This is a genomic window from Roseomonas sp. WA12, from assembly GCF_054165765.1.
In genome coordinates this window covers 2,149,361-2,203,506 of the sequence record NZ_CM135108.1, presented here as the reverse complement: position 1 = coordinate 2,203,506, position 54,146 = coordinate 2,149,361, and the positions used below count along the sequence as shown (strand labels likewise).

57 protein-coding genes (2 of these 57 running past the window's edge) are annotated in these 54,146 nt (G+C 69.6%); 31 read left to right on the top strand and 26 right to left on the bottom strand.

What is annotated here, in order from left to right; genetic code table 11:
* The 3 genes in view from ACVBD7_RS10505 to ACVBD7_RS10495 are tightly spaced (at most 7 nt apart) and all read right to left on the bottom strand, a layout consistent with a single transcriptional unit that may run on beyond the window.
* Positions 1–541, bottom strand: partial view of a molybdopterin cofactor-binding domain-containing protein gene (locus tag ACVBD7_RS10505; RefSeq protein WP_458097429.1) — the start only. The gene continues 1,580 nt to the left of window position 1, outside the view; 541 of the gene's 2,121 nt are visible here — the first part of the coding sequence; the start codon lies at positions 539–541; the stop codon falls past the left edge of the window.
* The gene (locus tag ACVBD7_RS10500) at positions 538–1,014 is read right to left on the bottom strand and encodes a (2Fe-2S)-binding protein (RefSeq protein WP_458097428.1); all 477 of its coding nucleotides are present in this window, start codon (positions 1,012–1,014) and stop codon (positions 538–540) included. The genes ACVBD7_RS10505 and ACVBD7_RS10500 overlap by 4 nt, the downstream gene beginning before the upstream one ends.
* A 7-nt stretch (positions 1,015–1,021) precedes the next feature.
* Positions 1,022–1,993 (bottom strand): Bug family tripartite tricarboxylate transporter substrate binding protein, encoded by a 972-nt coding sequence (locus ACVBD7_RS10495; RefSeq protein WP_458097427.1) that lies wholly within the window; start codon positions 1,991–1,993, stop codon positions 1,022–1,024.
* Between the two features lie 263 nt (positions 1,994–2,256).
* On the opposite strand from ACVBD7_RS10495, the gene ACVBD7_RS10490 reads away from it, so the two are divergent.
* Genes ACVBD7_RS10490 through ACVBD7_RS10480 form a run of 3 tightly spaced genes read left to right on the top strand, consistent with a single transcriptional unit; the run spans position 2,257 to position 5,237 of the window.
* Positions 2,257–3,405 (top strand): Re/Si-specific NAD(P)(+) transhydrogenase subunit alpha, encoded by a 1,149-nt coding sequence (locus ACVBD7_RS10490; protein ID WP_458097677.1) that lies wholly within the window; start codon positions 2,257–2,259, stop codon positions 3,403–3,405.
* Between the two features lie 13 nt (positions 3,406–3,418).
* Positions 3,419–3,823 carry an NAD(P) transhydrogenase subunit alpha gene (locus ACVBD7_RS10485; protein WP_458097426.1) on the top strand — a complete coding sequence of 135 codons (405 nt, stop codon included), beginning with the start codon at positions 3,419–3,421 and terminating at the stop codon, positions 3,821–3,823.
* A 4-nt stretch (positions 3,824–3,827) separates the two neighbouring features.
* Positions 3,828–5,237, top strand: a complete 1,410-nt coding sequence (locus ACVBD7_RS10480; protein WP_458097425.1) for an NAD(P)(+) transhydrogenase (Re/Si-specific) subunit beta — start codon at positions 3,828–3,830, stop codon at positions 5,235–5,237.
* 281 nt (positions 5,238–5,518) lie between these two features.
* Here the strand turns inward: ACVBD7_RS10480 and ACVBD7_RS10475 are convergent, their stop codons facing one another.
* Positions 5,519–6,235 carry a gamma-glutamylcyclotransferase gene (locus ACVBD7_RS10475; RefSeq protein WP_458097424.1) on the bottom strand — a complete coding sequence of 239 codons (717 nt, stop codon included), beginning with the start codon at positions 6,233–6,235 and terminating at the stop codon, positions 5,519–5,521.
* Positions 6,236–6,363: 128 nt separating this feature from the next.
* On the opposite strand from ACVBD7_RS10475, the gene ACVBD7_RS10470 reads away from it, so the two are divergent.
* Positions 6,364–7,950 (top strand): ABC transporter substrate-binding protein, encoded by a 1,587-nt coding sequence (locus ACVBD7_RS10470; protein ID WP_458097423.1) that lies wholly within the window; start codon positions 6,364–6,366, stop codon positions 7,948–7,950.
* Positions 7,951–8,041: 91 nt separating this feature from the next.
* Here the strand turns inward: ACVBD7_RS10470 and rpsU are convergent, their stop codons facing one another.
* Complete coding sequence (gene rpsU, locus ACVBD7_RS10465) at positions 8,042–8,245, bottom strand: 30S ribosomal protein S21 (RefSeq protein ID WP_043829268.1); 204 nt, start codon at positions 8,243–8,245, stop codon at positions 8,042–8,044.
* A gap of 252 nt (positions 8,246–8,497) precedes the next feature.
* Between rpsU and def the strand changes: the two genes are divergently transcribed.
* The 3 genes from def to ACVBD7_RS10450 all read left to right on the top strand — a co-directional run bounded on the left by def (position 8,498) and on the right by ACVBD7_RS10450 (position 10,377).
* Positions 8,498–9,034, top strand: coding sequence for a peptide deformylase (gene def / locus ACVBD7_RS10460; RefSeq protein ID WP_458097422.1), 537 nt, complete (start codon positions 8,498–8,500; stop codon positions 9,032–9,034).
* Entirely contained in the window at positions 9,031–9,612 is a 582-nt protein-coding gene (locus ACVBD7_RS10455; protein ID WP_458097421.1) for a COQ9 family protein, read from the top strand. Before def ends, ACVBD7_RS10455 begins: the two co-directional genes overlap by 4 nt.
* 213 nt (positions 9,613–9,825) lie before the next feature.
* The gene (locus ACVBD7_RS10450; RefSeq protein WP_458097420.1) at positions 9,826–10,377 is read left to right on the top strand and encodes a hypothetical protein; all 552 of its coding nucleotides are present in this window, start codon (positions 9,826–9,828) and stop codon (positions 10,375–10,377) included.
* A gap of 742 nt (positions 10,378–11,119) precedes the next feature.
* Here ACVBD7_RS10450 and ACVBD7_RS10445 read toward each other — a convergent pair.
* The 4 genes from ACVBD7_RS10445 to ACVBD7_RS10430 all read right to left on the bottom strand — a co-directional run bounded on the left by ACVBD7_RS10445 (position 11,120) and on the right by ACVBD7_RS10430 (position 14,260).
* Positions 11,120–12,244 carry an OmpA family protein gene (locus tag ACVBD7_RS10445; RefSeq protein ID WP_458097419.1) on the bottom strand — a complete coding sequence of 375 codons (1,125 nt, stop codon included), beginning with the start codon at positions 12,242–12,244 and terminating at the stop codon, positions 11,120–11,122.
* 179 nt (positions 12,245–12,423) lie between these two features.
* The gene (locus tag ACVBD7_RS10440; protein WP_458097418.1) at positions 12,424–13,566 is read right to left on the bottom strand and encodes a 5-(carboxyamino)imidazole ribonucleotide synthase; all 1,143 of its coding nucleotides are present in this window, start codon (positions 13,564–13,566) and stop codon (positions 12,424–12,426) included.
* Complete coding sequence (purE, locus tag ACVBD7_RS10435; protein ID WP_458097417.1) at positions 13,563–14,063, bottom strand: 5-(carboxyamino)imidazole ribonucleotide mutase; 501 nt, start codon at positions 14,061–14,063, stop codon at positions 13,563–13,565. The genes ACVBD7_RS10440 and purE overlap by 4 nt, the downstream gene beginning before the upstream one ends.
* Positions 14,060–14,260, bottom strand: coding sequence for a YdcH family protein (locus ACVBD7_RS10430; protein WP_458097416.1), 201 nt, complete (start codon positions 14,258–14,260; stop codon positions 14,060–14,062). Before ACVBD7_RS10430 ends, purE begins: the two co-directional genes overlap by 4 nt.
* A 192-nt stretch (positions 14,261–14,452) precedes the next feature.
* Between ACVBD7_RS10430 and ACVBD7_RS10425 the strand changes: the two genes are divergently transcribed.
* Positions 14,453–14,635, top strand: coding sequence for a YdcH family protein (locus ACVBD7_RS10425; RefSeq protein WP_458097415.1), 183 nt, complete (start codon positions 14,453–14,455; stop codon positions 14,633–14,635).
* An 88-nt stretch (positions 14,636–14,723) separates the two neighbouring features.
* On the opposite strand, the gene ACVBD7_RS10420 is transcribed toward ACVBD7_RS10425, so the two are convergent.
* The gene (locus tag ACVBD7_RS10420; RefSeq protein ID WP_458097414.1) at positions 14,724–15,278 is read right to left on the bottom strand and encodes a DUF1013 domain-containing protein; all 555 of its coding nucleotides are present in this window, start codon (positions 15,276–15,278) and stop codon (positions 14,724–14,726) included.
* Between the two features lie 130 nt (positions 15,279–15,408).
* Between ACVBD7_RS10420 and ACVBD7_RS10415 the strand changes: the two genes are divergently transcribed.
* Complete coding sequence (locus tag ACVBD7_RS10415) at positions 15,409–15,600, top strand: DUF1192 family protein (protein ID WP_458097413.1); 192 nt, start codon at positions 15,409–15,411, stop codon at positions 15,598–15,600.
* Between the two features lie 103 nt (positions 15,601–15,703).
* On the opposite strand, the gene ACVBD7_RS10410 is transcribed toward ACVBD7_RS10415, so the two are convergent.
* Together ACVBD7_RS10410 and rpmE are read right to left on the bottom strand one after the other, a co-directional pair.
* Positions 15,704–16,198, bottom strand: a complete 495-nt coding sequence (locus tag ACVBD7_RS10410; RefSeq protein WP_458097412.1) for an Hsp20 family protein — start codon at positions 16,196–16,198, stop codon at positions 15,704–15,706.
* A 217-nt stretch (positions 16,199–16,415) separates the two neighbouring features.
* On the bottom strand, positions 16,416–16,643 hold the full coding sequence (gene rpmE, locus ACVBD7_RS10405) for a 50S ribosomal protein L31 (RefSeq protein ID WP_458097411.1): 228 nt from the start codon (positions 16,641–16,643) through the stop codon (positions 16,416–16,418).
* A gap of 166 nt (positions 16,644–16,809) precedes the next feature.
* Here rpmE and ACVBD7_RS10400 point away from each other — a divergent pair, with 166 nt between their 5' ends.
* From ACVBD7_RS10400 to ACVBD7_RS10385, 4 genes are all read left to right on the top strand, one after another.
* On the top strand, positions 16,810–17,553 hold the full coding sequence (locus ACVBD7_RS10400; protein WP_458097410.1) for a glucose 1-dehydrogenase: 744 nt from the start codon (positions 16,810–16,812) through the stop codon (positions 17,551–17,553).
* A gap of 119 nt (positions 17,554–17,672) precedes the next feature.
* Positions 17,673–18,521, top strand: a complete 849-nt coding sequence (gene pdxY / locus ACVBD7_RS10395) for a pyridoxal kinase PdxY (RefSeq protein WP_458097409.1) — start codon at positions 17,673–17,675, stop codon at positions 18,519–18,521.
* 92 nt (positions 18,522–18,613) lie between these two features.
* Positions 18,614–19,597, top strand: a complete 984-nt coding sequence (locus tag ACVBD7_RS10390) for a TAXI family TRAP transporter solute-binding subunit (RefSeq protein WP_458097408.1) — start codon at positions 18,614–18,616, stop codon at positions 19,595–19,597.
* Positions 19,598–19,607: 10 nt separating this feature from the next.
* Positions 19,608–21,491, top strand: coding sequence for a TRAP transporter permease (locus ACVBD7_RS10385; RefSeq protein WP_458097407.1), 1,884 nt, complete (start codon positions 19,608–19,610; stop codon positions 21,489–21,491).
* Positions 21,492–21,589: 98 nt separating this feature from the next.
* Here the strand turns inward: ACVBD7_RS10385 and ACVBD7_RS10380 are convergent, their stop codons facing one another.
* The 4 genes from ACVBD7_RS10380 to ACVBD7_RS10365 are packed head-to-tail and all read right to left on the bottom strand — an operon-like array spanning position 21,590 to position 24,124.
* Entirely contained in the window at positions 21,590–21,988 is a 399-nt protein-coding gene (locus ACVBD7_RS10380) for a DUF3574 domain-containing protein (protein ID WP_458097406.1), read from the bottom strand.
* Complete coding sequence (locus ACVBD7_RS10375) at positions 21,985–22,320, bottom strand: DMT family transporter (protein ID WP_458097405.1); 336 nt, start codon at positions 22,318–22,320, stop codon at positions 21,985–21,987. Before ACVBD7_RS10375 ends, ACVBD7_RS10380 begins: the two co-directional genes overlap by 4 nt.
* Complete coding sequence (locus ACVBD7_RS10370) at positions 22,317–23,393, bottom strand: glycosyltransferase family 2 protein (RefSeq protein ID WP_458097404.1); 1,077 nt, start codon at positions 23,391–23,393, stop codon at positions 22,317–22,319. Before ACVBD7_RS10370 ends, ACVBD7_RS10375 begins: the two co-directional genes overlap by 4 nt.
* Before the next feature lie 5 nt (positions 23,394–23,398).
* Positions 23,399–24,124 carry a class I SAM-dependent methyltransferase gene (locus tag ACVBD7_RS10365; protein ID WP_458097403.1) on the bottom strand — a complete coding sequence of 242 codons (726 nt, stop codon included), beginning with the start codon at positions 24,122–24,124 and terminating at the stop codon, positions 23,399–23,401.
* Between the two features lie 287 nt (positions 24,125–24,411).
* Between ACVBD7_RS10365 and ACVBD7_RS10360 the strand changes: the two genes are divergently transcribed.
* On the top strand, positions 24,412–26,100 hold the full coding sequence (locus tag ACVBD7_RS10360) for a hypothetical protein (protein ID WP_458097402.1): 1,689 nt from the start codon (positions 24,412–24,414) through the stop codon (positions 26,098–26,100).
* A 9-nt stretch (positions 26,101–26,109) separates the two neighbouring features.
* Here ACVBD7_RS10360 and ACVBD7_RS10355 read toward each other — a convergent pair whose 3' ends face one another.
* Positions 26,110–26,676 (bottom strand): septal ring lytic transglycosylase RlpA family protein, encoded by a 567-nt coding sequence (locus tag ACVBD7_RS10355; protein ID WP_458097401.1) that lies wholly within the window; start codon positions 26,674–26,676, stop codon positions 26,110–26,112.
* Between the two features lie 235 nt (positions 26,677–26,911).
* Here ACVBD7_RS10355 and ACVBD7_RS10350 point away from each other — a divergent pair, with 235 nt between their 5' ends.
* The 5 genes from ACVBD7_RS10350 (at position 26,912) to ACVBD7_RS10330 (ending at position 31,456) form a co-directional block, all read left to right on the top strand.
* Positions 26,912–27,739 (top strand): FAS1-like dehydratase domain-containing protein, encoded by an 828-nt coding sequence (locus tag ACVBD7_RS10350; protein WP_458097400.1) that lies wholly within the window; start codon positions 26,912–26,914, stop codon positions 27,737–27,739.
* Entirely contained in the window at positions 27,732–28,709 is a 978-nt protein-coding gene (locus ACVBD7_RS10345) for a DMT family transporter (protein ID WP_458097399.1), read from the top strand. The genes ACVBD7_RS10350 and ACVBD7_RS10345 overlap by 8 nt, the downstream gene beginning before the upstream one ends.
* Positions 28,709–29,593, top strand: coding sequence for a DMT family transporter (locus tag ACVBD7_RS10340; protein ID WP_458097398.1), 885 nt, complete (start codon positions 28,709–28,711; stop codon positions 29,591–29,593). The genes ACVBD7_RS10345 and ACVBD7_RS10340 overlap by 1 nt, the downstream gene beginning before the upstream one ends.
* The gene (locus tag ACVBD7_RS10335; protein WP_458097397.1) at positions 29,590–30,486 is read left to right on the top strand and encodes an MBL fold metallo-hydrolase; all 897 of its coding nucleotides are present in this window, start codon (positions 29,590–29,592) and stop codon (positions 30,484–30,486) included. Before ACVBD7_RS10340 ends, ACVBD7_RS10335 begins: the two co-directional genes overlap by 4 nt.
* A gap of 91 nt (positions 30,487–30,577) precedes the next feature.
* Complete coding sequence (locus ACVBD7_RS10330; RefSeq protein WP_458097396.1) at positions 30,578–31,456, top strand: oxygenase MpaB family protein; 879 nt, start codon at positions 30,578–30,580, stop codon at positions 31,454–31,456.
* Between the two features lie 34 nt (positions 31,457–31,490).
* Here the strand turns inward: ACVBD7_RS10330 and ACVBD7_RS10325 are convergent, their stop codons facing one another.
* A complete protein-coding gene (locus tag ACVBD7_RS10325; RefSeq protein WP_458097395.1) occupies positions 31,491–32,168 on the bottom strand; it encodes an NUDIX hydrolase in 678 nt (225 codons plus the stop codon).
* A 242-nt stretch (positions 32,169–32,410) separates the two neighbouring features.
* On the opposite strand from ACVBD7_RS10325, the gene ACVBD7_RS10320 reads away from it, so the two are divergent.
* Genes ACVBD7_RS10320 through ACVBD7_RS10285 form a run of 8 tightly spaced genes read left to right on the top strand, consistent with a single transcriptional unit; the run spans position 32,411 to position 38,890 of the window.
* Positions 32,411–32,884 carry an SUF system Fe-S cluster assembly regulator gene (locus tag ACVBD7_RS10320; RefSeq protein WP_458097394.1) on the top strand — a complete coding sequence of 158 codons (474 nt, stop codon included), beginning with the start codon at positions 32,411–32,413 and terminating at the stop codon, positions 32,882–32,884.
* A 10-nt stretch (positions 32,885–32,894) separates the two neighbouring features.
* On the top strand, positions 32,895–34,394 hold the full coding sequence (sufB, locus tag ACVBD7_RS10315; protein WP_458097393.1) for a Fe-S cluster assembly protein SufB: 1,500 nt from the start codon (positions 32,895–32,897) through the stop codon (positions 34,392–34,394).
* Entirely contained in the window at positions 34,394–35,143 is a 750-nt protein-coding gene (gene sufC, locus ACVBD7_RS10310; RefSeq protein WP_458097392.1) for a Fe-S cluster assembly ATPase SufC, read from the top strand. The genes sufB and sufC overlap by 1 nt, the downstream gene beginning before the upstream one ends.
* On the top strand, positions 35,140–36,429 hold the full coding sequence (gene sufD / locus ACVBD7_RS10305) for a Fe-S cluster assembly protein SufD (RefSeq protein ID WP_458097391.1): 1,290 nt from the start codon (positions 35,140–35,142) through the stop codon (positions 36,427–36,429). Before sufC ends, sufD begins: the two co-directional genes overlap by 4 nt.
* Complete coding sequence (locus ACVBD7_RS10300; RefSeq protein WP_458097390.1) at positions 36,429–37,670, top strand: aminotransferase class V-fold PLP-dependent enzyme; 1,242 nt, start codon at positions 36,429–36,431, stop codon at positions 37,668–37,670. Before sufD ends, ACVBD7_RS10300 begins: the two co-directional genes overlap by 1 nt.
* Positions 37,670–38,131 carry a Fe-S cluster assembly sulfur transfer protein SufU gene (gene sufU / locus ACVBD7_RS10295; protein WP_458097389.1) on the top strand — a complete coding sequence of 154 codons (462 nt, stop codon included), beginning with the start codon at positions 37,670–37,672 and terminating at the stop codon, positions 38,129–38,131. The genes ACVBD7_RS10300 and sufU overlap by 1 nt, the downstream gene beginning before the upstream one ends.
* Positions 38,124–38,507, top strand: a complete 384-nt coding sequence (locus ACVBD7_RS10290) for an SUF system Fe-S cluster assembly protein (RefSeq protein WP_458097388.1) — start codon at positions 38,124–38,126, stop codon at positions 38,505–38,507. The genes sufU and ACVBD7_RS10290 overlap by 8 nt, the downstream gene beginning before the upstream one ends.
* 11 nt (positions 38,508–38,518) lie before the next feature.
* Positions 38,519–38,890: a HesB/IscA family protein gene (locus tag ACVBD7_RS10285; protein WP_458097387.1), complete on the top strand. Its 372-nt coding sequence runs from the start codon at positions 38,519–38,521 to the stop codon at positions 38,888–38,890.
* A 43-nt stretch (positions 38,891–38,933) separates the two neighbouring features.
* Here ACVBD7_RS10285 and ACVBD7_RS10280 read toward each other — a convergent pair whose 3' ends face one another.
* From ACVBD7_RS10280 to ACVBD7_RS10265, 4 genes are all read right to left on the bottom strand, one after another.
* Positions 38,934–39,917 carry an MBL fold metallo-hydrolase gene (locus ACVBD7_RS10280; protein ID WP_458097386.1) on the bottom strand — a complete coding sequence of 328 codons (984 nt, stop codon included), beginning with the start codon at positions 39,915–39,917 and terminating at the stop codon, positions 38,934–38,936.
* A gap of 50 nt (positions 39,918–39,967) precedes the next feature.
* The gene (locus tag ACVBD7_RS10275; RefSeq protein ID WP_458097385.1) at positions 39,968–41,260 is read right to left on the bottom strand and encodes a class I SAM-dependent RNA methyltransferase; all 1,293 of its coding nucleotides are present in this window, start codon (positions 41,258–41,260) and stop codon (positions 39,968–39,970) included.
* 67 nt (positions 41,261–41,327) lie between these two features.
* A complete protein-coding gene (locus tag ACVBD7_RS10270; RefSeq protein WP_458097676.1) occupies positions 41,328–42,497 on the bottom strand; it encodes an acyl-CoA dehydrogenase in 1,170 nt (389 codons plus the stop codon).
* 247 nt (positions 42,498–42,744) lie between these two features.
* On the bottom strand, positions 42,745–44,349 hold the full coding sequence (locus ACVBD7_RS10265) for a DEAD/DEAH box helicase (protein ID WP_458097675.1): 1,605 nt from the start codon (positions 44,347–44,349) through the stop codon (positions 42,745–42,747).
* A gap of 806 nt (positions 44,350–45,155) precedes the next feature.
* On the opposite strand from ACVBD7_RS10265, the gene ACVBD7_RS10260 reads away from it, so the two are divergent.
* The 3 genes from ACVBD7_RS10260 (at position 45,156) to ACVBD7_RS10250 (ending at position 48,234) form a co-directional block, all read left to right on the top strand.
* Positions 45,156–45,857: an alpha/beta fold hydrolase gene (locus ACVBD7_RS10260; protein WP_458097384.1), complete on the top strand. Its 702-nt coding sequence runs from the start codon at positions 45,156–45,158 to the stop codon at positions 45,855–45,857.
* 88 nt (positions 45,858–45,945) lie between these two features.
* A complete protein-coding gene (locus ACVBD7_RS10255) occupies positions 45,946–47,148 on the top strand; it encodes a DNA topoisomerase IB (protein ID WP_458097383.1) in 1,203 nt (400 codons plus the stop codon).
* Positions 47,149–47,247: 99 nt separating this feature from the next.
* Positions 47,248–48,234, top strand: coding sequence for an amidohydrolase family protein (locus ACVBD7_RS10250; RefSeq protein ID WP_458097382.1), 987 nt, complete (start codon positions 47,248–47,250; stop codon positions 48,232–48,234).
* 47 nt (positions 48,235–48,281) lie between these two features.
* On the opposite strand, the gene ACVBD7_RS10245 is transcribed toward ACVBD7_RS10250, so the two are convergent.
* The 4 genes from ACVBD7_RS10245 to dps all read right to left on the bottom strand — a co-directional run bounded on the left by ACVBD7_RS10245 (position 48,282) and on the right by dps (position 53,717).
* Positions 48,282–49,277 (bottom strand): tripartite tricarboxylate transporter substrate binding protein, encoded by a 996-nt coding sequence (locus ACVBD7_RS10245; RefSeq protein WP_458097381.1) that lies wholly within the window; start codon positions 49,275–49,277, stop codon positions 48,282–48,284.
* A gap of 78 nt (positions 49,278–49,355) precedes the next feature.
* Positions 49,356–51,029, bottom strand: a complete 1,674-nt coding sequence (locus ACVBD7_RS10240) for an FAD-dependent oxidoreductase (RefSeq protein ID WP_458097380.1) — start codon at positions 51,027–51,029, stop codon at positions 49,356–49,358.
* Positions 51,030–51,113: 84 nt separating this feature from the next.
* The gene (gene parE / locus ACVBD7_RS10235; protein WP_458097379.1) at positions 51,114–53,087 is read right to left on the bottom strand and encodes a DNA topoisomerase IV subunit B; all 1,974 of its coding nucleotides are present in this window, start codon (positions 53,085–53,087) and stop codon (positions 51,114–51,116) included.
* 114 nt (positions 53,088–53,201) lie between these two features.
* Positions 53,202–53,717, bottom strand: a complete 516-nt coding sequence (gene dps / locus ACVBD7_RS10230) for a DNA starvation/stationary phase protection protein Dps (RefSeq protein WP_458097378.1) — start codon at positions 53,715–53,717, stop codon at positions 53,202–53,204.
* A gap of 272 nt (positions 53,718–53,989) precedes the next feature.
* Between dps and ACVBD7_RS10225 the strand changes: the two genes are divergently transcribed.
* Positions 53,990–54,146, top strand: the beginning of a protein-coding gene (locus ACVBD7_RS10225) for a fumarylacetoacetate hydrolase family protein (protein ID WP_458097377.1). Its footprint extends 668 nt past the window's final position; only the first 157 of its 825 coding nucleotides appear in the window; the start codon lies at positions 53,990–53,992; its stop codon lies beyond the right edge, outside the window.

Sequence of the window (54,146 nt, the reverse complement as noted above, 5' to 3'; positions counted from 1 at the left end):
GGCGGCCGAACACCTTGTCGGGCAGGTCCAGGCGGGGAAGGGAGGTGCCGGCCAGCACCCGAGCGACGGGAGGCTTGGCGCGGCGGCCCGGTGTCGCGTCGCAGTCCAGCAACTCGCGGTCGGCCAGGGCCCAGTAGGAGCCGACGGGACCATCTGGTCCAAGGAAGGTGCCGTCCTCCACGCGCAGGGTGTCCACGGGCACGCCACTTGACTGGGCTGCCACCTGCAGGAAGATCGCGCGCGCCTCGGCGCAGGCATGCCGCAGCGCGGCGCCGCTGTTCTGGACGGAGAGCGAGCCGGAGGTGACGCCCTCATCCGGGCTGTCAGGCGTCGTGACCGTTCGCAGCGCGATGCGCGGCAGCGCCACATCCAGCTCATCCGCCGCGATCTGGGTAAGGGCAGTGAGGATGCCCTGGCCGATCTCCACCTTTCCGGGCGTGATGGTCACGCGCCCATCCGCGCCGAAGCGCAGCCAGCGCGAAAGGCGCGGGTTGTCCCGAAGGCTGTTCGGAAGCTTCGGTGCCTCCACCACGCCGCTCATGCCGGCACCGCCGCGCCGCGCATCGCGGCAGCCGCGCGGCGCACGGCGCGCAGGACGCGGTTGTGGCTCCCGCAGCGGCAGAGATGAGGATCGAGCGCGCGCCGGATCGTCGCGTCGTCCGGATCGGGGTCGGTGGACAGCAGCGCGGCCGCCGCGACGATGATGCCGGAGAGGCAGTAGCCGCATTGCCCGGCCTGCTCCTGGAGGAAGGCGGTTTGCAGGGGGTGCGGTGACTCCGCTGTGCCAAGCCCCTCGACGGTCGTCACGCTGCGCCCTGAGGCCGCGCCGAGCGGCAGGGTGCAGGAAATGGCGGGCTTTCCGTCCAGCAGCACCACGCAGGCGCCGCAGGCCTCGGCGGCGCAGCCGAAGCGCGGGCCGGACAGGCCGGCCGCGCCACGCAGCGCTGCGAGAAGCGGCATGTCTTCCGCCAGGTCGAGCTGGGCCGGGGAACCGTTGAGCGTGAAGGAGATCATTGGCATCCTATTCCGGCTGGATCCCGGCAAGCCGGATCCATTCGCGGCGCTTCACGATGTCGGCGCGCAGCAGCGCTTCGTATTCGGCGACGCTCATCGGCGCGATTTCGGCGCCCAGGCGATTGAAGGTCTCGATCGTCGCGGGCATGGCGAGGATGCGGTTGATGGCGGCGTTCAACGCCTCCACCACCGGCCGCGGCGTGGCCGCCGGTGCCATGACGCCGTTGAAGCCCACCTGCTCATAGCCGGGCACGGTCTCGGCAATGGTGGGAATATCGGGCAGCAGGCGGGAGCGCTCCGGGCCCGTCGTCGCCAGCGCGCGCACGCGGCCGGACTGGATGAGCGGCAGCATGGTGGCGATGCCGTCGAACATCATCGGCACGGTGCCGCCGGCCACTGCGTTGCGCGCGTCGCCGCTCAGCCGGAAGGGGATGTGCTGCACCTCGATGCCGGCCGCGTGGCGGAACACCTCGAAGGCGATGTGATAAGGCGTGCCCGGTCCGGAGGAGGCGTAGTCCAGGCGGCCTGGCTGCTCCCTGGCCAGCGCGATCAGCTCGGCAACGTTCCGCACCGGCAGGTCCGCCTTGACCACCAGCACCTGCAGCGTGCGGTTCAGGCAGGCGACGGGCGCCAGGTCACGCATCAGCACATATGGGCGGTTCGGCAGCAGCGTCTCGTTCGCCGTATGCGTCACTGTCAGCATCATCAGCGTGTGGCCGTCGGGCGGCGACTTCACCACGGCGTCGGTGCCGATCACGCCGCCGCCTCCCGGGCGGTTCTCGACGATAAAGGGCTGTCCAAAGGCCTCGGCCAGCGGTTCGGCCAGGATGCGGGTGAAGGTGTCGGCGCCGCCGCTGGCCGCGAAAGGGATGATGAAGCGCACGGGCCTGTTGGGCCAGTTCGCCTGGGCCAAAGCGGGCCGGAGCCCGGCAAGTGTCAACCCGGCGAGCCCCGCCAGCCCATCGCGACGACGGATCATCCCTTGTCTCCCCCGCCTGTACGACGGCGTGTCCTGGACGGACTTGTTCTTCGTCTTGTTCACCGGACTATATCGACATCACCCCGCCGCACCAGTGCGGTGAGGGGTACATGGGCGATGGACCTGGCCTGCCGGCCGGGCCAGTCTCCGAATCGTTGCGGGGAAGCGATCCGCCGGCGCGGGCCGTCGGCGGGTGCCGAGGCTTGCGCGGTCCGCAACGGACCGCGATCCTCCCCCGGATAGGATCGGACGGGGCAGGAATGATGCGGCTGGCCGTGTTGAAGGAACGCCGGGCGGATGAGGCCCGGGTGGCGGCGACGCCGGAGACCGTAACGAAGCTCATCGCGCTGGGCTGCACGGTGGCGGTGGAGAGCGGGGCAGGGCTTTCGGCCGGCTTCCCCGATGCCGCCTATGCCGCGGCCGGGGCAGAGGTAGCGCCGGATGCCGCCACCGCGCTGGCGGGCTCCGGCATCGTGCTGAAGGTGCGCGCGCCGCTCGCGGCCGGGGAGGGCGGGGTGGACGAGTTGTCCCTCATCCCCCGCGGCGCGCTGCTGATCGCGACCATGGGCGCGGACAAGGATTCGGTCGCGCGTCTGGCCGCGGCCGGGGTGGATGCCGCCGCGATGGAGATGCTGCCGCGCATCACCCGCGCGCAGAGCATGGACGTGCTGTCCTCCCAGGCCAATCTCGCGGGCTATCGCGCGGTGGTGGAGGCGGCGGTCGCCTTCGATCGGGGCTTCCCCATGCTGATGACGGCGGCGGGCACCATCCCGGCCGCGAATGTGCTAGTGATGGGCGCGGGTGTTGCCGGGCTGCAGGCGATCGCGACGGCGCGGCGGCTCGGCGGACGCGTTTCCGCGACCGATGTGCGGCCGGCGGCGAAGGAGGAGATCAAGTCCCTCGGCGCCAGCTTCGTCGGCTATGAGGACGAGGAGAGCCGCGCGGCGCAGACCGCGGGCGGCTATGCCAAGCCGATGAGCGCGGAGTTCCTGGCCAAGCAGGGCGAGGTGGTGGCCGCCGCGATCGGCAAGATGGACATCGTGGTCTGCACCGCGCTGGTGCAGGGCCGCCGCGCGCCGATCTTGGTGACGGAGGCGATGGTGGCCTCGATGAAGCCGGGCTCCGTGATCGTGGACATCGCCAGCGATGCCGGCGGCAACTGCGCGCTGACCGTGCCGGGCGAGATGATCGTCACGCCCAACGGGGTGAAGGTGCTGGGCTACGGCAACTGGCCCGCCCGCATCCCGGCGGCGGCGAGCGGGCTGTACGCGCGCAACCTGCTGACCTTCCTGACCACCTTCTGGGACAAGGACGCGGCGAAGCCGGTGCTGCCGGCCGAGGACGACCTCGTGCGCGGCGTGATGCTGACGCGCGGCGGCCAGGTGGTGCATCCGAATTTCGTGGCCGGCTGAGGGGATCCGAGAGATGAGAGCTGAGGAACTCGCGATCCGCGCGCAGGCCATGGCCGAGCGGGCGATGGCGCTGGCGATGGAGGCCCGCGCGGCGGCCGGCGAAGCCATGCCCGCCATCGAGCATGGCGCGGCGGCGGCGGAACCCTTCCTGCTGATGCTGACCATTTTCATGCTGGCCTGCTTCGTCGGCTACCATGTGGTTTGGAGCGTGACGCCGGCGCTGCATTCGCCCCTCATGGGCGTGACCAACGCCATTTCCTCCGTGATCGTGGTGGGCGCGATGCTCGCCACGGGGCTGGGGGAATCCCTTCTCGCGCAGGCCTTCGGCTTCATCGCCGTGACGCTCGCCGCGGTGAACATCTTCGGCGGCTTCCTCGTCACCCGGCGGATGCTCGCCATGTTCCAGCGCAAGGGCTGAGACGATGGGGCACACGATCTCGACCCTCGCCTATCTCGTCGCCTCCGTCCTGTTCATCCTGGCGTTGAAGGGGCTTTCCCACCCGAGCACCAGCCGCCGCGGCAACATGATGGGCATGGTGGGAATGGGCATCGCCATCGTCGCCACCCTCGCGCAGCCGGGGATGCGGGTGGGCGGCATCGGGCTGATCATCGCGGGGCTCGCCCTGGGCGGCGGGATCGGCGCGGTGGTCGCCAACCGCATCCAGATGACCTCGCTGCCGCAGCTCGTCGCCGCCTTCCATTCGCTGGTGGGGCTGGCGGCCGTGTTCGTGGCCGCGGCGGCCCTCTACGCGCCGCAGAGCTTCGGCATCGGCGTGCCCGGGGCCATCCACGGGCAGTCGCTGCTGGAGATGTCGCTGGGCCTGGCCATCGGCGCTATCACCTTCTCGGGCTCCGTCATCGCCTTCGCCAAGCTGGATGGGCGCATGTCCGGCGCGCCCATCCTGTTCAACGGGCAGCACATGCTGAATGCCGGGCTCGGCATCCTGCTGCTCGTGCTGATCGCCACCTTCGTCTGGACGGGCGGCAACACCGGGCTGTTCTGGCTGATCGCGCTGCTCGCCTTCGCGCTCGGTTTCCTGCTGATCATCCCGATCGGCGGGGCGGACATGCCTGTCGTCGTCTCGATGCTGAACAGCTATTCCGGCTGGGCGGCGGCAGGCATCGGCTTCACCATCGGCAACCTGCTGCTGATCGTCACCGGCGCGCTGGTCGGCGCATCGGGCGCCATCCTGTCCTACATCATGTGCAAGGGGATGAACCGCTCCATCCTCAACGTGCTGCTCGGCGGCTTCGGCGCGGAAGCCGGCGGCACCGCGACGGCGGGCTCCGGCGGCCCGGCGCGGCCCGTGAAGTCCGGCTCGCCGGAGGACGCGGCCTACATCATGAAGAATGCCGGCAAGATCATCATCGTGCCCGGCTACGGCATGGCGGTGGCGCAGGCGCAGCAGGTGGTGCGCGAAATGGCGGACCTGCTGAAGAAGGAAGGCGCGACGGTGGAATACGCCATTCATCCTGTCGCCGGCCGCATGCCCGGGCATATGAACGTGCTGCTGGCCGAGGCCAACGTGCCCTATGACGACGTGCACGAGCTGGAGGAGATCAACCCCGAATTCGCAGAGGCCGACGTGGCCTATGTGATCGGGGCGAACGACGTGACCAATCCGGCGGCCAAGACCGACAAGACCAGCGCCATCTACGGCATGCCCATCCTAGAAGTGGAGCGGGCCAAGACGGTGTTCTTCGTCAAGCGTGGCATGGCCAGCGGCTATGCGGGCGTCGAGAACGAGCTGTTCTTCCGGGACAACACAATGATGCTGTTCGGCGACGCTAAGAAGGTCACGCAGCAGATCGTCCAGGCGCTGCAGAAGTAGGGCGCGGGGAGGAGCCGGTGAGAGCCAGTGCGCGCTCTCACTCGGCTTCCTCTGCAAGTCGGTGCTGCCCTCGTGTCGGTGCTGCTGTGGTCCGGTGACAGGGCGCTGCTTTAGGGCATCTCAAGCGGCGCGGTGAGCGAGGCACTCTTCTTGTCCCGTGGTTCTCGGCCTTCTCCTGGCGCTGTCCCTGCGCTGGCCAGTTCCGGCCTCAATGATGCCACGGCTATCCTGCTGAGCGGGCATACCATGTCTGTCTATAGTTTGGCGCAACCCAATGTCGTTCAGTCCGGTGCGCTGACGGCCGGTGGTACGGGGCTCGCAGTCAGCCGCCGCGCGACCTCAGCCTCCAGACTCTCCAGCATCGCGTCGCGCATCCCGTGCTTGCGAAGCGTCTCGGCGGCCTCCAGCAGGTAGGCTGCGGCGGGTCCGTTCGGGCCGTGAGCGCGGGATAGCATGTCTGCGACCGTACCGACCGGCAGCTCTCCGACATGGTTCGCACAGTCGGGCCGAGAGACGAAGCACAGCGCCTTGATCGGCGCACCACCGGGATCTCGGCTGGCGTGCATCACCGCCTCCTGCCACTGCGGCGTGTAGAAGCCCGGCCCCATCTCCTGCTTCCAGACCGGCCAGAGGCGCTCCTCCACGGAGGGGCCGGGCAGGTGCAGCAACAAACCCGGGCAGGCGAGGGCAGGGACCTTCTCCAGCCCAAGGGTGAGCCCCGGCACGGCCTTAGTGCCGCGATCCTCGGTGTCCCTCAGCGTGTAGCGGCGGGCAAAGCCGGGCAGGCGGGCTGCGGCGACGATGTCCGGGTTGCTCTCCGTGTGCCTCCACATCAGCGCACCATAGGCGAAGACCCAGATCCCGAGTGTGGGATCGCGGCCATGAAGGAAGACCTGCATTTCCGCGCGGAGCCGCAGCTCGTCCCGTTCCGGCAACACGGTGCCGGGGAGAGAGGGCGGCACGGCGCGCGCGATCAGGTCCTGGGTGAGCTGGGGCATCAGGGCATCCGGCGGGTTCCCGGGCGGAACGCGCGAGGCGCCACCGGGTTCTGCGGCGCGGTGCGCCTCGCGTGACGCGGCGCGCGCGGCGTGCTGCGATGCGGCCTGCAATGACCAGGACCGCCCCGATGCGCAGACGGCATATTCTTTCCGGCGCGGGCTTCGGCCTGGCCGCCCTCGCCACGCCTGGTATCGCTCAGGCGCAGGGACGGCGGGTGCTGAAGTTCATCCCGCAGGCGGATCTCTCCACCCTCGATCCGCACTGGAATACCGCCTACGTCACCCGCAACCACGGCTTCATGGTGTTCGATACCCTCTACGGCACCGATGCCGACTACGCGCCGCAGCCGCAGATGGTGGAGGGCCACAGCGTCGAGGAGGATGGCCGCCGCTGGACGCTGACGCTGCGCGACGGCTTGCGCTGGCATGATGGCGAGCCGGTGCTGGCGCGGGACTGCGTCGCCTCCATCCGCCGCTGGGCCAGCCGGGACGGTTTCGGCGCCACGCTGATGGCGGCGACCGACGAGCTCTCCGCCCCCGATGACCGCCGCATCCTGTTTCGCCTGAAACGTCCCTTCCCGATGCTTCCTCATGCCCTCGGCAAGTTCGGCGTGTTCATGCCGGCGATGATGCCCGAGCGGCTGGCTCGCACGGCCGGCACCGCGCAGGTGACCGACATGGTCGGTTCCGGCCCGTTCCGCTTTCTGGCGGACGAGCGGGTGCCAGGCGCGCGGGCCGTTTATGCCCGGAACGAACGCTACGTCCCGGCCCCTGGCACCCCGAGCGGCACGGCCGGCGCGAAGGTGGTGAACCTGGACCGGGTGGAATGGCTGACCACCCCCGATCCTTCGACGGCCGCCAGCGCCCTGCAGGCGGGCGAGGTAGACTGGTGGGATTTCGCGACACCGGACCTGCTGTCACTGCTCCGCCGCAACCGCAACATCACGGTCGGCGTGCTGGACCGCGCCGGCTACATGGCCAGCTTCCGCATGAACCACCTGCACCCGCCTTTCGACAATCCGGACGTGCGACGGGCCGTGCTGGGCGCTGTGAACCAGACGGATGAGATGATCGCCTGCGCCGGCAACGACCCGGCGATGTGGACGGTGCCCTGTGGCGTTTTCACCCCCGGCAGTCCCCTGGCGAATGATGTGGCGCTGGATGTGCTCGCCCGCCCGCGCGACCTCCAGCGCTCACGCCTCGAACTGGCCGCGGCGGGCTACAAGGGCGAGCCGGTAGTGTTCCTGGTGCCCACCGACCTCCCGCATGTGAACGCCATGAGCGAGGTGATGGCGGACACGCTGCGGAAGATCGGGATGGTGGTGGACTACCAGGCGATCGATTGGGGATCCGTGCTCACCCGTCGCGGCAGCCGGGCGGCGCCGGGGCAGGGGGGATGGAGCGCCTTCGTCACGTTCAGCGCGGGGGCAGACAATGCGACGCCCGCGGCAAACACCCAGCTGCGGGCCAACGGTACGGCGGGCTGGTTCGGCTGGCCCGACGACCCGGAGATCGAGACGCTACGCGGTGAGTGGTTCGATGCGCCCGACGAAGGCGCCCAGCGCGCCGTGGCCGGACGGATGCAGCGGCGGGCTTTCGAGACGGTGCCCTTCGTCCCACTCGGCCAATACTTCCAGGCGACCGCTTACCGGAACACGCTGACCGACGTGATCCCGAACTTCGCGACCTTCTGGAACCTCAAGAAGCGGTCCTGAAGGCACGCTAAAGCCGCGGTTCGCGGGGATTTACCCCGCGCCGCGGCCTGAACGTCATCGGTTTTCCTCCCCGTGGGCGGGGAGGGAGGGCTCAGAAGCCCTCGCGCTCCAGGCGCTTGCGCTCGACCTTGCGAGCCCGGCGAACCGCCTCGGCGGCCTCACGGGCACGACGCTCGGAGGGCTTCTCGAAGTGGCGGCGGAGCTTCATCTCGCGGAAGACGCCCTCGCGCTGCAGCTTCTTCTTGAGCGCCTTCAGCGCCTGGTCGATGTTGTTGTCCCGAACGACGACTTGCACGCGGCAACGACCTCCTGGGTCAAAAGGGTGGATTAGTGAGACGGCTGAACGGCCGGAAGGAGCGACTCCATCCAGCGAAAGCCCGGCCGTTTAACATGCGCTGAGCGCCCGGTGGAAGCCCGAAACGCGCATCACCCGGCTTCAATTCCAGCCGGGGTGACGAATCCGAGCCCTGCCCCAACATCATTGGCAGGGCAGGGTTGCCCCGCCGTCTCGTCTGACCTTGTTTTACACGCCTTTTCTGGAAGTCCCATGGCCATCCTGAAGATCGCCCGGCTGGGCCATCCCGTACTGCTGCGCCGGGCCGAGCTGGTGCCCGACCCGACCGCGCCCGAAATGCGCCGCTTAGCCACCGACATGGCCGAGACGATGCTGGACGCCAATGGCCTCGGCCTTGCCGCACCCCAGGTGCATGTCCCGCTGCGGGTCTTCGTGATGCGCGATGGACCGCGAGTCTTCGCCCTCTTCAACCCGGAGATCGCGCCGCTGAATGAGGAGCGCGAGTCGGGTTGGGAGGGCTGCCTTTCCATTCCTGGCCTGCGGGGAGAGGTCAGCCGTGCCTCGCGCATCGCCTGGAAGGGCGTCGATTCTGAGGGGCGCGCCGTCGCCGGCGAGGCCGACGGCATGGCCGCCCGGGTCATGCAGCATGAGTTCGACCACTTGGAGGGGCTGCTCTATCCGATGCGGATGACCGATATGTCTCGGCTGGGCTTCACCGAGGAACTGGCGCGCTACCAGGCCCCGACGCCGGCACCGGCCGCCAAGGGCGGGCAGGAGGAAACGCGATGATCGAGCGCAGCCCCGAGCGTGACGCCGCCATCCTGGCGACCCTGCCACACGTGCCCCGGCTGGGCTGGACCGAGGCCGCGCTTGAGGCCGGGCTGCGCGGACTTGGCCAGGACCCCATGGCGCATCGCTGGCTTTTCCCGCGCGGGCCGGTGGGGGCCGTGGAGGCCTGGAGCGACCTGGCCGACCGGCGGATGGAGGAGGCCGCTGCCCGTGAGGATCTGGCTGCCCTGCGGATCCCCGATCGCATCCGGCGGGTGATCGCCATCCGGCTGGAAGGGACCGAGCCGCAGCGCGAGGCCTTCCGGCGCGGCCTGGCCTTGCTCACCCTGCCCTGGAACGCTGCCGCGGCGGCGCGCAGCCTCGCCCGCACCGCGGACACGATCTGGGCGGCGGCAGGCGACCGTTCGGCGGACTTTTCCTGGTACACGCGCCGCGCCTCGCTGGCCGGCATCTACGCTGCGACCGTCACCTATTGGCTGCGGGAGCCAGGAAGCCTTCAGGCCGCGCTGGATTTTCTTGACAGGCGGCTTGCCGACCTCGCGCGCATGCACCGGCCAAAGCGGCCGGATGCTGCCTGACGCTGGGATGTCATGCGTGGACAGGCTTGCAGCGCCAGGGTGTTCAGCTTCGGGCCTGCGCCTTGCCATGGCATTTCCGCCACGCGCTCTAAGTTGCTGACAGCACTCGGGACCTGCCTTCAAAAAGCCGCGTGCATCACGGCTTCCGACTCGATAGATGTTGGGCCGGGGCGGAGATGCCGCCCTTCAATGCCTCGGGAGACCCCGGTCCAGATGTCGCCGATCCGCTTTCTTGCCGCCGGCTTCGCCGCCGTGCTCGCCGCCGCCCCTGCCATGGCCCAGACCTGCGCCCAGCCGGCCGAGAAGGCCGCGTTCGACGTGCGCGCCCTCCAGAGCCAGCTGATGGTCGCTGCCCTGTCCTGCCAGCAGGACGAGCAGTACAACACCTTCGTGCGCCAGTATAAGGGCGAGCTTGAGGGCGCCTACCGCGGCATCAACGCGCATTTCCGCCGCACCGCCGGTGCGCGCGGCCAGTCCTCGCTGGACGGCTACATCACCTCGCTGGCGAACGCCCAGTCGCAGGACGGCATCCGCCAGGGTTCCAACTTCTGCCGCAACGTGACCCCGCTCTTTGCCGCCGCCCTGGCCGCGCCGAGGAACACCGAGGCGCTGGCGCAGCTGGCCGTGCTGAACAACCTTTCCAACCCGCATGGCCGCAGCGAGTGCGGTGGCGCCGCGGCGGCGACCCCGGCGCGCACTGCCCCGGAGCGTAGCGAGGGCCGTGGTACGGCCATCCGCCGTGTCTCCACCGCCCCGGCGCGCTAATCCGACAGGTTAGAGGGTTTCCCGGAAGGGCGCCGTGAGGCGCCCTTTCTCGTTTCAAGGGCGCCGCAGGGCGCCCTTCCTCGTTCTCCTGAACGCGGGCGGTGAGATGTGGTGTCCCTCGTCCCTTCGGTGAGGGCTCCGGCACTCGTCACCAAGTTGCCGGGCGGCGCCTCCAGCCCGACTCCGCCATATGTTCCGAAGCTGACCCATCCTCGGCGCTTACCTCGGCCTGCCGCACGATGCCTCGATCAAGTCTGCATCGTTCCCAACGGGGCGAGCTCGGCCGGATCTTGCGTCCGAGGCAGTCTGCAGAGGCATCCTGCAAGGCGGCTTTGACCAATGCTCGTTCCTCACTTGCCCGGCTCAAATCGAGGAGCAGTTCCGGCGGTCCCTCTCTCTCCGCCCAGGCAAGGTTCCCATGCAGGCTCTCGGGGCCGCAGTCCCGGCCTAGACCTCCGCAGGCTTCAAGGGAGTCGCGGGCGGCACGGAGAATGTGGAGATGCGCGGCAAGGCCGGGCTCGCGCGAAGCGGAGGCAGCGGCGCAGCCGACGAGGAATAGCAGCGGAACTACGACGCGCAGGCCTGAAATGCCTCCGGAAGCGAGAGGTGTGTCAGTGACCGCTGCGTACCCCTTCCCAGGCTGCCGATCCGCCTTGCCTGCCACGGTAGGCCACTAAAGCAGAAAGGGGCGGGACCCTTCGGTCCCACCCCCATCCAGTTCCCTCGCAGGAGGTCGTGCTGCTTAGCGCAGGACGATCTCGACGCGGCGGTTCTGCGGCTCACGCACGCCATCGGCGGTCGGGACCAGCGGACGGCTCTCGCCGAAGGCCTGGATCGACATCTGGCCGCGCGACACGCCACGGCGAGCGAGCTCGGCGGCAACCGCCTCGGCGCGGCGCTGCGACAGGCGCTGGTTGTACTGCGGCGTGCCCGAGCGGTCGGCATGGCCGGCCACTTCGATGCGCGTCGTGCCGGTGGAGTTCACCGCCTGGGCGGCCTCGGCGATGATCTGGCGGGCGCGGTCCGTCAGGTCAGCGCGGTCGAAGTCGAAGAACACCAGGTAGGTGCGGGCCGGGGCCGGGGCCACGGCGGGAGCCGGGGCGGCCGTCGCGACGGGCACAGGGCGCGGCGCGTTGAAGGCGTAGCGCAGACCGATCAGGACGGAGTGGTTGTAGTTGTCCACCTCGACGCGGTTGCGGGCAACCACGGTGCCGGTCGGGACGGCGTTGCCGCCGGCGACGCGGGTCGTGGACTGCAGCTCGGGCGACAGCGTGCCGAGGAAGCGGTACTCGGCGGTCAGGGCCAGGCCCGGGACGCCGAGGTTGAAGGCCACGCCGGCGATGCCCTGATAGGCGAACTGGCCGTCGGTGTCGTCGATCGTCAGCTGGCGGCTGCCAACGCCGGGAACGGCGAAGGTGCCGCGCACGCCGTCATACTCGGTCCAGGCATAGCCCGCGCCGGCGCCGATATACGGCGTGACGGGGAAGCCGGGGATGGCGAAGTCGAACAGCACGTTGCCCATCGCGCCGTAGGTGCGCGTGCGGCCGCCCTGGAAGGACGCGCGGCTGGCACCGGAGATGCTCAGCTCGTCCGTGTTGTTCTCACGGTAGTTGCCCTCGATCTCGAGGCGCAGGCCGTTGCCGAAGCCGTAGCCGAGGCTGCCGACGCCAACCCAGCCCATGTCGAAGTCGAGGCTGCCAGCGCGGCCGAGGTTGGTGTTGTTGAAGCCGATGACGTCGATGTCGGTCTTCTGCTGCCAGTTGAAGCCGGCACCGGCAGCGATGTAGAGGCCGGTGACAGGCTGGGCCTGCGCGGCGAGCGGCAGCGACATGATCGTCGCGGCCAGAAGGGCCTTCTTCAGGCTCATGATGTGAACTCCCGATCCACCAGGGGCGCGCTGCGCGAGGGTCAGGTGTTCTCCCGATTCCGGCGCCGCGTCAGAGCTATCTAACACTGCCCGTCCCCCTGCGCATCGCGCCACGCCACCGAGCGGGAGGGTTTCGGGGCGCTGTGGCCCGACTGCCACAGCACCCCCTGGCATTTCGGTCACAGCGGCTTGAGCAGCTCGGATTCTGCTGTGCCGGCCAAGCTGCCCAGGGGCAGTAGCCGCGTTGCATGGCCCATCTTCCGGCCAGGCCGGGCCTCGGCCTTGCCGTAGAGATGAACGGACACATCGGTCGCGCCCGTCAGGGATGGCCAGCGTGCCATTCCCTCTGGACCGACGAGGTTGCGCATTACTGCATCCGCGTGGCGCGTCGTCCCGGCAAGCGGCAGGCCGGCTACCGCGCGGGCGTGCTGGTCGAACTGGCTGGCCTGACAGGCCTCGATGGTCCAGTGGCCAGAATTATGGGGCCGGGGCGCGATCTCGTTCCCGAGCAGCCCGCCATCGGGCAGCAGGAAAAACTCAACAGCGAGTACGCCCACCAACTCCAAGGCTTCGGCGACCGCACCAGCGTGGCGGCGGGCAGCGGAGGCCGCCTCGGTCGGAAGCCGGGCCGGCGCAAAGGACAGGTCCAGGATGTGGTGGGCGTGCCGATTCTCAACCGCGTCGTAGGTCGCGACCGTGCCGTCCAAGGCGCGCGCGGCGACCGCCGAGATCTCAGCGGCGAAGGGCACAAAGGCCTCCGCGATCAGCGGGTGAGGGGAGAGGCGCTCCAGCGCTGCCTCGGCCTCCTCGGCAGTCCGCACCACGGCCTGGCCTCGGCCGTCATAGCCAAGGCGAGTCGTCTTCAGAACAGCCGGAAGCCCGACCTCTGCCAGGGCAGCCGGCAGGTCTGCGGCAGAATGCACCGCGGCCCAGGGGGCGACGGGAACGCCTGCCTTCTCCAGGAAGGCCTTCTCGACCAAGCGGTCCTGGCAAATCGAGAGCGCGCGAATGCCGGGGCGGCAGGGAACAAGCGCCGACAACCGGTCCAGCGTGGCGGCGGGGACGTTCTCGAATTCGAAGGTCACCACATCGACCGAGCGGGCGAAGCGGCCGAGCGCCTCCTCGTTTTCGTAGGGGGCGATGGTAACGAGAGGGGTGACCTGGGTTCCCGGCTCCCCGGCGGTCGGGGAATAGATGTGACAGCGGTACCCCAGGCGAGCGGCGGCCAGGGCCGTCATCCGCCCGAGCTGCCCGCCGCCAAGAATGCCGATGATGGAACCGGGCGGCAGCGGACCCGTAGCGGGAGGGCTGGAGAGTGTCACGCCGGGTTTTCCGCCACGCCCTCGGTCTGCGCGCGACGATGGGCGTCGAGGCGGTCGGCCAGGGCAGGGTCCGAAAGGGCGAGGATGGCAGCTGCCATTAGCGCCGCATTCACAGCCCCGGCGCGGCCGATAGCTAGCGTGCCGACAGGGATGCCGGCAGGCATCTGGACGATGGAGAGGAGCGAGTCCTGCCCCCGCAGCGCGTGGCTCTCCACCGGGACGCCGAGGACCGGCAGGCGGGTCATGCTCGCCGTCATGCCCGGTAGATGGGCGGCGCCCCCGGCGCCGGCGATGATGACGCGCAGCCCGCGCGCGACCGCGCCCTGGGCGTAATCCACCATGCGCTGCGGCGTGCGGTGGGCGGAGACAACGCGGCATTCATGCGGCACCTCCAGCCCTACCAGCATCTCAGCAGCGTGGCGCATGGTCTCCCAGTCCGAGCGGGAGCCCATGATGATGCCGACCAGCGGGGCGGCGTCCTTCATGGCGGCGCTCATGCGATGATGTCCGGCACCAGCCGGCTCTCCAACTGGGCAATTTCGTCCTTCAGCCGCAGCTTGCGCTTCTTCAGCCGTTGAAGCTGAAGCTGGTCGTGAAGGCTGTCCTCGAGGCGCAGGATGACGGTATCCAGGTCCCGGTGCTCGCTCCGCAGCTCGTGCAGGCGGCGGAGAAGGCTGTCGCGTTCGGCCAGCATGATCCCCCGGAAGGTCGGGCCGCCGTTCCGTCAGGCGGGACGGAGGGCGAGGTTCGGGTTGATAAGGGCGTGAGAGATGTCGCGCCCGGGCGTCGCGTTCACATATCATCCCTTGTGCGGCGGTGACAGTCGCCGTGCGGAGAGACCGATCGGACCCGATCAGACGAACCGAGCAGGAAGAGGATCACGCGTATGCTGAACCCGCACCGGCTACAGTCGCTCAAGGATCGTCACCACGCGCTCGACGCGCGTATTCTGGCGGAGGACGCCCGGCCCCAGCCGGACAGCCTCGAGCTGGCTCGGCTCAAGCGGGAAAAGCTTCGTCTCAAAGAGGAGATGGAGCGATTCGAAGCGCAGCGGCTCCGGCCGCAATAAGCCCGGGCAGCGGCCCGGCATAGAGAAGGGCGGGTCCCGAGGGGCCCGCCCACTTTTATTGCCCTGCCACGCAGCCTGGGCGGTAGCCTCAGGCCGCGTCGTCCTCTACCGCGGTCGGCACTGGCTGGGCGCCGATCGAGATGATCAGCGCGTTCAGGTCCGACTGGGAGCAGAGGCCGAGGATCACGGGATCGCGCGGCTTGATGTTGGCCGAGTTCCAGTGGCTGCGGTCCCGCACCTTAGCGATCGTCTCCTTGGTGGTGCCGAGCAGCTTGCCCACCTGGGCATCTGTCAGCTGGGGGTAGTTCCGCAGCAGCCAGGCAATGCCGTCCGGCCGGTCGTTGCGCTTGGCCACGGGCGTGTACTTGGCACCCTTGCCGCGCATCTTGGGCTGCGGAAGGCTGCTCTCCATCATCACCAGCCGGGCGTTCGGGTCCGCCTCGCAGCGCACGATCTCCTCGCGGGTCAGCTGGGCGTTCGACACCGGGTCGTAGCCGACGATTCCCTGCGCGACCTCGCCATCGGCGATGGCCTGGACCTCGAGCGGGTGCATCCCAACGAAATCGGCCACCTGGTCGAAGGTGAGGGAGGTCTTGTCGATCAGCCACACGGCGGTGGCCTTGGGCATCAGGGGCGTGGGCATTCGGGAACCTCGTCGCGCCCGGCGCGGGGCGGTCGGTGGGGGCATCTGGGCCCCGGGCTGTTGCGTGGGGATATAGAGAGGGGGATGAGGACGGTCAAAGCCCCAACCGGCCGTGACAGGAGACAGAAAGATGTTCGAGGAGGAACGGCCGCGCCCGGCCCAGCCCGGCTTTGCCCCGGCGGCGCTCGCGGAATGGCCCGAGGAAGCGTTGCGCCATTACATCGAGCAACTCAGGACGGAAATCGCGCGCGCCGAGGCGGCGATTGCTGCCCGGGCCAGCCAGAAGGCGGCGGCGGACGCCTTTTTCCGCAAACCGGGCTAGTCCCAACCGGCACAGGCCCGTGCCGTTCGCCGGAACGCAAAACGGCCGGCGGATCGCTCCGCCGGCCCCAGTTTCCTGTCAGGTAAGGTCAGGCAGGCTGCCCTCAGGCCGCCTGAGCCTGGCCCTCCTGGGTATTGGCCGCCTCGGCACGGCCCTCGATCGCCGGCTGCTGCGGGCGGGTGCTGCCGATGGTGATGCGGCGGGGCTTCAGAGCCTCGGGCACCTCACGGCGCAGAGCGACATGCAGGAGGCCGTTCTCAAGGTTCGCACCCTCGACGCGGATGTGGTCCGCGAGGACGAAGCGGCGCTCGAAGGCGCGGCCGGCGATGCCGCGGTGCAGGAAGCGGCTGTCATCGGAGGCCTGAGGGGCCTTGCCGGCAATCAGCAGCACGTTGTCCTGGGCGGTGATCTCGATGTCGTCCTGCCCGAAGCCAGCCACGGCCATCGTCAGCGTGTAGGCGTCATCCGCCGTGCGCTCGATGTTGTAGGGCGGGTAGGAAGGGGCATCGGCGGCCGCACGGGCCGTATCCGCCAGGCGAGCCAAACGGTCGAAGCCGATGGCGGTGCGGAAAAGGGGAGAGAAGTCGAGAGCGTTCACGAGAAACCTCCTGCAAGAGCAAGGTCATCGGTTGGCGTTGCGCGGCCTCCCGGCTGGTGCACCCCCGATTGGGCCGTGCGTCCGGTCCGCCTCACGTCAGCAGCCCCATTCGGGCGCCGCTGACAGACTAGAAATGGGAAAAGGGCCCCGGCGCTTCAAGCGCCGGAGCCCCTCCAGATATGCTCGCAGTGCAATCCCGCTATTTGCGGGAAGCAGATCAGGCTTTGCGGGCGCCGATGCCGGCGAACTTCTTGTTGAATTTGGCGATCTGGCCGCCCGTGTCCATCACGCGCTGCACGCCGGTCCAGGCCGGGTGGGACTTGGGGTCGATGTCCAGGCGAAGGGTGTCGCCCTCCTTCCCCATGCAGGAACGGGTCTTGTAGGTCGTGCCATCGGTCATGATGACCGTGATCTCGTGATACTCGGGGTGGATGTCGGGCTTCATCGGGCGGGTTCCATGTCTGATGGCGCCGCCGATGCCGACCGGAAGCGCGAAGGCGCGCGTTTAGCGGGCGGCCGGGCAGGGCGCAACCTCTCCGTGCGGCACCCGCGTTGACCGGCGGCCCGGCCCTTCCCAGAGTGCCCGGGCAAACGTCGATGGAACCGGAACCATGCGCCTCCAGGGCAAGATCGCGCTCGTCACAGGTGCCGCCTCCGGCTTCGGCGAGGGCATCGCGCGCGAATACGCGGCACAGGGCGCGAACGTGGCGGTGGCGGACCTCAATCTCGACGGCGCCCGGCGCGTCGCGGCCGAGATCGGGGGGCTGGCGCTCGGCGGGGACGTCTCGAAGGCGGCCGACATCGCCGCGATGGTGGAGGGCGCGGTGGCGGCCCTGGGCGGGCTCGACATCGTCGTGAACAACGCCGGCTGGACCTATCGCAACCAGCCCTCCGTCGATGTGGAGGAGGAGGAGTTCGACAGGGTCTTCGCCGTCAACGTGAAGTCGGTCTTCCTGATGGCAAAGTCCGCCTACCCCGTGCTGAAGGCGCGCGGCGGCGGCAGCTTCATCACCATTTCCTCCACCGCGGGGCTGCGGCCGCGGCCGGGGCTGACCTGGTACAATGGCACGAAGGGCGCGGTGAACACCTTCACCCAGGCCCTCGCGCAGGAATGGGCGGGTTCGAACGTGAGGGTGAACGCGGTTTGCCCGGTCATGGGCGGGACGGGCCTGACCTCGGCCTTCATGGGGGTGGAGGACACGCCGGAGAACCGGCAGCGCTTCATCGCCAGCATCCCGATCGGGCGCCTTTCCACCCCGGCCGACATTGCCAATGCCTGCGTCTGGTTGGCGGAGGATGCCTCCTCCTTCATCACCGGCATTCTGCTGCCCGTCGATGGCGGGCGCTGCGCCTGACGGCGCACGGGTGACAGGCGGGGCAGGGTGGGTCTAGTCAGGCCCGCCCGTTCAGACTGGCCCGCCGCACCCCGCGCGCGGCGGGCGGCAAGCTTCCACCGCGCGGGGTGGACGACGCGATGAACATCCTCTCGATCCAGTCCTGGGTCTCCTACGGCCATGTCGGCAATGCCAGCGCGGTATTTCCGCTGCAGCGCCTGGGGGCGGAGGTCTGGGCGGTGAACACCGTGCAGTTCTCTAACCACACCGGCTATGGCGCCTGGCGCGGCCAGGTCTTCGGCGCGGAGCTGATCGGGGACCTCGTCCAGGGGATCGAGGAGCGCGGCGCCCTGCCACGCTGCGATGCCGTGCTGTCCGGCTATATGGGCGACGCCACCATCGGTCAGGCGATCCTGGATGCGGCCGGCAAGGTGCGCGCTGCCAACCCGGCCGCGATCTGGTGCTGCGACCCTGTGATCGGCGATGTCGGGCGCGGCGTCTTCGTGCGGCCGGGCATTCCGGAGTTCATGCGCGAGCGTGCCGTACCGCAGGCCTCCATCGTCACCCCGAACCAGTTCGAGCTGGAATGGCTGACCGGCCACACCGTCAATTCCCTGAGCGATGCCAAGATCGCGGTAGCGGCACTGCTGGCGACCGGCCCGCGCACCGTGCTCGTCACCAGCCTGCAGGTGGAGGACACGCCGGAGGACTCTGTGGACCTGCTGGCGGCAGAGGAAGGGCGGTTCTGGCGCGTGCGTACGCCAAAGCTGCCCATCTCCGTCAATGGCGCAGGCGATGCGATGGCGGCGCTGTTCCTATTCCACCGACTTCGCTGGGACGACTCGCGCTTGGCCCTCTCGGCCGCGACCTCCTCGATTTACGGGCTGCTCCGGCGCACGGCGGAGGAGGGGTCGCGCGAGATCCTGACCGTCGCGGCGCAGGAGGAATTCGTCACCCCGTCCCGTGTGTTCATGGCCCAACCTTGTTAGGCAGGCAGCGCTGAAACGCGGCACGACCATTGCAGGCCATTGCAGGGACAGCGCAACATCCTGCACCCGCGACCCGCCCCTGGAGGCCGACCATGCTCCCCATCCTTCCGCGCCGCCTCCTGCTGGGCAGCGCCCTGGCCGTGCCCTTCATCCGCACCGCAAGCGCGCAGCAGACCTTCGAGTTCGTCGCGGGCTCTTTGGGCGGCGGCTGGTACACGATGGGCGCCGGGGTCGCGGCCCTCGCGAAGGACGAGGCCGACCTGCAGATCCGCGTGGTGCCCGGCGGCGGCCTGGCCAACCCGACGCGCATCAACAACGGCCAGTCCCAGATGGGCTGGGGCATCGACGCCTTCACCGCCGCCGCCGTACGGGGTGAGGAACCCTATCGCGCCAAGCATGAGCGCATTCGCACGCTCGGCACCGGCTACTCGCCGACGGAGCACAACTTCATCCGCGCCGCCGAGAAGCCGCTGGAGGACATGCGCGCCATTCTGACGCAGCGCGGACTGCGCCTTGGCTGCCCGCAGCGCTCATCCACGGACGAGATGACGCTGCAGCGCATCATGAAGTTCGTCGGCACCTCGCCGGAGAAGATCCGGGCGGAAGGCGGCGTCTATCTCAATGGCTCGTACAACGACATCGCCGCGGCCTATGGCGACGGGCAGGTGGACTATCTCTACTGCGCGCTCGCCAAGCCGGCGGCGATCCTGACGGAGTTGGGCCAGGGCCGCCGCACCTCCCGCCTCGTCGCCTTCCCCGACGATGTCCGCAAGCACCTGATCGACACCTATGCCTATAACGAGGGCGTCCTGCCCGCCGCCAGCTATCCGACGCTGCAGTCGGCCGACCTGAAGGTGACGACGATGGACAGCGTCATCGTCGTGCATGACACCGTGCCGGATGACGTCGCCTACAAGCTCACCAAGGTGCTGATCGCGGCGAAGGGCACGCGGCTGACGCAGATTCACGCTTCCATGGCGGCCTATGATCCGGCGGTGGCTTGGAGGTACCAGGGGGCGCCGCTGCATCCCGGTGCGGCGCGCGCTTATCGCGAATTCGCCGGCATGCCGGCCTGAGCGAACCGTCTTGCGCGCGTTGAAGGGGCCGCTCGGCCCGGTCCTGTCGGGATGGCTGGCGCTGGCTGCGGCGGTCCATCTCTATTTCGGTGGCACCGGTTTTCCGGAGCCGGTTGCCATGCGGGCCTTCCACCTGCTGGCTTTGGTGCCGCCGATCTTCCTGCTCTGGCCGGCCCGCGCCGCGAGCCCCATGTCCCGGCCGAGCCTGGTGGATTGGGCCTGGTTCGCCGCCGCCGCCGCGCCGCATCTCTGGGTGTGGTGGAACGCCGGTGCGGTGTCCGACCGCATGGAATATGTGGACGACTTCACGCCCGTGATGTCCGCCATGGCCGTGCTCGCTATCGTCACCCTGCTGGAAGCGACGCGGCGAGCGGTCGAGCCCGGGCTCGCCTGGATGGTGATTGCCAGCATCGCCTACATGGCGCTTGGCCACTTCCTGCCGGGCGTGCTGAACACGCGTCCCTTTTCGGTAGCGGAAATCCTTGAGGCGTCCTGGCTCGTCCCCACCGCCGGCGGCGTTTACGGGCCGCTGACGGGAATTGTCGCCACCACCATCGCGGTCTTCATCATCTTCGGCTCCTTCATGGCCGGGTCCGGCACGGGGCGACTGTTCAGCAACCTTGGTGCTGCCGCCGCAGGCCGCTTCACGGGTGGGCCGGCGAAGGTCGCGGTCATCACCTCCGGCCTGTTCGGCACGATGAGCGGCTCCTCCGTCTCGAACGTCATCACGACAGGCGCGATGACGATCCCGCTGATGAAGCGCATCGGCTACAAGCCGGCCGTCGCGGGCGGGATCGAGAGCGCCGCCAGCGTCGGCGGCGCGATCATGCCGCCCGTTATGGGCGCGGCCGCCTTCGTCATGGCCGAGATCACCAACATCGCCTATGGCGAGATCGTCGTCGCCGCCGCGATCGGCGCGGTGCTGTACTACTTCGCCATCCTTGCCGCCGTGCATTTCGAGGCCAAGCGCGCGGGCATGGCGCCGATGCCGAAATCCGAGATCCCGCCCTGGCGCGAGGTTCTGGCCGACGCCCATCTCGTCATCCCGATGGGCGTGCTCGTCTACCTGATGATGGAGCGCTGGTCGGGCAACTACGCGGCCTTCTGCGCGACGCTGGCGATGGTCGCCATCGCCATGCTCCGCCGCCGCACGCGCATGACGCCGCGCGCCATCTTCGAGAGCCTGCTGAATGCCGGGCTGACGATGGCGCCGCTCGCGGTCGCCATCGCCGGCGCCGGCATTGTCGTCTCGGCGCTGACGGCCACGGGCATGGTCGTAGCCTTCGGCGGCATCATCAAGGATCTGGCCGGCGGCTCGCTGCCGTTGCTGCTGTTCCTGCTGGCCTTCACCGTGCTGGTGCTCGGCATGGGTCTGCCGACCACGCCCTCCTACATCATCGCCGCCGCGATCGGCGTGCCGCAGCTCATCGCCATGGGCGTGGACGTGCTGTCCGCCCATCTCTTCCTGTTCTATTTCGCCGTGCTGGCGGATGCGACGCCGCCCGTCGCCGCCGCCGCCTTTGCCGCCGCCTCCATCGCCGGGGCAGGGCCAACGATCACCAGCCTGCACGCCACCCGCTTCGGCATCGCGGGATTCACCGTCGGCTTCGCTTTCATCTACGACCCCGGCATCATGATGCGCGGCAGCCTGTTGGAGATCCTGCTCGCCACCGCCATCCAGGTGGCGGCACTCGTGGCCATCACCTCGTCCTATGCGGGCTATCTGCTTGCCCCGATCGGGCCGGTGCCGCGCCTCTTGCTTGGGGCCGCGGGGTTGGTCGCGGCCTTCGTGCCGGTCATTCCCGCACCGGGACGCCTGGCGGTGGCCCTGGCCGCGATGGGGCTGGCCTGGGCGATGGGGCGGGTGGCGGCGCCGGCGCGAGGCGTGGCCTGAGCCTGTTGCTCCAGGGGGCGTCACCCCCTTGGACCCCTAACCAAGGAGCCTGCAGCTCCCCGGAACAAACCATGCATTTCTGCGCTTTGGCGGCGTGCTTAGAACCCTGCGCAAACCGTCCCGATGCTCCGCAGGACACTTTCCTGCCCGAAGCGCGCGGCATAAGCCGAAGCCAGCGCGCTGACGCGCCGGGAGGCCTCTTCCGCCGAAACCCCGGGCAGCACCAGCCACAGCAGCTTGGCCGGCTCCCGCACGATGTTCCCGTCCCGCGCGCGCCATTGTCCTGCAGCGTCGAGTGCTGTTAGCCCGTTGGGGAAGCGCGGCGTGGCCTCCTCCGCCAGGAAGGCGGACCAGTCGGCCTCGGTCACGCGCGGCGCGCCGTCCGGGCTGTGGCGGCCGAAGGCGATGGTAGCAACGGCCGCTGGGCCGGTACCGCCGGGGCAGGCCGGCGGCGCGGCGCAGGCGCCGAGGAGCAGAAGCGCCGCGAGCGCCCTCACGCCGTGGCGAGCACCACGACACCGACGCTGATGAGGCCGACCGCCGCGATCTTCTGCGCGTTCAGCGCCTCGCCGAAGGCGTAGTGCCCGATGAGCACGGCGACGACGTAGGAGGCGGCGGTGCAGGGAAGGGCGACCGACATCGGGATGCGCCGCAGCGCCACGATGTAGAGCAGCGCAGCGCCGCCATAGAGGCAGAGGCCGGCCATGGTGGGCAGGCGGAAGAGCTGCGTGATGAAGCCGCCCTCGCCGGTGGCGCCGCTCTTCAGCAGCACCTGGCCGGTGAGGGATGTGGCGATTGCAGCCGCCAGCATCAGCCAGTGCAGCGTCATGCCGCGTCCTCCACCCGCGCCGCGTCGCGCGCGGCGGGGCGGGCGCGGACGATTTCGCGCACCACGCCCTGGGGCGTACCGTTGGCCGAGAGGAAGGAGCGCCCGACATACTCGCCGAGCACGCCGAGGATGAGGAGCTGCACGCCCGAGATCAGCAGCGTCACCGTCATGGTCGAGGCCCAGCCCGAGGGCGTCTCGCCCATCATGGCCTCAATGATGACGAGGAAAGCGGCGACGAGGCCGAGGATGCCCATGGCCAGGCCCGCGAAGGTCGCGAGACGCACTGGCAGCAGCGAGAAGTTGGTGGCCAGGTTCAGCCACAGGCGCACCAGCCGGCGCAGCGTGTAGTTGCTGCGGCCTTCCACACGCTTGAGGTGCCGGACCTCGATGGAATCGATCCGCTGCGTCACCTGCATGATCAGCCCGTCGATATACGGATAGGGCCCGGCGTAGCGCGTGATCTCGCGGACCACGAGGGCCGACATGCAGCGGAAGGAGGAGAGATAGAGGCCCTTCGGCTTGTCGATCAGCAGGTCCGCGACCCAGTTCGCGAAGCGGCTTCCGAGGTTGCGCCAGCCTTCATGCTCCTTGACCGCGTAGCGGGTGTAGACCACATCGAAATTCCCGAGGCGGGCGTGGTCGTACAGCTTCAGCACCTCCTCCGGCGGGTTCTGCAGGTCGTCATCCATGGTGATGACATAGGCCCCGCGCGCGACGCGCAGGCCGGACATGACTGCGTTGTGCTCGCCGAAATTGCGGGCATGCTCGACATAGGTCAGCGGGACGCTGGCCTCCGCGGCCAGCCGACGGCAGACCTCACCGGAATTGTCGGGCGAGCCGTCATTGACGAGGACGATCTCGATCCCGCCGACCGGATGCAGTTCGGAAAGGGCGGCAACGAGCATGCCGACCGTCGCCGCGCCACGGTAGACGGGCACGACGATGGAAAGCCCGATGGCGGGCTGGCCGATGGAGTCGGTATGGGGCACCAGGCTGTCCTGCGGGCGCATGGGGCGGGGGTCCTCAAGGGCGGAGAGGGGGGCGGCATCGCCGCGGGAAAAGGGTCCGGTCATCGCGTTCAGGGCCGTGTCGCGGTCACCAGCACGGAGCCGCCGGCGGGAAGGGAGAGGCCGGCGCGGCGTTCCACCTCGCTCACCCCGTGCAGCATTCGGTCCAGCCAGGGCGGGAAGTCGCCGACATCGCTCGCATGGTCCTCGCCACGGGCCAGCACCTTCCGCTGCAGGACCATGAGCGGCAGCAGCAGGCTGTTCCAGTAGCGCGTCGAAACATCGGCGAAGCCCGCGGCGCGCAGCACAGAGGCGGCGCCCGATGCGGTGTAGCGGCGGGCATTGTGCACGCGCACGTCATGCGCCGAGAACATCCAGGCGAAGGCCGGCAGGTTCAGCACCAGCGTCGCGCCCGGGGCGAGCACCCGGTGCAGCTCGGCCAATGCGCGCTCCTGGTTCACGGCCGCATGGCACAGCACGTCCACCGAGACGGCGGCGCCAAAGGCGGCATCGGGGAAGGGCAGGTCGTTCACGGTCCCGCCCGTGGTCGGCTGGCCGGATTTGGCGGCGGCGCGCGCAGCGGCGGCGGGGTTGTAGTCCAGTCCGATGGCGGGCCGGCGTGTGGACTCGGCCAGACGGCGCAGGAAGCCGCCCGTTCCACAGCCGGCATCCAGCACCGGCAGCCCCGACAGGCCCGGGCGGGCGGCGAGGACGCCCAGAAGGCGCGCATGGATGGCGCGGTACCACCACATCCGCTCCTCGGCGGCATCCATCAGGGCGTATTCGGCATCTTCCAAGGCGGGCTCGCGGAGGTTGGGGCTGTTCAGGCTTCCGGGCTGGGCAGGGGCCGGCCGGGATCCGGCAAGGAGAGGGCGCGGTGCGCCCGCGGGAGGGCCGGGAAGGGCCTGCCAGGGGCACGCAGGGTTTGTGGCAGCGGCCTGCGGCAGCCACAAGGCGGCCCCGCCCAGGCCATGCCGCAATCGATGGGCATCGTTAAGGCGATCAGGGCTACAAGGCCCGCGGCAGCGGCCCTGGTTGCGCCGTGGCCCCCGCCCACCCAGGATGCGACCCAGACCCGCCAGGCATGAACGCTCCCGTCTCTCCCCACCGCGCCGCGTCGCCCACCACCGTTTCCATGGCATCCCCCATGGCCGGGTCGGTGGCGGCCGGGCCGCCGGCCTCCGCAACGCGCCCGGCGATCGCGGCCCTGGAGCGATCCGCGCTGATCGCACGCCTCTGGCGTGCGGCCGCGCTGCTGCCGGCGGGGCTGTTCCTGCTGACCGTGCTCTCCCCGCCGCTCAACCACGACGTCGCGGCGGTGCTGAACTTTACGCAGCGCTGGATCGCTGGCGAGCGGCTGTATTCCGAGCTGATCGACGTCAACCCGCCGCTGATCTTCGTGCTGAACCTTCTTCCCGGCTATTTGGCGGAGTTCCTGCCGCTGGACGGGGTGCAGGCGCTTCTGCTCTGCCTGCTGGGCCTGGCTGCCGGTTGCTGGTGGCTCTCGGCGCGGCTGCGCCAGGGCATGGCGGAGGGGCCGGTGGAAAAGGCGGCGCTCGCCGCCCTGGTGCCGCTGGCCCTCGTGCTTCCTGGCTACGATTTCGGGCAGCGCGAGGTGCTGATGGGCACCGTTGCAATCCCCTATGCCGTGCTGGCCGCGCGCCGGATGCTGGGCCTGCCCACCTCCCGCCGGATGACCTTCGGGGTGGCGGTGCTCGCGGCGCTGGGCTTCGCGTTAAAGCCGCATTTCCTCGGCGTGCCCCTGCTGGTGGAGGCTGCGGTCCTGCTGCGGCGGGCCTCGGCCGGCGGTTGGGGGCGGGTCGGCCCCGCGTTGAAGGCGGCGCTGTCGGATCCCGTGCCCTGGACGATGGCCGGGGTGTGGGTGCTCTACCTCGCCTCGATCCCGCTGCTCTTCCCGGATTTTTTCGGCCATGTCGTGCCACTGGTCTGGGACTACTACGTCTCCCTCGGCGGCCTCTCGGGCCTGGACGTTCTGCTGACCGAGAACCTGGGCGAGGCGACGCTGCTGCTGCTCATCATCTCCATCCTCTGCGTGGTCGGGCGCTTCGGGCCGCTGGTGCTCGCGCTCTGGGCGGCGATGGGCGGGGCCTTCCTTGCCGCCTGGGTGCAGCACAAGGGCTGGACCTATCATGTGGCACCCATCTTCATGCTGGGCGCCCTCACTGCGGGCGTGATGGCCGCGCGCTGGCTGGATGGCGCGCTTCCGGCCGTGCGCGCGCGCAACGCCGCCCCGGCGCTGGCGGCGGTGATGGCCGGGCTTCTCTTCGTCGGCATGGTGCGTGGCGGCGAGGCGCCGCTGCGCGAGATCAACTTCGAGCGGGACAAGGGTGGCCGGCTGACCGCCTGGCTGAAAGAGCATGCCTGGAACGAGCGGCTCCTCGTCCTCACCCCCGATATCTGGCCGATCTACCCGGCGCTCAATTACGCCCACAGCCAGTCCACCCTGCGCTTCATGAATCTGTGGCTGCTGCAAGGCGTGAACCAGGTCTGCCCAGACAATGGCGAGCGCTATCGCCAGCCCTGGGAAATGTCGCGCGCCGAGTTCTTCGTCTATCGCACGGTGGCCGAGGACTTTGCCGCCGCCCCGCCCTCGGCGGTACTGGTGACGCGGCATGTCGGCATTCCCTGGTGCGGCAGGGAGTTCGACTTCATCGAATATTTCAGCCGCCACCCGCTCTTCGCGGAGGCTTTCCGCAACTACCGCCAGCAGGGCGAGATCGAGGGTTACAAGCTCTACGTGCGCGAGGACTGAGGCGGCGGCTCAGTGCCGCCGGCCGCGCCTCGGCGGGGTTGCGGCCTCGGCCGAGGAGATGAAGGACACGGGCGTGGCGTAGATCGGCGCCACGGAAACCAGGGCGGTCCCGCCCGACATGCCGAGCTGCGAGGCGACGCCGGGGCTGACATCCAGAATCCGCCCGCGGGTATGCGGCCCGCGATCCCGAACCTGCACGATCGCCGACCGCCCGTTCCGGAGATTCGTCACCTGGGCCCGGCTGCCGAGCGGAAGCGTGAGGCTGGCCACGACATCGGCGCGCGGATCGAAGCGGCTGCCATCGGCCATCCGCCGTCCGGCCAAGCTATGGGCATAGACTGAGGCGTGACCCTGCTGCGCCCCGGATGCGTCGGAGACCGCCTCGGGCCGGGTGGACCGGCGGGCTGCGTGCCGGGTCCGGCGGGTCTCCACATGCTTGGCAGCGCGATGGTGTCCTGCATGCGATGGGCGCTCCACCCGGCCTGAGCCGTGGCGGTCCGTGCGGGCCTCGGCTCCGGCCGGGGCGGAGCCCAGTCCCAGCGCCGCGCAGAACAGCAGGATCATCCGTTTCGCCAAACCCTATCTCCATCGCCAACCGGGCGGCCTCCGTTGAAGCACGGGCGGGGGTGGCAGGGGGGATCACGATGCCGCGGTGCCCGCTCACCCGGTCGTGAGCCGGCTCGGAGGGAGACGGGCCGCCCATCTTCAGGCCATTGTGGCGGCATATCCGCGCGGATCGGTCAAACGGCCCCGATCCGGCGCGTGAAGTCGGTGGACGGGCCCTGGAACGGGGACCTCGGCGGGGGAAAGAATGGCGTTCGAGACATATGTCGGCCGGGAGGAGACCCGGGAGGATCGCGCAGACCCGCGCCTGGCCGAGGGGTTGGCCGCGACACTGGGTCGGCCACTGGAGGGGGCGGATTGGCCGGCCCTGTGGCACTGGATGCTGTTCCAGGACTGGCGCATGCACGACGAGCTGGGTCCGGACGGCCACCTGCGCCGTGGCGGCTTTCTGCCTCCCGTCCATGATCTGCCCCGCCGCATGTGGGCCGGCGGTCGCGTGACCTTCCGCACGCCCGTCCGCACCGGCGACGCCCTCCGGCGCGTCAGCACCATCCTTTCGGTGAAAGAGAAGACGGGCGGCTCCGGAAGGCTGGTCTTCGTTACTGTTGGCCATGTGCTGCATGGCCCCGCCGGCGTGCTGGTCGAGGAGGAGCAGGACATCGTCTATCGCGGGGCCGAGGGCGCGGCGGTGAAGGACGCGCCCGCCGCCCCGGCCTGGGAGGGCGGGCTCGAGGCATCGCTGGTGCCGGACCCGGTGATGCTGTTCCGCTACTCGGCGCTGACCGGAAATGGCCACCGCATTCATTACGACCATCCCTATGTCACGGGGGAGGAGGGCTATCCCGGCCTGGTCGTCCACGGCCCGCTGCAGGCCACGCTGCTCGCCCACCACGCGCTGGACCTGGCCGGGCCGGGCGCGGCCCTGGCTCGCTTCGCCTATCGTGGCAAGCGCCCTTGCTTCGACGGCCGGCGCCTTGCCCTGCTGGGGCGGCGCGACGCGGAAGGTACCCTCCGCCTGGAAACCCGGGACGAGACCGGAGCGACCTGCCAGGAGGCCGAGGCGGTTCTTGTCTGACGCACAAGCCGGGGGCCAAACCAGGGGGTCGGCGGCGGCGTCGCCGGCCCCCACCCCTCTCGCCGACCGGCCCGAGGAGGCGTTGCGCGGCATCGGCCTGATCGCGCTGGGTTTCCTCATCGTCACCGTCGCCGATGCCGCGGTGAAATGGGTGCTGCCGGAGATCGGCATCGCGCTCGCCATGGTGCTGCGCGGCACGATCGGCGCCGCCGCGGTGCTCGCGCTCTCGGGCGGGATCAGGGTGCGCCCGGTGAACCGGCGCCTGCTCGCCACCCGCAGCCTGCTGCACTGCGCCGTGACCGTGACCTTCTATCTGGCCTGGGCGCGCGGCATGCCGCTGGGCGACAGTTACGCGGTTGCCGCCGTCGCGCCTCTGGCCATGACGATCCTGGCCATCCCCCTGTTGGGCGAGACGGTGGGCTGGCGCCGCTGGGTCGCAACCCTTGTGGGCTTCCTCGGTGTGCTCGTGATGGTCCGGCCCGGGGGCGACCTGTGGCGCTGGGAAGCGGCCGTGCTGCTGGGCGGCGTCGGTTTCATGGCGGTGACGCGCATCTGGACGCGGGTACTGTCGCGCACCGATCGGCCGGCCACCATCGCCTTCTGGCTGATGATCGCGCACATTCCCTTCGGCCTAGCGCTGCTGCCGGTCTTTCCCCCGCTGGCCTGGCCTTCGGCATCGGGGTGGGTGGCGATCCTGGTGCTGGGCTTCGGCAACGGCTCCGCCCATTTCCTCTTCGCCCGTGCCTTCGCCCTGGCACCCGTCGGGCTGCTGGCGCCTTTCGAGTACTCGGCCCTTGTCACGGGCACGCTGGTCGGGCTGGTTCTGTGGGGCGACGTGCCGGCCTGGACGACGGCGCTCGGCGCCGCGATCGTGGTCTCGGCCGGGCTGTACAACCTGTACCGCGCCCGGGTCCGGGCACGGGAAGCGGCGGCAGCGTCGCCAGCGCCCACACTTGCCGTGGCACCCTGATGCCGCTTCGCCACGACATGCGGCGCGGCGCGCTGCTAATGCTCGGCGCCACGGCGTCTTTCGCGTTGATGGGCGTTTTCGTGAAGGTGCTGAGCGCGCGCTACTCCTTCCTGGAGCTGATGTTCTTCCGCAACGCGCTGTCGCTTCCCATCGTGCTCGCGGCCGGGCTGCGCTCGGGCGCGCTGCTGCGCACGCGGCGCTTCGGCGGGCATGTGGTGCGCGCGGTCTCCGGCCTCATGGGCATGGGCTGCGCCTTCTTCGCCCTCGCCTTGCTTCCGCTCGCCGAGCAGACGGCGCTGAACTACACGCAGCCCCTCTTCATCATCCTGCTGGCGATCCCCTGGCTCGGCGAACGGCCGGGCGCTGCGCGCTGGGCGGCGGTGCTGATCGGCTTCCTCGGCGTGCTGGTGATTGCGGCGGGGCAAGGAGCTGGCGGCGCGGGGCTGAGCCGTGACCTGGTGCTGGGCTGTGCCGTCGGCGCGCTGGGCGGCTTCTTCGGCGCGCTCTCGACCATGCTGGTTCGCCAGCTCTCCGCCACCGAAGCGAGCACGACCATCGTGCTCTGGCAGGCGCTGCTGATGGCGGCGATGACGGCGCTGGCGCTGCCCTTCGTGTGGATCACGCCGAGCCTCGGTGATCTCGGCCTGCTCGTGCTCGTCGGGCTGATCGGCGGCATCGGCCAGGTGTTGAACACCGAGGCCTTCGCCAGCGCGCAGGTCTCCTCCCTTGGTCCTTACACCTATACCGGGCTGCTCTGGGCCGCGTTGCTGGGCTGGGCGGTCTGGGGCGAGGCGCCGGGCATTGCCATGCTGGCGGGCAGCGCGCTGATCGTCGGCGCGGGGTTCGTGGTGCTCCGCAGCGAGTACAGGAGGAAGGTGCGATGAGCCCTGATTTCCGGCGGGACGACGCCCTGCAGCCCGGGCAGGTGGAATGGATCGCGCCGGGCATTCGCCGCATCCTCTGCGGCAACCCCGGCCCTTTCACCTTTCGCGGCACCAACACCTACCTGATCGGGCGCGGCGAGGTGGCGCTGCTGGATCCGGGCCCGGTGGATGAGGCGCATCTGGCCGCTATCCGGCGCGCGGTGGCGGACGAGCGGATCACGCGCATCCTCGTCTCCCACACCCATCGGGACCACTCCCCCGGCACGGCGCCGCTCGCCGCCTCCACAGGGGCGGAGACGCTGGCCTTCGGCCCGCACATGACTCCGCCCGAGGCGGGCGGGGAGGGTGGCGACCACGCGTTCCGCCCCGATCACCACCTGACGGACGGCGCGGTGGTGGAGGGCTCGGGCTGGCGGTTGACCGCGCTGCACACTCCCGGCCATTGCGCCAACCATCTCTGCTTCGCGCTCGAGGCCGAGGAGTGGCTGGCCCCGCCCGGTATCCTTTTCAGCGCCGACCATGTGATGAGCTGGTCCACCAGCATCGTCTCTCCTCCGGATGGAGACATGGCCGACTACATGCGTTCCCTCCGCCGCGTTGCCGAGCTGGAAACGCGCCTGCTTCTGCCCGGCCACGGCCCGGCGCATGACGCGCCCGGCCCCTTCATCGCGGCGCTGATCGTGCATCGGGAGGAGCGGGAGGCCAAGGTCCTCGAAGCTCTGCGGGCGGCTGGCGGTGCGGCTACAGCCGCGGCGCTGGTACCCGCGGTCTACGGACCGGCGCTGGATCCGAAGCTGGCGCCCGCCGCGGCGCGCAGCCTGCTTGCGCATCTGATAAAGCTCGCCGGGGAAGGGCTCGCGGTCGCGGAAGGGGATGCCTTCCGCCCGGGTTGAGGTCGGCACCGGCGCCTTGTCATTCCGCCCGACGGCACGACCTCTTGGGTGGTCCTGCCCCATCCCGGCGCAAGAAGAGGAGGCGCCGTCCATGCCGCAGCCCCGTGCCGCCAGCATCCCCACCCCGTCTCTGCGCGGCCTCGTCGCCGCACCGCTGAAGGACGCGATCCGCACCCAGGTTGCCGCCCTGTTCAACGACCGCAGTCGCGGCGAACGCCCCGTGACGCGCCAGCCGGACGGGCTGTTCGGCCCGAAATCCGTCGCATGGCGCGTGCATGGCGATATCACTTCCATGATGGTCGGCGGCATCGCCGGCCTGCTCCTGCAAATGCTGCATCCCGCCGTGCTGGCCGGGGTGTGGGATCATTCCAACTTCCGCGCGGATATGCATGGCCGCCTGCGCCGCACCGCCCGCTTCATCGCCCTCACCACCTACGGCCATCGCGCGGAGGCGGAGGCGATGATCGCCCGCGTGCGCCGCATCCACGACCAGGTCCAGGGCACCCTGCCGGATGGCCGTCCCTATTCTGCTAACGACCCGGCACTGCTGGCCTGGGTGCATGTGACGGAGGCCTCGAGCTTCCTCGACGGCTGGATCCGCTACGCCGAGCCGCGGATGAGCCTGGCCGACCAGGACCGCTACTTCGCCGAAATGGCCGCGATCGGCGCGGCCCTTGGCGCCGACCCCGTCCCGCGCAGCCGGGCCGAAGCGCGGGCGCTCATCCGCGGCATGCGGCCCCAACTCCTCGTCGATGCGCGCACCCGCGACGTGGCCCGGCTGGTGCTGAGCCAGCCTGCCCCCAGCCCAGCCGCAGAGCCGCTGCAACGCCTCACTCTCCAGGCCGGGGTGGAGTTGCTGCCGGACTGGGCCCGGCACATGCACGGGCTTCCCTCGCCGCTACTGGCTCGGCCGCTGGTGCGGGCGGGGACGCTCGGTATCGCCCGGACCCTGCGCTGGGCTTTCGCCTGAGTCAGGGCTCTGCTGGCCCGACGGCCGCCCGGGCCTACTTCGCCCGTTCCAGCCGCCGGGTGTCGCGCCCCTGGTACCAGATCAGCGGCCGCGTCTCCCGTTCCGCTTCCGGCAGGGCCATCAGCTCGCGGAACTCGACCAGCACCTTCGCGGTGATCGGCGCCAGTTCATGGGGCGGGGTTTGGTCTACCCGGTGATAGGCGAGGTGCTCCAACTCGCCCGACCCGCCCAGCTCGCCCGTGGCCGTCTCCGCGGGCGCGATCAGGAAACGGGCGTTGAAGCGCACAGGGCTCATCGCGGGCGTGAGGGCGCGGCAGAGATAACGGAGCGGGGCGAGATCCGCCTGCAGCCGGTCCGCCTCCATCCGGCCTAGGAGAAGGCCGGTCTCCTCGTGCAACTCCCGCACCGCGGCCACAGCGATGGCGCGGGCCAGGCGGGGCGCGGCCCGTAACTCCAGCGCGCGGCGCGTGTCCGGCTGCAATTCGGAGAGGGCAGGGGCGGTACGATCCTCGGCATCCACCCGCCCGCCGGGGAAGACGAGCCGGCTGGGCATGAAGCGGTGTTTGGCGCTCCGCACGCCCATCAGCACCTCAAGGTGCCCGCCAGCCTCGCGCCAGAGCAGAAGCGTGGCAGCATCCCGCGGGCGGGCCGCGGTCTCGGGGCGGGCCTCGCCGGCCGCGGTGAAGTCGGTGGGGCGCATCGTCTCGGGCATAGGGCGCTCCTTCCGCCTGTCATGCGGCGGTTCTAGGGCGGATCGGGCGGGGGCGGAATCGTCTGGGACCGGATTTCCCGCAGCAGACGCAACCGGCAGGTCTGCCATGCGAACCGCTCGCAAGCCGTTGTTTTCGGGGCTTGAGAGGCCGTGGGCGCCTTGACAGAAGGGGGTCGGCACCGCATTTCCCACCCATACCGGACCGCAGGGGTCTGGTATCAACCGGTACCGGACAACCCAGCGTGCTGCGTCTCTCCAAACTCGCGGATTACGCCGTCGTCCTCCTTGCCCGGCTGGGTCAGGAGGGTGGGCTGCACACCGCTCCCTCCCTTTCCGCCGCGACCGGCATCGCCGAGCCGACGGTGGCCAAGGTGCTCCGCATTCTCTCCCAGGCCAGCCTGGTCGAGGCGCAGCGCGGCGCGCGGGGCGGCCATCGCTTGGCCCGTCCCATCTCGGCCATTCCGCTGTCCGACGTGATCGTCGCGGTGGACGGTCCAATCGCGCTCACCGCCTGCGTCGACGGCAACACCGGCGGTTGCGATGCCGAGGGCCATTGCCCCGTCCGCGGCCGCTGGGACCCGGTGAACGAGGCTGTTCGCGTCGCACTCGCCTCCGTCACCATCGCCGACCTCTCGCGGCCGTCCTGCAGCGAACTGCACCGCCGCCCGCCCGCTTTCCCCTCCGCCCAAGAGGCGGCCCCCTTGGCCGCCGAGTAAGGGACCAGAGATGCCCGCCGTCGAAGAGACCCTCGATACCGTCCGTGACGCCACGCAGGGCGCCTATAAGTGGGGGTTCGAAACCGACATCGAGATGGAGTTCGCGCCGAAGGGCCTGAACGAGGACATCGTCCGCTTCATCTCCGCCAAGAAGAACGAGCCGCAGTGGCTGCTCGACTGGCGCCTGCGCGCCTTCGAGGCCTGGAAAGGCATGGAGGAGCCGCGCTGGCCCGCCGTGACCTACCCGCCGATCGACTACCAGGACGCGTACTACTACGCGGCGCCGAAGGAGAAGGTCGGGCCGAAGTCGCTGGACGAGGTCGACCCCGAGCTGTTGCGCACCTATGCCAAGCTGGGCATCCCCCTGCGTGAGCAGGCAATGCTGGCGGGCGTCGAGGGCGCTTTCGACACGCCGGCCGAGGGCGGGCGCATGCCGGTCGCGGTGGATGCCGTGTTCGACAGCGTCTCGGTCGCCACCACCTATCGCGAGCGGCTGGAGAAGGACGGGATCATCTTCTGCCCGATCTCCGAGGCGGTGCAGAAGCACCCTGAGCTCGTGCAGAAGTATCTCGGTTCCGTCGTGCCGCACACGGACAACTTCTTTGCAGCCCTCAACAGCGCCGTCTTCACCGATGGCAGCTTCGTCTACATCCCCAAGGGCGTTCGCTGCCCGATGGAGCTGTCCACCTACTTCCGCATCAACGCGAAGAGCACGGGGCAGTTCGAGCGCACCCTGATCATCGCTGACGAGGCTTCCACCGTCTCCTACCTCGAGGGCTGCACGGCCCCGCAGCGAGACGAGAACCAGCTGCACGCTGCCGTGGTCGAGCTCGTCGCCATGGACGATGCCTCCATCAAGTACAGCACGGTGCAGAACTGGTACCCGGGCGACGAGAACGGGGTGGGCGGCATCTACAACTTCGTCACCAAGCGCGCCGCCTGCCGCGGCAAGCGCAGCAAGGTGTCCTGGACGCAGGTGGAGACGGGTTCCGCCATCACCTGGAAGTACCCGTCCTGCATTCTGCAGGGCGAGGAGTCGGTGGGCGAGTTCTACTCGGTCGCCATCACCAACAATCATCAGCAGGCCGATACCGGCACGAAGATGATCCATCTCGGCAAGAATACGCGCAGCACCATCGTTTCGAAGGGGATCTCGGCCGGCAAGGGCCAGAACACCTATCGCGGCCTGGTGCGGATCAGCCCCAAGGCGACCAACGCGCGCAACTTCACCCAGTGCGACAGCCTGCTGATCGGCGATCTCTGCGGTGCCCATACGGTGCCCTATATCGAGAACCGCTGCATGAGCGCGAAGACCGAGCACGAGGCCACCACCTCACGCATCGCGGAGGACCAGCTCTTCTACTGCCGGCAGCGCGGGCTGTCGCAGGAGGATGCGGTGGGCCTCATCGTGAACGGCTTCTGCCGCGAGGTGCTGAAGGAACTGCCCATGGAATTCGCGGTCGAGGCGCAGAAGCTGCTTCAGATCAGCCTGGAAGGGAGCGTCGGCTAGTGCTGCGCATCGAAAACCTCACCGCCACGATCGACGGCAAGGAGATCCTGAAGGGGATCAACCTCGAGGTGCCGGATGGCGAGGTTCACGCCATCATGGGGCCGAACGGCGCGGGCAAGTCCACGCTCTCTTACGCGCTCGCGGGCCGCGAGGGTTATGAGATCACCGGCGGCTCCGTGACCCTGAACGGGCAGGACCTGCTGGACATGGAGCCCGAGGAGCGCGCCGCCGCCGGCCTGTTCCTCGCCTTTCAGTATCCCGTCGAGCTGCCGGGTGTCGGCAATGCCAACTTCCTTCGCACCGCGCTGAACGCCATCCGCCGCACGCGCGGGGAGCCGGAGGTGGACGCGATGCAGTTCCTCAAGCTGGCACGCGCCCGCATGAAGGAGCTGTCCATGCCTGAGGACATGCTGAAGCGCGGCGTCAATGTCGGCTTCTCCGGCGGCGAGAAGAAGCGGAACGAGGTTCTGCAGATGGCGCTGCTGCAGCCCAAGATCGCGGTGCTGGACGAAACCGACAGCGGCCTCGACATCGATGCGCTGAAGATCGTGGCCGATGGCGTGAATGCGCTGCGCGGCCCGAACTTCTCCGCGCTCGTCATCACCCATTACCAGCGCCTGCTGAACCATATCGTGCCCGACCGCGTGCATGTGCTGGCCGATGGCCGCATCGTGACCTCGGGCGGGCCGGAGCTGGCGCATCGGCTTGAGGCCGAGGGCTATGCCGGCATCCTGGAAGAAGCCGCATGACCATCGACATCCCACAGAGCAACGCGGCGGCCTTCCTGCACCGCTACGCCGGGCTGGCGGAGCGCCTTCCGGGCGCCGCCATCCCCGCCGTGCGCGCGCTGCGGGATGCCGCCGCCGGGACGCTGACGGCAGGCGGCCTGCCCAGCCGCCGCGTCGAGGCCTGGCGCTATACCGATCTCTCGCCGATGCTGCGCGCGGAGTTCCGCGAGGCGCTGACCCCCGTGGACAGCGCCGTAGACCTGCCGACGCCGCGCGCGGACCGTCGCGCCGTGTTCGTCGACGGCCGCTTCCGCGCCGATCTTTCCGAACTGGGCGATCTGGTGGCCGGCTCGCTGGCCGAGGTGATCGAGACCGTCGCCGGACGGCTGAACGCGCTGGTCTCTCCATCGCAGCCCATGGTCACGCTGAACACGCTGCTGTTCGAGGACGGGCTGGTGCTCGAGGTGCCGGAGGGCGTGGATGCCGGCCGGCTGGAACTGCTCTCCCTCACCTCGGGCGAGACGGCGAGCACGGTGCATCCGCGCCACCTTATCCGACTCGCGCGCGGTGCGAAGCTGGTACTGCTGGAGACCGCGCTGTCTCCAGCCGGGTCCCGCCACCTGCACAATCCGGTCTTCGAGATCGATGTGGCCGAGGACGCCCGTATCACCCATGTTCGCGTGCAGCGGGAATCGGGCGGCGCCTACCACCTCGCGCATCTCGGCGTCCGCGTGGCCGAGGGCGGCACGTATGATGGCTTCGTGCTGAACGCCGGTGGCAAGATCAGCCGCAGCGAGACGCATCTGGCTCTCACCGGCCCGCGCGCGACCGCGCATCTGAACGGCGCGCAGCTGGTCGCGGACGGGCAGCTGGCCGACACGACCACGGCGCTCGACCATGCGGCGCCGAACTGTGCCTCCCGCCAGACCGTGAAGACTGTGCTGGCCGGGCGCTCCCGCGGCGTGTTCCAGGGCAAGATCCTGGTGCGGCGCGAGGCGCAGAAGACCGACGGCTACCAGATGAACCAGGCCCTCCTCCTGTCCGAGGAGGCCGAGATCGACAGCAAGCCGCAGCTGGAGATCTACGCCGACGACGTGAAGTGCAGCCACGGCGCCACAGCCGGCGCGCTGGACCCGGACAGCCTGTTCTACCTGCGCGCCCGCGGCATCCCCGCGGATGTCGCGCGCTCCATGCTCGTCCGCGCCTTCCTTCAGGAAGCCGTGGAGATCGTGGAGGACGAGCCGGCCCGCGAGGCGCTGGAGGACGCGGTTTCGGGCTGGTGGGCCCAGCATGGGGAGTCTGCGTGATGGACGGCAGCATCCGGCCCGCTTTCGACGTGCAGCGTGTGCGGCAGGATTTCCCCATCCTGTCCACCAAGGTGCACGGCAAGCAGCTGGTGTTCCTGGATTCCGGTGCCTCCGCGCAGAAGCCGCGCGCGGTGATCGACGCGATGCGCACGATGTTCGAGACGAGCTACGCCAATGTCCATCGCGGCGCCTACCGCCTCAGTGAGGCCTCCACGGCCGCCTATGAGGCCGCGCGCGACGCCGTGGCGCGCTTCCTGAACGCGTGCGACTCGCGTGAGGTGATCTTCACCTCCAATTCCACCGCCGCGATCAACCTCGTCGCCCATTCCTACGGCCGTGGTGTGCTGAAGCCCGGCCAGGCGGTGGTCGTCTCCGAGATGGAGCACCACGCGAATTTCGTGCCCTGGCAGATGCTCGCCCAGTCGCACGGCATCGAGCTGCGCATCGCCGATGTCACGGACGCCGGCGAACTGGACATGGCCGATCTGGAAGCCAAGCTGGCGGATGGAAAGGTCGGCCTCGTCGCTGTCACCCATATGTCCAACGTGCTCGGCAGCGTCACGCCGGCCGCGCGCATCGCGGCGCTCGCCCATTCTCATGGCGCGAAGGTGCTGTTCGATGGCTCCCAGGCCGTGGTGCATCGCCGCGTGGACGTGCAGGCGCTGGGCGCGGATTTCTACGTCTTCACCGGCCACAAGCTCTACGGCCCGACCGGCATCGGCGTGCTCTGGGGCCGGATGGAGTTGCTGGACGCCATGCCCCCCTTCATGGGCGGCGGCGACATGATCTCCGAGGTCTCGCGGGAGGGTTTCGTCCCCGCACCGGTCCCCGCGAAGTTTGAGGCCGGCACGCCGCCGATCGTGGAGGCCGTCGGTCTGCACGCCGCGATCGACTACGTGACCGCCATCGGCATGGACGCCATCGAGGCGCATGAGCGCGGGTTGGTGGACCATGCGATGACCAAGCTCTCGGCCATCGAGGACCTGACCGTCATCGGCCGCGCGCAGGACCGCGGCGGCGTCTTCTCCTTCGCCCTCGGCAATGCCCATGCGCACGACCTCTCCACCCTGCTGGACCGCGTGGGCATCGCGGTGCGCGCCGGGCGGCACTGCGCGGAGCCGCTGCATGTCCGCATCGGGCATGACAGCACCTGCCGCGCCTCCTTCGGCCTCTACACCACGCATGAGGAAGTCGATTTTCTGGCGGAGGCGCTGACCTCCGCGCGGAGGTTCTTCACCTGATGTTCGACGACCTGCGAGACCTCTACCAGGAGGTCATTCTCGACCACGGGCGCAAGCCGCGGAACTTTCGCCGGCTCGAGACACCTGACCTGAACGCGCGCGGGAACAACCCGATGTGCGGCGACCGGATCGAGCTGTTCCTGGACATGGAGGGTGACCGCATCGCGGATGCCGCCTTCCAGGGCCGCGGCTGCGCCATCTCCACCGCCAGCGCCTCGCTTATGACCGAGACGGTCAAGGGCAAGACCGCCGACGAGGCGCGCGAGATGGCGGCCAAGTTCCGCGAACTGGCGATGACCGGAACCTGCCCGGATTGCGGCGGCGCGCTGGAGGAGGACATGGACCGGCTCCAGGCCCTCTCCGGCGTGCATGAGTTCCCCAGCCGCGTGAAGTGCGCGACGCTGGCCTGGCACACCCTCAACACCGCCCTGCAAGGCGGGAAGGAGGCTTCGAGTGAGTGATCCCGCAGTGCAGGTTCCCCTTGGGGGCGCGACGCATGAGGCCTGGTCCCCCGATGGGCCAATCGCGCCCACGCGGGTGAGCGAGGTCGCGGTGCTCGACGCGCTGAAGACCGTGTTCGACCCCGAAATCCCCGTCGATATCTACGAGCTCGGCCTCATCTACGCCGTCGAGGTGGATGACGAGGGCGCAGTGAAGATCGACATGACCCTCACCACCCCCTCCTGCCCCTCGGCGCAGGAGCTTCCTGGCATGGTGGAAGAGGCCGTGAAGACGGTCCCGAACGTCACCTCCGCCAAGGTCGAGATTGTGTGGGATCCGCCCTGGGATCCGTCCCGCATGAGCGAGGACGCGAAGCTCGCGCTCAACATGTACTGATGGAGGGCACCATGAGCACCACGACAACCGATGCCCCGAAGCCGCGCCGGGCCTTGCCGCCGCTGATGTCGCTATCGGATGCGGCAGCCGAGCGGCTGCGTTCGCTCTACGCCAAGGGTGATGGCGGAAAGCTGCTGCGCGTCGCCGTTTCGACCAAGGGCTGCTCCGGCATGTCCTACGACCTGAACTGGGTCGATGCCGCGGGCCCGGGCGACGAGACGGTGACGGACAAGGGCGTCACCGTCCTGGTTGACCGCAAGGCGACGCTGTTCCTGATCGGCACAGTGATGGATTACGAGAAGAAGGCGATGTCCGCCGGCTTCACCTTCACCAATCCGAATGAGAAGGGCCGCTGCGGTTGCGGTGAGAGCTTCCACGTTTGAGCGATAGCCCCGCGGCGCAGCACGCGCCGCGGGGTGAGCGAGACTAGACGACGCTCGACCATTCCGCCGGCACGAGCCGGTAGCCATTCCCTTCCTTCAGCACGGTGCCGTTGGCCGGGAAGGGCCAGTGATAGGCGACGCAGCGGATCCGGTCCGCTGCCACCCGGTCGAACACCCGGCGCCGCGTGGCCTCGGCCTGCACCGGATCCATGTCGAAGATCAGGTGCCAGCCGGGATTGGTCAGGTTGAACTCCGGCCGGCTGGTCACGTCGCCCAGGACCATCACCTGCGCATCGCCATCGGTCAGATGATAGGAGCTGTGGCCGGGCGTGTGGCCGGGCGTCTCCATCTGCCGAAGCCCGGGCAGGACCTCCGCCCCATCCGCCACTCGCTCGACACGGCTCTCGTAGGGCGCGAAGCGGCGGCGCACATTGGCGAAGGCAGGGCGCATCGCCTCGGGCGCGCGGCTCGCCTGGCCTTCATCCATCCAGAAGGCCCATTCCTTCTCCGGCACGACAATGCGCGCCCGGGGAAAGGCTGCGTTGCCGGCGCCGTCTAGCAGCCCACCGATATGATCGCCGTGGAAATGGGTGAAGGCCACGATGTCAACCGCGGCGGGGTCGATCCCGGCGGCGGACAGGTTGACGGGCAACTGCCCGACCCGGCTATCGGCCGCGGTCTGCGGGCCATTGCCGGTATCGAACATCACCGTGCCGCGCGGCGTGCGGAGCACCGGGATGGTGAAGGGGTTCACCAGCTGCGCCGGGTTCAGTCCCTGCGCGCGCATCGAGGTCGTGATGTCCTCGGCCGAGGCGTTGCGCACGAAGCCCTGGGTGGGGTTTGGGCGGATCGCCTGCCCGTCATGCACCATCGTCATCACGGACTGTCCGACCCGGAAGCGGTAGAACCCCGGCGCCTGTGGCTGAGCAGGAGCGGGGGCCGCGGCCGGCGCCTGGGCGGCCGCCTCTCCGCTGCGGAGAAGGGCGGGTGCGGCGAGCCCCGCCGCGAGAATCACGCGTCGATCCATGGCTTCGTTTCCTTGCAGGAACCGCAGAGTTTTGGACGGAGGCGCCGGGGTCAAGGCCCCCTGGCGAGGGTGACCACCGCTTCCACCTGCGAGGACCACAGGAACTGGTCCACCGCCACGGCCTTCTCTACCCGCCAGCCGCCCGAACCCTTGGTGAAAGCAGCCAGGTCTCGCGACAGCGCCGCCGGATTGCAGGATACGTAAATCACCCGCGGGACGTTCGAGCAAGCGAGGATGGCCGCCTGCTCCGCCGCCCCGGCGAAGGGCGGGTCGAGGACCAGCGCCGCCGCACCGTTCAGTTCCGCCGGCAGCAATGGCTGCCGCGCGAGATCCCGTTTGGTGGCCTTGATCCGCGCGCCTGCGCGACCGGCCGCCGACTGCAGGGCAGCCGCCGCCTCCGGTGCGCCCTCATAGGCATCAACCCGGCCCCGCTCCGAGAGCGGGAAGGAGAGGGTCCCGAAGCCGGCATGAAGCTCGATGATCCGCGGCTTGCCGGCCATACGCTTCGGCAGGCCGTCCAGCACGGCCGCGATGATCGCCGCCTCTCCGTGTGACGTCGCCTGCAGGAAGGCGCCGGGGGAGGGAGAGATGGGCACGCCCGAGAGGGTGATCAGCGCCGAACCGTTCTGGGCGGCGATCTCCGGCGCGTCGCGCGTGCCCTCTCTCGACCAGGCAATGCGCGCGATGCCATGCGCCTCGGCAAAGGCGGCGAGCTTCACCCGGTCCCCCGGCGTCAGCGCGCCATCCGTCCGCAGCCAGAGGTCCGGCCCGGTCTCAAGCAAGTTCACGGCGGCCGAGCCAACGCGGCGCAGGGCAGGGAGGGAGGCTGCAAGCGCCCGCAGCGGCGCGACCAGGGCCAGGATGCGCGGGTCGATGACAAAGCAGGTCGCCATGTCGAAGGGCTCGGAGGAGCCGCGGGCATGGAAGCCGATTGTCATGCCATCCGCCCTCGTGCGCAGCGCAAAGTCCGCCCGGCGGCGGGTGTTGCGCGGGCTGGGCGCGGCGGGCGCGACATCGACACCGGGAAAGCCCGCCCGGGCCAGCGCTTCGGACACGCGCGCGGCCTTCCAGGCGGCGACGGAGTCATCCGCCCAGTGCTGCACCGCGCAGGCGCCGCAGGTGCCGAAATGCGGGCAGGGGGGAGGCACGCGGTCGGGCGCCGCGGTCGCGATGGCGGTCAGCGTGGCGGCGCGGCCCTCTCCGCGACCCTCGCGTCGAACGGGCCCCGGCTCGGCCTCCACCACCTCGCCGGGCAGGGCAAAAGGAATGAAGACGGGGCGTCCGGCCTCGTCGCGGGCGATGCCGTCGCCGGCGGCACCGATGGCCTCGACTGTCGCGCGCATGGGGTTGCTCCAACAAAGAAGGGGCGGCCCCGGAGGACCGCCCCTGAAATACAGGATCCCGGCGGGATCAGCCGAAGGCGTTCAGCCCGGTCTGGGCGCGGCCGAGAATGAGGGCGTGCACGTCGTGCGTGCCCTCATAGGTGTTCACCGTCTCCAGGTTCATGACGTGGCGGATCACATGGTACTCGTCCACGATCCCGTTGCCGCCATGCATGTCACGGGACACGCGGGCGATATCCAGCGCCTTGCCGCAGTTGTTGCGCTTCATGAGGGAGATCATCTCCGGCGCCGCCTTGTGCTCGTCGAACAGGCGACCGAGGCGCAGCACGCCCTGCAGGCCGAGCGTGATCTCGGTCTGCATGTCCGCCAGCTTCTTCTGCACCAGCTGAGTCTGCGCCAGCGGGCGGCCGAACATCTTGCGGCCGAGCGTGTACTCGCGCGCTGCGTGCCAGCAGAACTCGGCCGCGCCCAGCGCGCCCCAGGCGATGCCATAGCGGGCGCGGTTGAGGCAGGAGAACGGACCAGCGAGGGACTTCACGCCCGGCAGCCGGTTCTCCTCGGGGACGAACACCTCGTCCATCATGATCATGCCGGTGGTCGAGGCGCGCAGGGACATCTTGCCCTCGATCTTGGGCGCCGTGAGCCCCTTCATGCCCTTCTCGAGGATGAAGCCGCGAAGCACGCCCTCATCATCCTTCGCCCACACCACGAAAACATCGGCAATCGGGGAGTTGGTGATCCAGGTCTTGGAACCGGAGACGAGATAGCCGCCATCCACCTTCTTGGCCCGTGTACGCATGGAGTTGGGGTCGGACCCCGCATCAGGCTCGGTCAGGCCGAAGCAGCCCACCCATTCGCCCGTGCGCAGCTTGGGCAGGAACTTGTCCTTCTGCTCCTCGGAGCCGAAAGCGTGGATCGGGAACATGACCAGCGAGGATTGGACGGAGAAGGCGGAGCGGTAGCCGCTGTCCACGCGCTCAACCTCGCGGGAGATCAGCCCGTAGGAGACATAGCCGACGCCGGCGCAGCCATGGCTGTCGAGCGTCGCGCCCAGGAAGCCCATCTCCCCGAACTCGTTCATGATCTCGCGGTCGAAATGCTCGTTCCGGTTGCCCATAAGAATCCGGGGCATGAGCTTGGACTCGCAGAACTCGCGCGCGGCATCGCGGATCATCCGCTCGTCCTCGGTGAGCTGCTCCTCCAGCAGGAGGGCGTCATCCCACACGAAGTTGCCCATCTTGCTCGGGACGCGGACCTGGGGGGCCTCGGGCAGGACCTGGGTGACGACGTTCATCTCTGCGTTCCTCTCGCGGGCGGGGCAATCAGGGCGCGTCGCAAGGGCGAGGCGCGGTCGGCGGGGCAGCATCCTGCCCCAGAAGGGGAGGGATGCGCCATGCCGGGGGAGGGAAATGCCACTCCCCCGCGGCGGCCGGTAGGGGCCGCCCTGGCACCGGTTGGCCTCAAGCCATCCGGTGCCCTGCGGCTCAGGCCGCCTCGGCCTCATCGTCACGGTGGCGCTTGGGCCGCGGCACCGGGATGAGCATGAAGGCAGGCACGGCATCGCCGAAGCCGACCACGGAGGGACCGAGGTCCTCCTGACGGTAGCGACGGTCATCGCGGCGGGGCTTCTCGTCGCGATCGCGGCGGGGCCGCTCCTCGCGGGAGCCTGCCGTCCACTCGCGGGCGGCGTCGCGGTTCACCTCGTCCAGCACGCGCTCACCGCCGGAGCGGAACTCGCGGTCGCGGCGCGGGCTGTCCCGGTCCTCGCGGGGGCGCTCGTCACGCGCCCGATCGTCGCGGGGCGCACGCCCCTCGCGCTCGGCGCGGGCCTCGCGCGGCGGGCGAGCGGCCTTCTCCTCGCGGGGGGCCTCCTCGCGCGGGCCACGCTCGCCACGGCCACGGCCGCCCTCGCGCTTGCCGGCCTCGCCGCCACGCTCGCGGCGCGGCTCGCCCCGCCCGCGCTCGCCCCGGCCGGCATCGCGCGCGCCGTCACGACCGCCTCGGGCCGGACCACCCCGGCCACGCCCGCGGCCGGAAGCCTTCAGCGCCGCCTGAATTTCCTCAGGGTCCACGGGGTCCAGGCCCTCGATCGGCATGGGCGGGATGGGGAAGCCCGTCAGGCTCTCCACCGCCGCCACCGCCTTGGCCTCATCCGCCGTAGCCAGCGTGTAGGCATGGCCGGTCTTGCCCGCGCGGCCGGTGCGGCCGATGCGGTGGACGTAGTCCTCGGCGTGGTAGGGCACGTCGAAGTTGAACACATGGCTCAGCCCGCCGATGTCGATGCCGCGCGCCGCGACATCCGAGCACACCAGCAACTGCAGCTCGTTGGCCTTGAACTTCTCGAGCGTCGCAAACCGCATGGACTGCGCCAGGTCGCCATGCAGGGCGCCCACGCTGAAGCCGTGCCGCTTCAGGCTCTTGTAGAGGATGTCGACATCGACCTTGCGGTTGCAGAAGATCAGCGCGTTCTGCACCGCCTGGCTCTTGATCAACCGGCGCAGCGCCTCGCGCTTGTCACGCTCCTGCACCCAGACCAGCCCGGCGGTGATGGTCGTCGCGACCGAGGCCGGGGCGGAGACGGTGATCTCGCGCGGGTTCTGCAGGAAGGCATCGGCCAGTCGCCGGATCTCGGGCGCCATGGTCGCAGAGAAGAACAGCGTCTGACGCAGCGGCGGCAGCATGGAGACGATGCGCTCGACATCGGGGATGAACCCCATGTCCAGCATCCGGTCGGCCTCGTCGATCACCAGCACCTTGCAATCGGCCAGCAGGATGCGCCCGCGATCGAACAGGTCCAGCAGCCGGCCCGGGGTGGCGATCAGGACGTCCACGCCCTTCTCCAGCACCGTCTTCTGCTCCTCCATGCTCTCGCCGCCGATCAGCAGCGCATGGGTGAGCGACAGGTGCTTGCCGTACTTCACGAAGTTCTCGGCTACCTGCAGCGCCAGCTCGCGGGTCGGCTCGAGGATGAGGCTGCGCGGCATGCGGGCCTTGGCGCGGGACCCGGCCAGGATGTCCAGCATCGGCAGGGTGAAGCCGGCCGTCTTGCCGGTGCCGGTCTGGGCGCAGCCCAGCACGTCACGGCCCATGAGCACGACCGGAATGGCTTGCTCCTGGATCGGCGTGGGGTGGATGTAGCCGGTCTCGGCCACCGCCTTCAGGATCGGATCGGACAGGCCGAGATCGGCGAAGGTCGTGCGCGGAGCCTCGGGCTCGGCGTCCTCCTCCTCGTCCTCGTCGTCATCATCCTCGGAGGACGCGTCGGTGAGGTCGCCGCCAGCCTCGCCGGCCTCGTCCTCCTCATCGTTGTCGTCATCATCCTCGGCATCCGGTGCCGAACCGTCTTTCTCGCCGATCTCGTCGCCATCGGCGCCCGTCTCGCCGACATCCGGCGCGTCGGAGATGGCCAGCGCCTCAACGGGCTCCGGCGCCTCGAAGGCCGCGGGGCGTTCAGGAAAATGAGCCGAGCTGCCCTCGCCTACCGGGTCGCCATCGGCGGCGCCAGCCGTCGTGCCGGGGGCGCCGCCTTCGGGCAGGGAAGCGGTGACCGCCTCGTCCTCGATGCGGGCCGGCACTTGGGCCGCCTCGGCGGCGCTGTCGGCGGGGTTGGGCTGGTCGTGTTCGGTCAAGCGTGGGTTCCTGTGCCGCCGCCCGGCCAGGTTCGGCGGGGGCGGCTGTAGTCGGGCTTTGTCATCATGGGTCGGGCGCCGTGCGGCATGGCCGGAGCGCCCGGCCGAAATTCCGGCGTGGCGCGGCACCCGCCGGATCATGGCAGGGGTGCCGCGCGGCACGCAGCCGCTTGCGCGCGATATGCGCCCGCAACGTCCGGGATGCAAGGTTGCAGGCGGTTTCCGGGCCGGTTGCAAGGGGGCGGGATGCCGTGTTTGACACGGCCATGCCTCGCCTGCCCCTCCTCCTTCTGCCCGGCCTGCTCTGTGATGCCCGGCTATGGCGGGATCAGGTCTCCGGCCTGGCCGATGTCGCCGCCCCTGTGGTCGCCGACCTCACCCTCGATTCGGACGTGGCCGCGATGGCCGCGCGCGCCGCAGAGCTGGTCGAGCGGCCTTTTGCCGTCGCAGGCCTCTCCATGGGGGGCTACGTCGCGCTGGAGGTGATGCGCCAGCTTCCCGGCCGGGTCACTGGCCTCGCCCTCTTCGACACCTCCGCCCGGCCCGACACGCCCGAGCAGGCGCGCCAGCGCCGCGGCCTCATGTCGCTCACACGTTCCGGCCAGTTCCGTGGTGTCACCCCGCGCCTGCTGCCGCGCCTCCTGCACGAGCGTAACCGACCCGGCCCCCTGGCGGACGACGTGATGGCGATGGCCGAGCGGGTCGGGCGGGAGGCCTTCCTGCGCCAGCAGGCGGCCATTCTCGCGCGCCCGGATTCCCGCCCCGGTCTCGCCGCCATCACCGTGCCCACGCTCGTCGCGGTGGGAGAGGCCGATGTGCTGACGCCGCCGGAGCTCGCGCGGGAAATCGCCGCCGGCATTCCCGGCGCAGCGCTGCACCTGCTGAACGACTGCGCGCACCTGCCGAGCATGGAGGCGCCCGAGGCGGTGACCGCGCTGATGCGCGACTGGCTTCTTGCCCAGGCCTGAGCCGCGCCGGGGGAGGGCATCCCAGCCCTAACGCGGTTGCCGTTGCCGCGACTGAAACCGGAATGGGGGCAGGCCCGCTTCTTCCGGCATGAAGAACACCGCCACCGCCCCGACCGAAGACCCCGCGGAGGAGGTCGGCGCCATTGTCGAGCCGCGGGAGGCCGCCCGGGCCGCTGGGCTGCGCTACGTCACCGACACGGGGCCGGGCATCACCCGCCACCCGAAGGGTGACGCGTTCGAGTACCGCGACCCCTCCGGTGCCGCGATCAAGGACGATCAGGTGCTGGAGCGCATCCGCAGCCTGGCCATTCCGCCCGCCTATGCCGATGTTTGGATCTGCCCGCACGCCAACGGCCACATCCAGGCAACCGGGCGCGATGCGAAGGGCCGCAAGCAGTACCGCTACCATCCGCGCTGGCGGGAGACGCGGGACGCGACGAAATACGAGCACATGGCGGAATTCGCCGCCGCGCTTCCCGCGATCCGCGCCCGCGTCGCCATCGACCTGGCCCGCAAGGAACTCTCCCGCGAGAAGGTGCTGGCAACCGTGGTGCAACTGCTGGAAACCACGCTGATCCGCGTCGGCAATGACGACTACGCGAAGGAGAACGGCTCCTTCGGCCTCACGACCTTGCGGAACAAGCACGTGAAGGTCGAGGGCGGGACCATGCGCTTCGCCTTCAAAGGCAAGAGTGGCAAGACCTGGAAGCTCGGCCTGCAGGACAAGCGGATCGCCAAGGTTGTGAAGGCCTGCCAGGACCTGCCCGGGCAGGAGCTCTTCGCCTATCCGAACGAGGACGGCACGCTGCATGACGTGACTTCGGGGGACGTGAACGACTACCTGCGCGAGATCACGGGCCGTGACATCACGGCGAAGGATTTCCGCACCTGGGCGGGCACGGTGATGGCAGCACTCGCCCTGCGCGAGTTCGAGGCCGTCGACAACGTCACCGCCGCCAAGCGCAACGTCCGCGCCGCGATCGAGAGCGTCTCGGCCCGGCTGGGCAATACTCCCACGGTGTGCCGCAAGTGCTACGTGCATCCCGACCTGCTGGAGGGCTACATGGCCGGCCAGCTCGCGCTTGAGATCGCCGAGCGCGCCGAGGAGGAGCTGCGGGAGGAGATCGAGCAACTCCGGCCCGAGGAGGCCGCCGTGCTCGCACTCCTGGCGCGGCTGAAAACCGAGAAGGCGACGGCCGCGCCGGCCAAGCCAAAGCGCGACCGCGCTCCGCGGGCTACCACCGCCGCCAAGCTCGCCAAGGCCGAGAAGCGCGTCTCCGCCGCGGCCTGATCCGGAGGGCCCGGCCGAGGTTTCGTTCGACGTCGGACCCGGTTCCGCCCATCCTCCTGCAACGCGCCACACCGCAAGCGGGCGCGGCAGGAGGAAACGATGCCAAACCACCTATCCCGCCGAGCCGCCCTGGGCGGCGCGGGAGTGATCTTAGCGGCCAGTACTCTCGCCCCGCACAGTGCCCCTGCCCAGCCGACCGCCACACCGGTCCGTGGCGTGGCCGGCCCGGTGAAATTTTCCACCGGCACCGAGCCACCCCGCACCCCCGCCCCGCCGCTGGCGACCGACTGCCACCACCACATCTACGACGCCCGCTTCCCGCCTGACCCGCGCACGCAGCTGCGCCCGCCGGACGCCTCGCCGGACGACTACCGCGCCCTCGCGCGACGGCTGGGCACGCAGCGCTCCGTTCTCGTCACCCCCTCCACCTACGGCACCGACAACCGTCTGCACCTGCAGGCCATGCGCGAACTTGGTCCGGACAACCACCGCATGGTCGCGGTGGTGGACACGAGCGTGACGGATGCGGATCTGCGCGCCATGAATGAGGCGGGGGTGCGCGGCATTCGCTTCAACCTGGTGCAGGCCGGCGTCACCACGATCGACATGCTGGAACCCCTGGCCGCGCGTGTCGCCGGCCTGGGCTGGCACTGCCAGATCCACATGCTGGCCGATCAAATCGCCGAGCACGAAGCCGTCTTCGCGCGGCTGCCCGCGCCGGTGGTGTTCGACCATCTCGGCCGCGTGCCCATGGACAAGGGCGTGGAGCATCCCGGTTACCTTACCGTCCGTCGCCTGCTGGACCGCGGCCGCGCCTGGGTGAAGCTCTCCGGCGCCTATATGGATACCAAGGTTGGCGCTGCCGGACGCTGGTCCGACACCGTGCCCGTCGCCCGCGGCTATGCCACTGGCGCGCCCGAACGCTGCGTGTGGGCAAGCGATTGGCCGCATGTGACGGAACCGCCGGAGAAGCCCGACGACGCCGCACTGTTTGACCTGCTCACCGAATGGGTGCCGGACGAGACGGCGCGCCGGCGCGTGCTGGTGGACAACCCCGCCGCCCTCTACGGCTTCGCCCGCGCCTGAACCGCCCGCGCCCCGCGCCGGAGAGTCCGGCATGGGGCGCGCACGGCCTAGCCGAGCCGCGTTCCCGCCGCGCGGATCACCCCCGCCCATTTCGCTGTTTCCGAGCGAATGAACTCCGCGAAGGCCTCCGGCGTGCCGGGTTGGGCGATCGTCCCCACCGCCTCCAGCCGCGTACGGATCTCGGGCTCGTGCAGCGTGGCCGTAAAGGCGGCGTTCAGCGCGGCGATGATCGCGGGCGGCGTACGGGCGGGCGCGACCAGCCCGAACCAGCCCACCGATTCATACCCGGCCACCCCGGCCTCCGAGAGGCTGGGGACCGTGGGAAGGCTGCCCACCCGCTCGGCCGTCGTCACGCCCAGGGCCATAACCTGCCCCGTGCCGGCCAGCCCGCCCACAGAGGCCAGGTCCACCATCGCCAGCTCCGTCTGCCCGCCCACCACGGCCGTCAGCGCGTGCCCGCTGCCACGAAAGGGGATCGGCTCCAGCCGTAGCCCCGCCATCTGGCTCAGCAACTCCGCCGAGAGATGCATCGCCGTGCCGGTGCCGCCATGGGCGATGGACAGGCCTTGCGGCTTGGACCGCGCCAACGCCCGCAGTTCCCCAAGCGTCTTCACGCCCAGGCCGGGATGCGCCGCGAGCACGAAGGGGATGCCCGCCAGCATCGTGACGGGGGCGAGGTCGCGCTGCGCGTCATAGGGCATGGAGGGGAGAAGGCTCGGGTTCACCGCCAGCGCGCCCGCAGCACCTATCCCCAGCGTGTACCCGTCCGGCGCCGCCTTCGCGACCGCGTCCATTCCGATGTTCCCGCCCGCGCCCGGCCGGTTGTCGATAACGAGAGGCTGGCCGAGGCGCGCCTCGATGCGCTGCGCCAGGATGCGGCCGATCACGTCGCTGCTTCCGCCCGGCGGGAAGGTGACGATCAGGCGGATGGGACGGGCAGGATAGGCGGACTGCGCCGCCGCGCCGCCAACCCCGGCCCCTATTCCAGCCCCGGCCAGGGCCTGCAACGCGGCGCGCCGGCGCCAGGGGCGATGGATGTCCATGTCCGTTTCCTCGTCGTCTTGGAGCGCACCGCCCGTCGTTGCGGGCGGGGTGGGTCCCGGCCGTGAGGTCGGGTCGTCTCAGGCCGCCATGCGGCGCGTGGCAGCCGGGCGGGCACCGCGCAGCAGGTCCACGAGCGCGTCCGGATCAGCCGGCGGCGCATCCCCCCGCCAGGCGACGTGCCAGTCCGGGCGCGAGAGCACGAGCGCGTGGTCGATCCCCGCCTCCCGCGCCGCTGCGGGATCGAGATCCAGCACCGCGAAAGGCATGCCTGCCCGACGCGCTGCTTCCTCCAGCCCGCCAATATCCAGCGCGGGGTCCAGCCGCAGAAGCGTGCAGCCCGGTCCCATGGCGTCGAGCAGCGAGCGCCCATCCGCCAGCCACAGATGCGGCGTCCGGCAGCCCGGCACGGTGGAGGGTGTGAAGTCCGCCATGGTGTAGGCGGGTGCCTCAGCCCCGTCGTGCGCGATGACCGGGCTGTCCGGGTAGAAATAGCCGAAGTTCAGCCCGCCGCAGCAGTATTGCTGGACGTTGAGGTCATAGGCCTCGCGCCCCAGCTTCGCCCGCGCCGCTTCCGCCTCTGGACCGCTGTCCTCGATATTCGCGGGCACCCCGCCGCGCTGGCGCATCATGGCCAGCGCATGGCCCATCGCGAAGCGGGAGACCTGCTCGGTGATCGGTCGCCGCTCGGCCTCATAGGCGTCGAGCATGCCCTCTGCGCCCCAGCCTTTCAGCACCGCGGCCAATTGCCAGGACAGGTTCACCGCATCCGCGATGCCCGCATTCATCCCGTAACCGGCATAGGGAATCCACAGATGCGCCGCATCGCCGCAGAGGAAGGCGCGGCCAACCCGGAAGCGGTCCGCTACAAGCCGGCGTCCCACCCAGTCCTCCTGGCTGAGAACCTCGTACCTGAAATCAGGCCCAACCCCGAGGATGGTGCGGATCGCCCAGTCCCGGTCCACGGAGTCGAACTCCGTCTCGTGGTCGTGCAGGTGGTTGTGCACGAGCCACTCCTCCTTGCCGTCGATGGCCACGACCGTGCCACTGCGGCGCGGATTGAGCGAAAGCAGCATCCAGGCGGGCTCGCCAATGCGGTCGATGAGATCGGGCGCGCGAATAAAGGTGGACTGCACGCGCTGCACCACAGGCGTGCCCTCCAGCTTCGCTCCCATGCCGCGGCGCACGGTGGAGCGCCCGCCGTCGCAGCCGATGATGTAGCGGGCCGTGATGGTGAAGCCCTCGCCGCCGTCCAGGCTATCGAGGGAGGCGCGAACCTCCTCCGCGTCCTGCTCGAAGCCCTCGACCGCCACGCGGTTCAGCACCCGTATGCCCGGTGTCGCGGCCATGTGGGCGAACAGCACGGGCTCGAGAAAGGTCTGGTTGATCCGATGCGGCGGCTCGGGTGTCGGCCACCAGGTATCCGGCCCGCCCTTCGCCGTGTAGCGGTCTCGACGGCAGGGAATGGAGATGCGCGACAGCTCGATGCCCGTTGCGGTCGTGCGGTAGGCGCAGTCGTTCGGGTAGTCTGCGGGAAGCCCGGTGTCGCGCAGCGCCTGCGCGACACCCAGCCGCCGGAACACCTCCATCGAACGCGCAGAGACGTGGTTGCACTTCACGTTGGGCGGTTCGCCGGCGCCGCGCCGCTCCGCCACGATCACATCCACCCCGCGCGAGGCGAGGTCCATGGCCAGCGTCATACCCACTGGGCCGCTGCCGACGACCAGCACCTCCGCACGCATATTCTGCGGCATCGCCCCACCCTCTTGTTCGTTCCTCTAAGGCCAAAGATATGACCTTATGGACCGGAACTCGGCAAGGGGCTTCTGCCGCGGGTGTCAGGCGTCCACTTCGGCCTCGTCCAGCTTGGACGCGTTCTCCTGGATGAACTTGAAGCGCAGCTCGGGCTTGCGGCCCATCAGCGCCTCGATCAGCTCGGCCGTCTCGGCCCGCGCCTCCTGCGGCAGCATCACCCGCAGCAGGGTGCGCTTCTTCGGATCCATCGTCGTCTCCTTCAGCGACGCGGGCGGCATCTCGCCCAGGCCCTTGAAGCGGCTGACCTCGACCTTCTGGTTCGCCTTGAACTCGCGCTTCAGGATGCGCTCCCGATCGGCGTCGTCCTTCGCGTAGACGCTCTTCGCGCCGTGCTGCAGCCGATACAGCGGCGGCTGCGCGAGATAGACATGCCCCTCCCGGACGAGTGCCGGCAGCTCCTTGTAGAAGAAGGTCATCAGCAGCGCCGCGATATGCGCGCCGTCCACATCCGCGTCCGTCATGACGATGATGCGGCCGTAGCGCAGCCGGGCGAGGTCGAAGCGGTCTCCGATGCCGCAGCCCAGCGCCTCCACCAGGTCCCGCAGCTCCTGGTTGGCGCGCAGCTTCTCGGTGCTGGCCGATGCCACGTTCAGGATCTTGCCCCGCAGCGGCAGCACAGCCTGCGTCATCCGGTCCCGCGCCTGCTTGGCCGAACCGCCGGCGGAATCGCCCTCCACCAGGAACAGCTCGGTGCTCGCTGCATTCTCGGAGGAGCAATCGGCCAGCTTGCCGGGAAGGCGCAGCTTGCGCGTTGCCGTCTTGCGCGGCGTGTCCTTCAGTTCCTTGCGCCGGATGCGGTCCTCGGCGCGCTCGATCGCCCAGGCCAGCAGGTTGTCCGCGTTGCGCGTGTCCCCCGTCAGCCAGTGGTCGAAATGGTCGCGCAGGCCGGCTTCCACGAGCCGCGCGGCCTCGGGGGAGGTGAGCTTGTCCTTCGTCTGCCCCTGGAACTGCGGCTCGCGCACGAAGACCGAGACCATGCCGGCCAGCCCACCGAACAGGTCCTCGGCGGTGACATTCGCCGCACGCTTCTCCTTCCGCAGCTCGCCATAGGCCCGCAAGCCCTTCACGAGCGCGTTGCGGAACCCGGCCTCATGCGTGCCGCCCTGGGGCGTAGGGATGGTATTTGCATAGGTGGAGAGGAATCCCTCACCGCCCTCCAGCCAGGTCGCTGCCCATTCGGCGCGGCCTGCACCGCCGGGGAAGGTGGACTCCCCGGCCCAGGGCGCCGGAATGACCACCGGCTTCCCCTCGATTGCCGCGGCCAGATAATCGGTCAGCCCGCCCGGGAAATGCAGCGTGGCCTGAGCGGGCGTGTCGTCCTTTATCAGCCGCGGGTCGCAGGACCAGCGGATCTCCACGCCCTTGTACAGATACGCCTTGGACCGGCAGAACCGGTACAGGCGCTGCGCCGCGAATTGCAGCTTGCCGAAGATGTCGGGGTCCGGCCGGAAGCGGATGGTGGTCCCGCGGCGGTTGTGCACCGGCCCGGCGTTCTTCAGCTTGCCCAGCGGCTTGCCGCGCGAATAGGCCTGGGTGAACAGGGTGCGGTCGCGCGCGACCTCCACATCCATCCGCTCCGACAGCGCATTGACGACCGAGGAGCCGACACCGTGCAGGCCGCCCGAGGTGTCGTAGGCCTTGCCCGAGAACTTGCCGCCAGAATGCAGCGTGGTGAGGATCACCTCGAGCGCGGACAGCTTGGGGAACTTCGGGTGGGGGTCCACCGGGATGCCGCGGCCATTGTCGCGCACCGTCAGCCAGTTGTCCGGCTCCAGCGTCACCTCGATACGGTCGGCATGCCCCGCCACCGCCTCGTCCATGGCGTTATCGATCACCTCGGAGGCCAGGTGATGGAGCGCGTTCTCGTCCGTGCCGCCGATATACATGCCCGGGCGTCGGCGGACGGGCTCTAGCCCCTCCAGCACCTCGATATCGGCCGCGGAATAGGATTGTTGGGCCGGGCCCTTGGGGGCACGGCCGCCGAAGAGATCGTTCATGTCTTGTTCTAGTCCCCTGGCCCAAACTAGCCTGCCGGGGACTCAAAACGCAACCGCCCCCGGCGCCAGGGGCGCCGGGGGCGGGCGGTTCCTCACGGCAGGGCCGCGAAGAGGTCAGTCCTTACCCTGGAGATGGGCCTCGATCATCCACAGCGACTTGTCGACCTCGCGGGAGACCTGGGTCAGCAGGTCGGCGGTGTCGGCGTCGCCGGCCTCGTCCGTGCTGTCGATGCCCTCGCGCAGGTTCTTCGCCATTTCGGCGTAGCGGTCGGCCAGGGCCGCGCAGTGATCCAGTCCGTCCAGCACCTTGTTGTCATAGGGCTTGATGCGGGTCTGGGCGCCGACCGTCTGGGTGGTGCCGTCGGCGATGGCGCCCAACTGCACGGCGCGCTCCGCCAGCTCGTCCGTCTGCTCGTTCAGCATAATGTAGAAGGTTTCGAACATCTTGTGCAGGCCATAGAAGTGGCTGCCCTTGACGTTCCAATGGGCCTGGCGGGTCATGTTCGTCAGGTCGATGATGTCGGTCAGGCAGGCCTGGAGCACACCGATCGAAACGGCCTTGCCGTTGGTCGGGGTGTCGTTGCGGGTCGGAATCTTGCCCGGCACCTTGCCGGCTTCGCTCTTCGCCATGGTGGGCTCCCTTGGGGATCAGGTCCGTCGGACCGGTGGAGGGTGGGGCAAGCGCGCCCCTGGCAAGCCGAATGCCCGAGGCCGGGGAAGGTTTCCAGCGGGCCCCGGCGATGCTCGGCACGCATGGCAGAACGGGCGGCCGTCGCCTGGACGCCTCCCGAAACGTTCAGCAGCCAGAGGACGCGCGGCGCTGGATGTGCGGGGACACGGTGCTAGTCTGCGCAGTATCCGGCGCGGTCGGCCCAGCCGGAACAAAGAACGAGGAACGCACCATGGAAACCAATCGTCGCGGCATGCTGGGGGCCGCGCTGCCCCTGGGCGCCGCCGGGCTGATGGGCGCCGGGGCGCCGGGCCTCGTCTCCCCTGCCGCCGCCCAGGTGGCGAGCGCGCCCCGCACCCTCTTCACCGTGCCGCAGACCGTCATCCCCG

Excerpts from the sequence above, each read along its gene's own strand:
- ACVBD7_RS10500 (WP_458097428.1), bottom strand. The coding sequence starts at position 1,014 with ATGATCTCCTTCACGCTCAACGGTTCCCCGGCCCAGCTCGACCTGGCG.
- ACVBD7_RS10495 (WP_458097427.1), bottom strand. The coding sequence starts at position 1,993 with ATGATCCGTCGTCGCGATGGGCTGGCGGGGCTCGCCGGGTTGACACTT.
- ACVBD7_RS10490 (WP_458097677.1), top strand. The coding sequence starts at position 2,257 with ATGCGGCTGGCCGTGTTGAAGGAACGCCGGGCGGATGAGGCCCGGGTG.
- ACVBD7_RS10485 (WP_458097426.1), top strand. The coding sequence starts at position 3,419 with ATGAGAGCTGAGGAACTCGCGATCCGCGCGCAGGCCATGGCCGAGCGG.
- ACVBD7_RS10480 (WP_458097425.1), top strand. The coding sequence starts at position 3,828 with ATGGGGCACACGATCTCGACCCTCGCCTATCTCGTCGCCTCCGTCCTG.
- ACVBD7_RS10475 (WP_458097424.1), bottom strand. The coding sequence starts at position 6,235 with ATGCCCCAGCTCACCCAGGACCTGATCGCGCGCGCCGTGCCGCCCTCT.
- ACVBD7_RS10470 (WP_458097423.1), top strand. The coding sequence starts at position 6,364 with ATGCGCAGACGGCATATTCTTTCCGGCGCGGGCTTCGGCCTGGCCGCC.
- def (WP_458097422.1), top strand. The coding sequence starts at position 8,498 with ATGGCCATCCTGAAGATCGCCCGGCTGGGCCATCCCGTACTGCTGCGC.
- ACVBD7_RS10455 (WP_458097421.1), top strand. The coding sequence starts at position 9,031 with ATGATCGAGCGCAGCCCCGAGCGTGACGCCGCCATCCTGGCGACCCTG.
- ACVBD7_RS10450 (WP_458097420.1), top strand. The coding sequence starts at position 9,826 with ATGTCGCCGATCCGCTTTCTTGCCGCCGGCTTCGCCGCCGTGCTCGCC.
- ACVBD7_RS10445 (WP_458097419.1), bottom strand. The coding sequence starts at position 12,244 with ATGAGCCTGAAGAAGGCCCTTCTGGCCGCGACGATCATGTCGCTGCCG.
- purE (WP_458097417.1), bottom strand. The coding sequence starts at position 14,063 with ATGAGCGCCGCCATGAAGGACGCCGCCCCGCTGGTCGGCATCATCATG.
- ACVBD7_RS10430 (WP_458097416.1), bottom strand. The coding sequence starts at position 14,260 with ATGCTGGCCGAACGCGACAGCCTTCTCCGCCGCCTGCACGAGCTGCGG.
- ACVBD7_RS10425 (WP_458097415.1), top strand. The coding sequence starts at position 14,453 with ATGCTGAACCCGCACCGGCTACAGTCGCTCAAGGATCGTCACCACGCG.
- ACVBD7_RS10420 (WP_458097414.1), bottom strand. The coding sequence starts at position 15,278 with ATGCCCACGCCCCTGATGCCCAAGGCCACCGCCGTGTGGCTGATCGAC.
- ACVBD7_RS10415 (WP_458097413.1), top strand. The coding sequence starts at position 15,409 with ATGTTCGAGGAGGAACGGCCGCGCCCGGCCCAGCCCGGCTTTGCCCCG.
- rpmE (WP_458097411.1), bottom strand. The coding sequence starts at position 16,643 with ATGAAGCCCGACATCCACCCCGAGTATCACGAGATCACGGTCATCATG.
- ACVBD7_RS10400 (WP_458097410.1), top strand. The coding sequence starts at position 16,810 with ATGCGCCTCCAGGGCAAGATCGCGCTCGTCACAGGTGCCGCCTCCGGC.
- pdxY (WP_458097409.1), top strand. The coding sequence starts at position 17,673 with ATGAACATCCTCTCGATCCAGTCCTGGGTCTCCTACGGCCATGTCGGC.
- ACVBD7_RS10390 (WP_458097408.1), top strand. The coding sequence starts at position 18,614 with ATGCTCCCCATCCTTCCGCGCCGCCTCCTGCTGGGCAGCGCCCTGGCC.
- ACVBD7_RS10375 (WP_458097405.1), bottom strand. The coding sequence starts at position 22,320 with ATGACGCTGCACTGGCTGATGCTGGCGGCTGCAATCGCCACATCCCTC.
- ACVBD7_RS10370 (WP_458097404.1), bottom strand. The coding sequence starts at position 23,393 with ATGACCGGACCCTTTTCCCGCGGCGATGCCGCCCCCCTCTCCGCCCTT.
- ACVBD7_RS10360 (WP_458097402.1), top strand. The coding sequence starts at position 24,412 with ATGAACGCTCCCGTCTCTCCCCACCGCGCCGCGTCGCCCACCACCGTT.
- ACVBD7_RS10350 (WP_458097400.1), top strand. The coding sequence starts at position 26,912 with ATGGCGTTCGAGACATATGTCGGCCGGGAGGAGACCCGGGAGGATCGC.
- ACVBD7_RS10340 (WP_458097398.1), top strand. The coding sequence starts at position 28,709 with ATGCCGCTTCGCCACGACATGCGGCGCGGCGCGCTGCTAATGCTCGGC.
- ACVBD7_RS10335 (WP_458097397.1), top strand. The coding sequence starts at position 29,590 with ATGAGCCCTGATTTCCGGCGGGACGACGCCCTGCAGCCCGGGCAGGTG.
- ACVBD7_RS10330 (WP_458097396.1), top strand. The coding sequence starts at position 30,578 with ATGCCGCAGCCCCGTGCCGCCAGCATCCCCACCCCGTCTCTGCGCGGC.
- ACVBD7_RS10325 (WP_458097395.1), bottom strand. The coding sequence starts at position 32,168 with ATGCCCGAGACGATGCGCCCCACCGACTTCACCGCGGCCGGCGAGGCC.
- sufB (WP_458097393.1), top strand. The coding sequence starts at position 32,895 with ATGCCCGCCGTCGAAGAGACCCTCGATACCGTCCGTGACGCCACGCAG.
- sufD (WP_458097391.1), top strand. The coding sequence starts at position 35,140 with ATGACCATCGACATCCCACAGAGCAACGCGGCGGCCTTCCTGCACCGC.
- ACVBD7_RS10300 (WP_458097390.1), top strand. The coding sequence starts at position 36,429 with ATGGACGGCAGCATCCGGCCCGCTTTCGACGTGCAGCGTGTGCGGCAG.
- sufU (WP_458097389.1), top strand. The coding sequence starts at position 37,670 with ATGTTCGACGACCTGCGAGACCTCTACCAGGAGGTCATTCTCGACCAC.
- ACVBD7_RS10285 (WP_458097387.1), top strand. The coding sequence starts at position 38,519 with ATGAGCACCACGACAACCGATGCCCCGAAGCCGCGCCGGGCCTTGCCG.
- ACVBD7_RS10280 (WP_458097386.1), bottom strand. The coding sequence starts at position 39,917 with ATGGATCGACGCGTGATTCTCGCGGCGGGGCTCGCCGCACCCGCCCTT.
- ACVBD7_RS10275 (WP_458097385.1), bottom strand. The coding sequence starts at position 41,260 with ATGCGCGCGACAGTCGAGGCCATCGGTGCCGCCGGCGACGGCATCGCC.
- ACVBD7_RS10270 (WP_458097676.1), bottom strand. The coding sequence starts at position 42,497 with ATGGGCAACTTCGTGTGGGATGACGCCCTCCTGCTGGAGGAGCAGCTC.
- ACVBD7_RS10265 (WP_458097675.1), bottom strand. The coding sequence starts at position 44,349 with ATGGGCCGTGACGTGCTGGGCTGCGCCCAGACCGGCACCGGCAAGACG.
- ACVBD7_RS10260 (WP_458097384.1), top strand. The coding sequence starts at position 45,156 with ATGCCTCGCCTGCCCCTCCTCCTTCTGCCCGGCCTGCTCTGTGATGCC.
- ACVBD7_RS10255 (WP_458097383.1), top strand. The coding sequence starts at position 45,946 with ATGAAGAACACCGCCACCGCCCCGACCGAAGACCCCGCGGAGGAGGTC.
- ACVBD7_RS10250 (WP_458097382.1), top strand. The coding sequence starts at position 47,248 with ATGCCAAACCACCTATCCCGCCGAGCCGCCCTGGGCGGCGCGGGAGTG.
- ACVBD7_RS10245 (WP_458097381.1), bottom strand. The coding sequence starts at position 49,277 with ATGGACATCCATCGCCCCTGGCGCCGGCGCGCCGCGTTGCAGGCCCTG.
- ACVBD7_RS10240 (WP_458097380.1), bottom strand. The coding sequence starts at position 51,029 with ATGCCGCAGAATATGCGTGCGGAGGTGCTGGTCGTCGGCAGCGGCCCA.
- parE (WP_458097379.1), bottom strand. The coding sequence starts at position 53,087 with ATGAACGATCTCTTCGGCGGCCGTGCCCCCAAGGGCCCGGCCCAACAA.
- dps (WP_458097378.1), bottom strand. The coding sequence starts at position 53,717 with ATGGCGAAGAGCGAAGCCGGCAAGGTGCCGGGCAAGATTCCGACCCGC.